The following is a 57671-nucleotide window of genomic DNA, read 5'->3' as shown; positions in this document are numbered from 1 at the left end:
CCGGCGAAGTCCGTGAAGTTGCCGTTGACCTTGATGTCCGGGTTCTTCTCCTCGAACAGGGCGATCGCCTTGCGGGTACGTTCCGCCCGGTCGTCGTTGCCCCACCAGGTGTAGTTGATGGTGACCGGGTTCTCCGCGGAACCCGTCTCTCCAGCGCTGGTGCTGGATCCCGTGCCGCACGCGGCCAAAGCTGCGGCAGATGCGGCGCCGACAGCCACGGTGGTGAGGAAATGCCTTCTGTTGATCATGGGAGCCTCCTTGCTCAATGTGTTGCCTGCTGGTCCGGACATTCCTCTGTGAGGTGACCTGGACTACACGCTGTGAAACGTATCAGTCGGCTGCGGAAAAATCCAGAAACATTTCCGTTGACAGGAAAATTGCAGCAACATAGGCTTGGTTCGCGATCACATCCCCCATGTCAGGAGAACCGTGAGCTTTCCTTCCCGCCGGGTCACCCTGGCCGACGTCGCCAATGCCTCTGGGGTGTCCATTGGGACGGTTTCCAAGGCGCTCAACAACCGGGGCCAGCTCCGGGAAGATACCCGGGACAGGGTCCTGGCTGCAGCACACAAGCTTGGCTTCGAAACCCTGCCTGCCGAAAGCAGCAGCGGCGGGGTGATCACCATAGGCCTGGTCACCTCGGACGACATCGGACGCTTCAGCATTCCGGTGATGTACGGCCTCGAGGATTCATTCGGCCCTGACCAGGCCTCGGTGCTCATCAGCAACTCACGGGGTGACCTGGTCCGCGAGCGCCACTGCGTTGAAACGCTCGCCTCGCGGAATGTGGACGGAATCGTCGTCATGACCAACCACACCGGCCCCCGCGCCCCGCTACCCAAGACATCAGTGCCGATCGTCTATGTCATGGGACAGTCTTCAGACCCCGAAGACATGTCAGTGGTGGTGGACCAGGTCCAGGGCATGCTCCTGGCTCTTGAACATGCAGCCAACCTGGGGCATCAGAACATCGCCTACGTGGCGGGCCCCCGCCAGGACTACTCTGCCCGGATCCGCGCCCAGGCCGTCCAGGAACACGCCCCGACCTTCGGGCTCACCCTCGTGGGCGACCGTGCACTGTACGGAAACTGGTCCGAGGCATGGGGCAGGCAGGCAGCCCAGATGCTCCGCCAGCGGGTGGAACCCGTGGACATGGTGCTCTGCGGAAGCGACGAAATCGCCCGCGGCGTAGCTGACGGCCTGCGCGAGGCAAACATCGTTGTGCCCCACGACGTCTCAATTATCGGCTTTGACAACTGGGCAGCAGCGGCCCTGAACAGCCGCCCCGCCCTGACCACCATCGACATGAACCTCGAAGAACTGGGCCGCGCGGCAGGAGCACGCGTCCTCGAAGCCATCACCGGAAATTCCAGGCCCGGCATAGACGCGCTGCCCTGCCAGCTCATCGTGCGCGATTCCACCTAGCCCCTTTCATTCACCCCCTACAGAACACGAGGGAACAATGATGTACCCACCACCCTCCCTTCAGCGCGCCCAAAAACGCCGCGCCGATGGCATCAGCGGCCCCAGCCGGCGTTCAGTCCTTACTTTGGGAGCCGCAGCCGCGGCCCTTGGCCTGACGGGATGTTCGGCTGTGCTGCCGGAAGCGAACGTCACCGCCGCCGGCTTCGGGAAGAACCCTTCCGGCACCATCCGGTTCTGGTGCCGAAGCACGGCGTTCAAACCGGCGCAGCTCATCGTGGACAAATACCATCAGGCCCAGCAGGCAGTGCGGATCCAGCTCACGGTGCTGCCGGAGGGGCAGATGACAACAAAGCTCGCCACCTCCATCCGGAGCGGCGCCGTTCCAGACGTTGTGGCCCCCGATTCCGTCACCAGTCCGGTTTTCACCACCCGGGAAGCCTTCACGGACCTCACCTCCCTGGTGACGGAACTCCCCTACGCCGCCCACCTCAACAAGCCGCTCCTGGACGTGGCCTCCTACGAGGGAAAGATCTACGGGCTGCCGGCACTTTCCAACGTCTCGCAGCTGTTCTGGAACAAAGAGCTCTACGCCAAAGCCGGCTTGGACCCTGAGCAAGGGCCCGTTAACTTCGCGGAGTACCTGGAGCATGCCGCGGCCCTGCACGGGATCGACGGCGTCTCCGGAGTCACCTTCACCGGCAACTCCGCGGGCATCCTGGGCTACGTCATCCAGCCGCACTTCTGGGCAGACCAGAGCCCTTTCTACGACGGGCCATTGGGCCGGCAACAAGCTGCGGTGCTGGGCAATGATCCGCTCCGCCGGACGCTGGAACTTTACCGGGAGCTCCACAGGAAGGGCCTCTCGCAACCAGGGGCAGCAGCAGATTCCGGAGCGGCCTGGGGCCAGGACTTCCTGGCCGGAACCGTGGGACTGTTTCCCGGGTCCTACGACCTGGTGGTGGGCAGCGCCAAGCCGGAGTTCCTGGACAAGCTCGGCGTCAGTGCGTTTCCCGGGCCGGCCGGAAACTTTTCCCAGTTTTCCGGCGGCGCGGTGCTGTCCATCCCCCGAGGTGCCCCAAACCCTGAGGCGGCGTGGGACTTCATCCGCTTCGTGGGCGAACTTGAACAGCAGTCGGAACTGGCGGCGCTGGGCTGGTACCCGGTCCGCAGTGACATCCTGGAGACCGATTTCAGCGAGAAGTTCCCGCTCATGGTCCCGGGCATGGAACGGATGAACGACGGGTTCGCCGCTCCCACAACGCTCTATACACAGCTCACCAACACCGTACGGTCACCGTGGCTTGCGATGTTCCGCGAAGCAGTTTTCGGCCAGGAGGCGATGGAGGACATCCTCTACCGCGGGCATCAGGAAACCGCCCGAGTTTTGAAGGTGAACCAGGCATGACCACCGCAACCCCCTCCCTTAGCCGCGACAAGCGCACGCGCGCCCCAAAACCCGCCTCGCGCCGCGATTCCTATACCGGGATGCTTATGCTCGCGCCGGCCATGCTCCTCGTCGCCGCCTTTGTCATCTTTCCGCTGCTGTTCGCAGTAGTCATCTCACTGACCAACTGGCCGCTCGTTGGCGATGTGGAGTTCACCGGCGTCGAAAACTACCTCACTGCCTTCACTGACACCACCTTCTGGGGATCCATCCTCTACACGCTCCTTTTTGCGGTGGTCTCCACCGTGCTGGGGGTGGTGGTCGGCTACCTGCTCGCCGTGCTGGTCCGTTCCAACCGCAGGGGTGCCGGGCTCATCCGCACCGCCGTTTTCCTTCCGTACGTCATCGGCATCACGTCATTCAGCTTCGTTGCCCTGCTGGAGTTCCGGCCGGACAGCGGCGTGCTGGACCAGATCCTGCTGGGGCTCGGCATCACCTCTGCGCCTACTCCTTGGCTTCTGGACGCAACCAGCGCCACGGTCCTCATAGTCCTGCTGGGCGCCTACGTGGGGTCCGGGTTCGCCATGATCATCCTCATGTCCGGCATGCAGGGCATCCCGGACGAACTGTACGAATCAGCACAGATCGACGGCGCGGGACGGTGGCAGCAGGAATTCCTGGTGACGGTCCCGCTGGTCAAGCGCTACCTGGGGCTCCTGACGGTCATGGGATTCATCGGGGCCGTCCTGGCTTTCACCCAGTTCTTCATCATCACCGGCGGCGGCCCCGGAACCGGCACCCTGACCGTGATGCTCTACGTCTACAACAAAGCCTTCGGCGACCTGCAGGTGGGCTACGCAACCGCCCTGTCCTTCGTGGTGGTCATCATCGCGGCGATCCTCACGCTCATCCAGTTCCGCGTCATGCGCGAGGACTGACCCACCCACTTCTTTGGCCCGGCCCCGAACAGGAGATGCCATGACAACGTCCGTCGAAGCGCCGCCGCAGGTGACGCACCACAAGCCCCGCCCCACCACACCCCCCGCTGCCTCCCGGGCACGGACAGCTGCCCGGTTGAGGACCGCCATCTATGCGGTCATCGGCACCGCAGTGTCCATCGCCTTTGTCATCCCCGTGGCGTGGTCCTTCCTCCGGTCCCTGCAGCCAGGATCCCAGATCGCGGCCCCGTCATCGGAGCAGTCATTCGAAAACCTGACCTTTGAAAACTACACGGGGCTCATTGCCAACATCGGGGCAGGGTCCTACATCTGGAACAGCCTGGCCATTGCCCTGGGCGCCGCCGTGTTCAGCGTCATCATCACCGCCCTGGCCGCCTACGCCCTGGTGAACTTCCCGTTCAAGGGGTCCAACATCGCATTCGCACTCATCCTGCTGACCATGATGGTCCCGTTCCAGGCCATCCTGACGCCGCTCTTCCTGGAGATGAACGCGCTCGGCCTCACGGACTCACTGGCCGGCATCATCGTCTTCCACATCACCTTCAACCTGCCCTTCGGCGTCTTCCTGATGCGGAACTCCTTCGCCCAGATCCCCAGGGAAGTTGTTGAGGCGGCACGGATCGACGGTGCCGGTCCACTCAGGATCCTGCTTTCGGTGCTGCGGCCCATGATTGTCCCCGGCGCCGTCACGGTGTTCCTTTTCGCCTTCCTCGGCGGATGGGGGGATTTCCTGGGGGCGCTGACGTTCCTCACCAAACAGGAACTGTTCACCCTGCCCGTCGCCGTCCAGAACCTCGCCTCCGGCGCGTTCGGCGTGGTGAACCACGGCTACGTCATCGCAGGGGCCGTCCTGCTCATGCTCCCCTGCATCATCCTGTACGCGGCGGTCCAGCGCTACTACGTGCGCGGCCTCGTAGCCGGCGCCGTCAAAGGCTGAGCGCAGATATCCTCCTGCGCCGCCGAAGCAACCCAAGAAAGCAACCATGCACCTCACCAGTCCCCCGGCAATCACGCAACTGCCGCCGTCGTCCTTTCCCCTGGACCGGATCCGGCTGCTGCCCGGCCAATTCAAGACCGCGCAGGACGTGGACGTCCGGTATGTCCTCGAACTCGACGCCGACCGTCTCTGCGCGCCATACCTGAAAGAAGCGGGACTTGGCACGGCGGCGGAACCCTACGGCGGCTGGGAATCCGACGGGATGGGAGGGCACATCGGCGGGCACTACCTGACGGCCTGCGCCCGGCTCTTCGCCGCCACCGGCGACGTCCGGCTGCTGGAACGGGTGCAGTACGTTGTGGAGGTCCTGGAACAATGCCAGGCTGCAGCCGGAAACGGCTACCTCGGGGGCGTTCCCGGCGGACGCCGGCTCGGCGAAGAGCTGGCGGCCGGGAACATCGACGCTGATCTCTTTACGCTCAACGGCCGATGGGTCCCGCTCTACAACCTGCACAAGACCTTTGCCGGCCTCCTGGACGCCTACACCTATGCCCGTTCCGAAAAAGCCCTGACCGTACTCACCCGGCTGGCGGACTGGTGGCTCACGGTCTCGCGCCACCTGGACGACGACTCCTTCGAGGAGGTACTCAGCACGGAGTTCGGCGGCATGAACGACACCTGGACGTCCCTTGCCCGGCTGACCGGCCGGGAAGACTACCTGAGCGAGGCCCGCCGGTTCTCGCACCGGGCACTCCTCGACCCGCTGGCTGCGGGTGACGACCGGCTGGATGGACTTCACGCCAACACGCAGATTCCCAAAGTTGTGGGTTACGAACGGTTTGCCCAGGCTACCGGGGACGCGCGCTGCTTCGGGGCATCCGACTTCTTCTGGGACGTCGTCACCCAGGAACGGACCGTGTCGATCGGCGGCAACAGCGTCCGGGAGCATTTTCATCCGTCGCGTGACTTCACTCCCATGGTCCTGGACGTCCAGGGCCCGGAAACCTGCAACACGTACAACATGCTGAAGCTCGCCAAGCTTCGCTTCGAACGCACGGGTGATCCGGCAGCGGCGGAGTTCTACGAGCGCGCCACCTTCAATCACATCCTTTCCTCCCAGCACCCCGAGCGGGGAGGTTTTGTGTACTTCACGCCGATGCGGCCGTCGCACTACCGCGTGTACTCCAAAGTCCACGAATCAATGTGGTGCTGCGTGGGCTCCGGAATGGAGAACCACGCCAGCTACGGGGAGCTCATCTACAGCCACAGCGGCGACACTTTGGCGGTCAACCTCTACATTCCATCCACGCTGGACTGGACCGAGCGCGGGATACACGTTCAACTGGAGACGGATTTCCCGTACTCGGACGTCGCCACACTGACCGTCACCGCGGACGCACCCGCAGAGTTCACCCTGCGGCTTCGACGCCCCGCGTGGGCAACCGATATGGAAGTCCGCCTGCCGCAGAGCGACGCGGGCGTCTCCCCACAGGCTGGAACTGCCGACGACGGCCACCCCGTGCTCATCCACCGCGTCTGGGAGGGCACCACCACGGTTTCCATCCGGCTCCGCGCTGAAGTCCGGGCCGAATCGCTTCCGGATGGTTCGCCCTGGGTGTCATTTCTCTACGGACCCGTGGTCCTCGCCGCCAGGGAAGGGAACGCAGGCATAGAAAGCTTCGAAGCACCTGACGAACGCATGGGCCATGTTGCCGGCGGCCACCAGCTGGCGCTGGCACACACCCCGGTGGTCTCCGCGCAAGAGCCGGCAGACGCCGTCGTCCTGGTCAACCGCGAAGTGCTTTCCGCGGAACTCGCCGCCACCCAGGATGGTGCTCCCATCCGGATCCGGCTTGAACCGTTCGCAGGGATCCACGACGAGCGCTACACGGTCTACTGGCCAACCGGCACCGCCGGCGCGCGAACTGCCGAACTCGCCGCGATGGACGCAGACGCAGCGGAACTGGACGCCGTCGTCGACGCCGTCAGGGCAGGCGAGCAGCAACCAGAAGCTGACCACTTCTTCGCCGGCGAGGGCACCCGCGCCGGAGGGCAGGACGGGCTGCATTGGCGAACCGCAACAGGCTGGTTCTCCTATACCCTCAAGGATCCCAACTCTGAAGCAGCCTTCCTCAGGGTCAGGGTCCGGCAAAACCCGGGACGCCGCCAGCGGCTCACCCTCAACGGCTCACCGCTGACCAAGATACTGCGCTCCGGAACAGACCATGACTGCGAAGTAACCGACTACGCCATCCCCGCGGAAGCACGGCTCAAGGACCCGCATACCCTCGTGTTCGCGGTGCACGCAGAGCCCGGCTCCACCACCGAGGACTTGTTGTCCGTGGAACTGCGAAAAGGACCCTAGCGCCACTCGGGAAAAGTTCATTCATAGCGGGGCGCGATTTTCCGCTACGGGCTTGGCACCTGCGCGCCGGCGCGGACAGCTTCCCTGTAGGCGTCGATTTTCCGTTCCAGCGCACTGAGGTGCAGGTGCACGTCGGCTAGACGTTCAAGAACGGCGGCATGGTGCTGCTCAAGCAGTGCCAGCCGGTCTTCGGTGGGTGCCCCAGCCTGGTATGCGGCGGCATACTCCCGCATCTGTTGGATATTCATGCCGGTGCCGCGAAGCATGAGCACGCCCGCGAGCCAGCCCATGGTGGAAGGATCGTACCGGCGCCATCCGCTCAAACCTCTCTCCGGCGCGGGGGCGATCCCTTCCTTCTCGTAATAGCGGATGGTGTCAACGGTGATGCCGAGGGCCTCAGCAGCCTCACTAATTGTGAGGCCGCCATCGGGTCCGGCCGGTGTCAGGGAAGGCATGCTCCCCAGTCTCCCATTTGACATGGTGTGCACACCAGCATCGACGCTGGAGGCATCCGGATGTTCCGGAGCTTGTGTTTGGAGGACAGGATATGAAACAGGTTGCACTGGGCTCACAGGGCCTCACCAGTTCCGTCATGGGACTCGGCTGCATGGGCATGAGCGCCTTCTACGGCGGCGCCACGGAGAACGAATCGATCAGGACCATCCGCCGTGCACTGGACCTCGGGGTGACTATGTTCGACACCGCTGAGGCCTACGGGCCCTTCACCAATGAGCAATTGCTGGGGAAGGCGCTTGGCGGAGACCGCGATCGCGTGGGCGTTGCCACGAAGTTCGCCATAGAGTTCGACGACGACGGCACACCACATGGGCCGAACGGTTCCCCTGAGTACGCACGCAGGGCACTCGACCGGTCCCTTCGCCATTTGGGAACCGACCATATTGATCTCTGGTACCTGCACCGCGTCGACCCGGCTACACCGATCGAGGAAACGATCGGAGCGATGGGGCAGGCGGTAGAGTCCGGAAAGGTCCGTTACATCGGCGTATCTGAAACTTCCGCCGAAACCCTGAAAAAGGCCCATGCGACGTTCCCGATTACTGCGATCCAGTCGGAATACAGCCTGTTTGAGCGCGACGCCGAGCACAACGGCGTCCTGGACACTGCCCGGGAACTGGGCATCGGGTTTGTGCCGTTCTCACCTTTGGGCCGGGGCTTCCTCGGCGGAACAATCACCAGGAAGGATGACCTGCCGGAAGGCGATGCCCGCAGGAACTTGCCCCGATTCTCGGACTCAGCAATCGAGGCCAACCTCCGGATCGTCGACGTGCTGCGGACGCTCGCCGAGCGCAAGGGCATCACACCGGCGCAGCTCGCCCTTGCCTGGGTGATCCACAATGGCACCACCCCCATTCCAGGGACCACCAAGACCCATCGCGTGGAGGAGAACGCGGCCGCGGCCGACGTGGAGCTCACGCGGGAGGACCTCGCCGAGATCGACGAAGCGTCACCCCACGGAGCGGCAACCGGCACTCGGAACACGGAAGCGGCCATGGCCCGGGACCGCGGCTGAACGCCGTGTGAAAAGCGAGGTGCTAGCCAGCCCGCGTATCAAACCGCCGCCGGTACTCCGTGGGCGTTGTCGAAAAGACGGCGGCGAAGTTCTGCCGGAGGGTGACGGCGTTGCCGAAACCGCAGTCGGTAGCCACCTGTTCGATGGACAGGTCCGTGGTTTCGAGCAGCCGCCGGGCTGCGTCAAGGCGGCGGGCACGGATCCAGGCGGCCGGCGTCGTTCCTGTTGCGGCCCGGAAGGCGCGGACAAAGGTGCGGCGGCTCAGGTGCGCCTGCGCCGCCAGCAGGTCGACGGTGAGGGGTTCACCCAGCCGACTTAGGGCCCATTCCAGCAGGCGCGAGATCGGGTCATCCGTGGCGCGTTTTGGAACAGGACGCTCGATGTACTGTGCCTGCCCGCCCTCGCGGTGCGGTGCAATGACCAGGCTGCGTGCCACCTGGTTCGCCGCCTCGGCGCCGAGCCGTGCGCGCACCAGGTGCAGGCAAGCGTCCAGCGCGGAGGCGGTACCGGCAGAGGTGAGCACGTCGCCGTGGTCGATATAGAGCACGGACTGGTCCAGCGGAACATCCGGATGCCGCGCAGCAAGCGAATCGAACGCCTGCCAGTGCGTCACGGCCCTCCGTCCCGCAAGCAAGCCGGCGTCGGCGACGGGAATCGCGCCAAGGCACAACCCCAAAACAGGTGCGCCACGCCCGTGCGCGTCCTGGAGCACCTGCCGCAGCGAATCACTGGGGACGCGCCCGTCGTCGAACCATGAAGGCACCACCACCACGTCCGCCGCCTCCGCGGCCTCCGGCCCTTCCACCTCGCCCAGCCGGTAGCCCTCAGCGGTGGTGACCTCGCCTGCCTGGTCAGAGAACAGGACCGTCTTCCAGCCGGCAAGGCCCTGGCGGGCAACCTCGTCAAAGACGATCTGCGGAACGGCGAGGTGGAACATCGTTGCCCCATCGAATGCATAGACCGCAATCTTCATCCGGCCCCCTTCCCAACAGCTTGGCCTGAATCCATCGTATATCTGCCTTCGTGCCACTGTTGGCCTGCACCCGGGACGGGAAGACTGGAAAAGTTGCCAGCAGGCAGCCGAGAGAAACACCAGGGAGAACAAATATGAGCACCCCCCGCCGCGCCCTCATCCTCATTGATGTGCAGCAGCAGTACTTCAGCGGACCCCTCGAGATCCAGTACCCGCCGCACCAGGAGTCGCTGCCCACGATTGCCAGGGCAATTGACGCGGCCACTGCCGCAGGCATTCCGGTTGCCGTCATCCAGCACTCCGCGGGCGTTGGCGCACCAGTGTTTGCTCCGGGCACACCCGGGTTCGAGCTGCACCCCGAGATTGAAGGCCGCAAAACCGGTGAATGGAAGCAGCTGGTCAAGCAGTACGGCTCCGTCTACGCCGGTACGGACCTTGCACAATGGCTGCGGAAGCACGACGTCGACACGGTCACCTTGGTGGGCTACATGACCAACAACTGCGTGCTCGCCTCCGCCGTGGAGGCAGAGTTCCTGGGCTTCACTACGGAAGTCCTCTCAGACGCCACCGGCGCCATCAACCTCGCCAACCAAGCGGGTTCCGCCGATGCGAAGACCGTGCACACCACACTGCTCGCACTGCTGAACTCGAACTGGGCAGCCGTAGCCGATACTGACAGCTGGATTAGTGCCGTGGCTGCGCAGCAGGCCCTTGCAGGGAGCGACCTCGGCAGTTCTGCCGTCGCCGGTTTGGAGCTGGTCCCGCAGGCGTAACCGGCGGCCCGGGCTTCCCATTTGTCAGCACCGGCGGGAAGCCCGGGAACACCAGCAGCACTCACGCTGTTGCACCCACCGGGACCAAGCCCCCAACGAATATCAAGGACTGAATACATGAAGTGGTTTCTTCTCGCCGGCGCGATCCTGAGCGAGGTGACAGCCTCCCTGTCCCTGAAAGCGGCCCTTGATAATCCTGCCTTCTTCATTGTGGTGGTCCTCGGCTATTCCGCGTCCTTCGCGTTCCTCGCCGGAGTCCTCCGGAAAGGCCTTGGCCTCGGCGTCGCCTACGGCATCTGGGCTGCGCTGGGAGTAACCCTCACCGTGCTGCTGGCCGCCGTCCTTTTCGGCGAAGCGCTGACGCCGGTAATGATGGTCGGCGTCGCCATGGTGATCGGCGGAGTCCTCTGCGTGGAACTCGGGTCGCATAAGGAGCGGGCAGAAGAACCCGCGGAAGAAATGGTCCTCTCGTGATGTGGCTGCTGCTGTCGGCAGCAATCCTCACCGAGGTGACCGCCACCCTGCTCCTGCGGGTCGCGTCCACCGGAAAGCGGCGCTGGTACGTTCCTGTCGCCGTCGGATACTTCCTTGCCTTCACCCTCCTCACGCTGACGCTGGAGCAGGGCATGAACCTCGGCGTTGCCTACGGCATCTGGGCCGCCGCCGGCGTCGCACTGACCGCCCTGGCCAGCCGCGTCTTCTTCAAGGAGACCATCACTCCCGTCATGATGCTGGGGCTCGGCCTCATCATCGGCGGTGTCCTGCTGATCGAACTGGGCGCGGCGCACTAGGCAGGACCGGCCCCTTCGAGGCTGGGACGGCCGGATGCCGTGGCAATCGGGCCTGTTCTCTCATCGCGGACGGCCCCTCCCCCATGCGCTCCGTCCATGTTCAAATGGGAAGGTTGAACCGGCCGCCCGAGTCCGCTCCACGGCCTCGGCCCGATGGAAGGAAGCACATGACCGATCGCCCGGAACACCCTCCAATCCCCACGCCCGGAAGCGCCCAAGGCCTGGACAGCAAGGTCGAGGGCGGATGCCCGGTGGACCACGGCAGCGTGACCTCGCACGGCAGCGAGAGCGAAAACCCGGCCATCGATTCGCCCCAGCCCAAGGGGCACCGGCCGCGGACCGTCGCGGACTGGTGGCCCAACCAGCTGGAACTCTCCGTGCTCCACGCCAACCACCCCAAAGGCAACCCGCTCGGCCCGGACTTCAGCTACCGGGAAGAGTTTCAGAAGCTCGACGTCGAGGCACTGAAGCAGGACATCACCGAGGTCCTCACCACTTCCCAGGACTGGTGGCCGGCGGACTTCGGCCATTATGGCGGCCTGATGATCCGCTTGAGCTGGCACGCCGCCGGCACCTACCGCGTCCACGACGGGCGCGGCGGCGCCGGCGACGGCAGCCAGCGGTTCGCGCCGCTCAACAGCTGGCCGGACAACGCCAACCTGGACAAGGCCCGGCGCCTGCTGTGGCCTGTCAAGCAGAAGTACGGCCAGAAGCTTTCCTGGGCCGACCTGCTGGTCCTCGCCGGCAACGTCGCCCTCGAATCCATGGGCTTCAAAACCTTTGGTTTCGCTTTTGGCCGTGAGGACGTGTGGGAGCCTGAAGAGATCTTCTGGGGCCCTGAGGACACCTGGCTGGGCGACGAACGCTACATCGGCGAAGGCCAGATGTCGGAGGAAGTCGGTTCAACGGAAATGGGGCTGATCTACGTCAACCCCGAGGGACCCATGGGCAACCCGGATCCCAAGCTCGCAGCAGCGTTCATCCGCGAGACGTTCAAGCGGATGGCCATGAACGATGAAGAGACGTTTGCGCTGATCGCTGGCGGACACACCTTCGGCAAGACCCACGGCGCAGGCGACGCCGATGCGCACGTCGGCCCAGAGCCGGAAGGCGCCGACCTTGAAGCCCAGGGCCTCGGCTGGCTGAGCACCTACGGCAGCGGCAAGGGCGGGGACACGATCACCTCCGGCCTCGAGGTCACCTGGACGGACAAGCCCACCCAGTGGAGCAACCGCTTCCTGGAGATCCTGTTCGAGTACGAGTGGGAGCTGGTCAAGAGCCCCGCCGGCGCCCATCAGTGGGTGGCCAAGGACGCTCCGGAGATCATCCCGGACGCGCACGACCCCAACAAAAAGCACCGGCCCACCATGCTGACCACCGACCTGTCACTGCGCTTCGACCCTGTCTATGAGGAAATCGGGCAGCGCTTCCTGAAGAACCCGGACGAGTTCCAGCTCGCCTTCGCCAAGGCCTGGTACAAACTACTGCACCGCGACATGGGACCTGTTGGCCCGCACATGCTCGGGCCGTGGGTCCCGGAAGCCCAGCTATGGCAGGACCCCGTTCCCGCCGTCGACCACGAACTGATCGGCGAGCAGGACATCGCGTCCCTGAAGGCCCGACTCCTGGACTCGGGGCTGTCCGTCTCGCAGCTTGCCGGCACGGCGTGGGCCGCTGCCTCCACCTTCCGCAAGACCGACCGGCGCGGCGGCGCCAACGGCGCGCGGATCAGGCTGGAGCCCCAGCGCGGCTGGGAGGTCAACGAGCCTGAGCAGCTTTCGACGGCGTTGCAGGCCATCGAGCGCGTGCAGCAGGAGTTCAACTCCACCCAGGCCGGGGGCAAGAAGGTCTCGCTGGCGGACCTGATCGTCCTCGGCGGCTGCGCCGCGGTGGAGAAGGCGGCGGGCGACGCCGGCTTCCCCGTCACCGTGCCGTTCCGTCCGGGACGCACCGATGCCGCGCAGGAACAGACCGACGTCGAGCAGTTCCAGTACCTGAAGCCGCGGGCGGACGGGTTCCGCAACTACGTGCGCCCCGGCGAGAAGCTCCAGCCGGAGACCCTCCTGCTGGACAAGGCTTACCTGCTGGACCTGTCCGCGCCCGAGATGACGGCGCTGGTGGGTGGCATGCGCGCCCTTGGCACCAATGTGGGCGGCTCCAAACACGGCGTCCTCACCAACCAGCCGGGGGTCCTGACGAATGACTTCTTCGTCAACCTGCTCTCCCCCGGCACCAAGTGGAAGGCGTCCGAGAACGAGGAGAACGTCTACGAGATCACGGACGTCGCTACCGGCGAGCTGAAGTGGACCGCCACCCCGGTGGACTTGGTGTTCGGCTCCAACTCCCAGCTCCGGGCACTGTCCGAGGTCTACGCGAGCGGGGACGGCACGGAGAAGTTCGTCAACGACTTCGTGGCGGCCTGGGTGAAGGTCATGGAACTGGACCGCTTCGATTTGAAGTGATGCACGTGAACTGAACCCCTTTACTGATACAGGCGTCCGGGCCGGTTGCGTTTGCAGCCGGCCCGGACTGCTCTCATGCCGTGGCAAGTAGGGTGATTGCCCGGCATAAAGGGGGTTATTGCCCTGCACGAGGGGATACTGCCCGTTGAAGAGGGGTGGTTTCCCGCATTATTGGGGGGTTGGTGCCCGTAGAGGACACGGAGTTCCCTATGCCAGAATGGGCGTGGTTTCGCTTGTCCGCGATGATTCGTAGAAGGGCAAGTCGTGTCCGGCTGCGTGACTCAACTCTTACGCGGCCGCTTCCGTCCCCGCCGATGCCGGGGGCGTGCCGGATTGAGGGTGGCAACTCGGCGTTCTCCTACATCCGTGGCACCCCGTGAGCCTGAAGAAGGCGTCTCAGTAGTCGGAACTGGCGGTGGAGCCGTTCCGATCAATGATGGGCACGGAGATCATGACCGGGTTCCACCGCCTAAACCCTGACATCGGTTCGACGACGAACTGCACTGGAATAGCCGGGGTGATCCTGCACCCAGGATGCGAGCGCGATGTCTACTGATCCGCCTGTCCCCCTAAACGGGGCCACGGACGGGGTCCTCCGCAAGGTGGAACCGCCGGAGGTCGCTCTCACTGCCCCGGCCCCTCCGCTGCGGCGGGTGCTGTTCGCCAGCGCCGAGGCCTACCCGTTCATGAAGGTGGGCGGACTGGCTGATGTCAGCAGTGCCCTGCCGAAACGACTATCCGAGCTGGGCTTTGACGTCCGTCTGGTGATCCCGGCCTACAGGGGCCTCGCAGGCAGCCCGGTGCTGACGATCGATGTGCCGCTCGGTCCGATCGCCGAGCAGATCACTGTTCGCCGTCTCCCGTCCTTGGGCGCCGTGAAGGTCCTCGCGCTTGACGCTCCGGGGTGGTTCGACCGGAAGTTGCCGTACAGCTACCAGGACGGCGATGTCATGCCGTTTGTGCTGTTCTCCAAGGCAGTTACCGCATTGGCCGCCCAGGAGGAGTGGCGTCCGGACATCATTCACTGCAACGACTGGCATTGCGGGCTCGTGGCGCAGGAAGCCCGGCAGGGACCGCACAGCCAGGCATTAGCGAGAACCGGGATCGTCTTCACCATCCACAACATCACCTATCAGGGGCCGGTGGGCGCGGCAACCGACCAGCTGATAGGACTGCCGCCGCGCGGAAGCATGCTCGAACGAGGCATCACTTTTGCAGACCGGATAAACACCGTCAGTCCCCGCTACATGGAGGAGATCCTGACCCCAGCCCAGGGAGCGGGCATGGACGGGCTGCTGCGTGCCCGCAGGGAAGACGCCCGCGGCATCCTTAATGGCGTCGACTACGACGAGTTCAGCCCCGGGCGGGACACGTGGATCGACACCCGCTACAACGGCGACTTCATCGCAGGCAAGGGCGCGAACAAGAAGGTCTTGCAGAACCTGAGCAACCTGGAGCCCGCCCCAGTCCGGCCGGTCTTCGGCATGGTCGCCCGGCTGGTGTCCCAGAAGGGGGTTGGCCTGCTGACGTCCGCTTTGGAGCAGTTCGTCAGCCGGGGAACCCAGGTGGTGGTGCTGGGTGAGGGGGCAGCCCGGTACCGGCGCCAGCTGCAGTCGGCCACGCGGCGTTACCCCGGAAGCGTGAGCTACCATCCCACGTCGAGTGAGTCACTGGCACGGCAGGTCTATGCCGGCAGTGACTTCTTCCTTGCGCCGTCCGTTTTCGAGCCGTGTGGGCTGACGCCGCTGATCGCCATGAGATACGGGACCATCCCCATCGTGCGCCACACCGGCGGCCTCGCCGACACCGTGACGGATTACGCCGAGGATCCGGCAGAAGGCCTGGGGTTCGTCTTCGTGCAACGCCGGGTCGCGTCCATGCTGTCGGCGGTGGACAACGCACTGGCAGTCTTCTCGCGGGCGCCTGAATGGAACCGCCTGCGGAGCCGGGCAATGACGGCAGACTTCTCCTGGGGGGAGCCTGCACGTGAATATGTGGTTTTGTACCAGGAGGCTCTGCACTCACGCAGCACCGTGGAGGTCAGCCGGAGAACCGAACAGACCAGCCAGCCGGGACACCGGTCGAGGCCGGGCCCGGCTCCGCTTCCCTTGGCGCTCGTCCATCATGCCAATCAGTTCCTGATCACAGACGGCTACCAGGACCGGGAGGGCCTGACCTCACTCATCGGGGGGTACAGTGCGCTGCTGGGGCTGCACGAGAAGTACCGCGTCCCGCTCAACCTCCACTTGTCCGGGACGCTGATCGAGGCCGCAGCCTGGCAGCACCCCTGGTTCCTTGCGGAAGTCCGCCGGCTCCGCGACGTCGGCCTGGTCTCACTCACGGGCGGGACGTACTCCGAAAACATCCTCACCGCCTTCGACAGGGAATTCAACCGGCGGCAACTGCAGGAGTTGTTTTGGCTCTACCGGCGCCATCTCGGGTGCGCCCCGACCGATCTGGAGATCTGCTGGGTCCCTGAACGCGTATGGGACACGGAGCGCCTTGCCAAGGTCCTGACCGACCCGCGGCTGCCAAATGGCGGATATCGTTACGTCCTGCTCGATGACCGGCTGTTGTATCCCTCCGATGGTGGAGCCGGAGTCAGCGACAGGCTTGAATTTGACGGGGCTGACCCGGCCAGCCCTCCTCCTTCGGATGCCCTCCGCCCCTACCGCATCAAGGGCGGCAAGGGCCTGCAGGTTGTGCCGATGTCCACCCGACTGCGCTACTGGATCCCTCCGGAAAACAGGAGCCACTGGCGTAGCCTGTCCCGGGCGGCCGAGCTTCCAACGGCTCCCGGTGACGACAGCATCCTGGTCTACGCGGACGACATGGAAAAGAGCGCGGGAGTGGGGCCCTGGCACCCCAGTGCCCTCGGCCGGTATGAGGAGTTCCTGCGCTGGCTGGCCACCCAGCCCAAGCTTTTACCTGTGGACCTCTTATCGTGGCTTCACCAGCGCCGCAGGAACCCCGGTGTCCGGGTTGTGGAACGCGGAACCTTCGTGGAACTGGCCAAGGACTGGCACGCGGGAGAAGACTACAGCGGCTGGGGCAACGACGAAGCGTGGGCCCCTTACCAGGAGCACCTCGCCCGCGCCCGCCGTGTTGTGGCAGACGCCGAGCGGGCGGACGCAGAACCGCGGCTGACGGCGCTCGCCTGGAAGCATGTGCTTGCTTCCGGGTATGAGACGGCATGGCACGACACTGACCAGCCCGACCGGCGGCCGGCCGCCTGGGCCAAGGCTGTGGCGAGCCACGGGCGAGCCGCCTTCGTGCTGGCCGCAGCCGCCGTCTGGTTCGGCCGGCAGGCCCGCCCGCTGGAGGCCGAAATGGTTGACATTGACGACGACGGCATCGACGAGCTGGTGATGCGAAGCGAGCACCTGTTCGCGGTGCTCGCTCCGGATCACGGCGGCCGGCTGGTCTACCTGGCGTACCGGGGAGCACATGGAGGCGTTTTGGTAATCGGCAACCCTACCGACGACTGGAACCGCCAGGAGGGGCTGAACGGCTATATGGACGTCCCGGCTAACCACCCCGGTGCCCTTGCCGATGGCGGAGGCCTGCACGACCGATATGAAGCCAGCATCCACTGGTTGGACGGAGTAATCGTTTCGGAGCTGAGGAACGTGCAGGAGGACAGCCCTCTCTTCGGGTTGTGCAAAAGGGTGGTCCTTGATGACACTGCCGCCGCCTTGCTGGTGGCCTACGACCTGCCCCCGGGCGCGGACGGGGTCACCGTTCATACGTGCCTGTCGCCGGACTACTACCGTTTGCTCCGCCACGGCATGGCAGACCTGCACCGCATGGGAGGGGCCAGTTGGCAGGGTGCCTCCAGCCGGGCAACACAAGTATGGATAGCACTGGCCGACGACGAAGACAGCGCCTGGTGCGGCCCGGAGGCACAGGTACAGGGGCACGGCGTCCTCATCAGCCTGCGTGCGCACGCAAGGTCCTTCCACCTGCTCATCGGCCTCGGCGAGGTCGATGGGGAGCTCGCCCAAAGGACAGTAAAGTCGGCCCGGGAACGGCTCGTCACCCTGGCTGCACGCGAGCTGACAGGAGACGGGGCGTGAGTGCACCAAACCCTGACCCTGATGCACGGGCGCAGAGGCACGCGATTGCCGAGGCGCTGCTCGCTTCGCCGCCACCACTTGATGCCCTGCCTCCGGCACGGGTGCAGGTGCTCACACGCTCGGTTGTGCACGCTTCCCGCAGCCGGCCCGTTGTCCGGTGGACCGTGGCCCTTGACTCCGGGTCCGGCACCACCACCCTGCTGGCAGTGATCGGCAAGGGCTACCGCGCCGGCGGCGGCGAGCAGGCATGGCGGCTGCTCAGGAGCCTGCGCCTGGCTGGCTTCGATGACCCAGAGCTGAGCGTCCCTGCACCATACGGGTATGACCCGTCCCGCCAGCTTCTCGCGCAGGAGGAGGCGCCGGGAACCACGCTGCATTCGCTCCTGGACGGCGAGCCAGGAGCCGCGGCACCCGAAGCCGGCCGGGCAGGGCGCTGGCTGGCCCGCCTGCACCATGCCAGGGGCGTTCAGGCGCCCGATCTGGCGGCAGACTTTGAGCAGCTCAAACTGGCCCAGTATGCCGAGGCGCTGGCCGGGGTCCTGCCCCAGGCCGCTGCCAGGATTGCCGAGCTCACCGCGGCCACCATCGGGGAGCTGGCCAGGACCGACGGGGCCCGCGTGCTCACGCACGGCGACTTCCAACCCAAGAACATCCACTTGGACCGGTCCCGTCTTGTGGTTATTGACTTCGACCGGGCCGCATGGGCCCCTGCCGGGCGGGACCTCGGCCATTTCATCGGCCAGACCCTGACCATGGGCGCCTCCCGGCACGGAAACCTGACAGCCGCCGTGCCATGGGTGGACAGGTTCCTGGAAGAATACTCGGCTGCCGGCGGCGATGAAGGCGGAGTCCGATCCGTCCCGGCCTATGTTGCCCGCACCTTCGCCGAGGTCCTTTTCTACCGCCTCGTGGTCCGCCCGGTCCCGGACTCCTCGTTCGTCCCTGACTGGCTGGACGCCTGGGAACGGGCCGTCAGCTCCGCCGCGGGAGGGAGGTACCGGTGAGGCGGACCGGCAGGCGCCAGGCTCCCGCCGCTGCCGCGGCGGCGCACCCGCCCGGCTCTTCCATTCCGGTCATGCAGGCCCGCATGATCCTGCGCATCTTCGGACCGTTCCTGCGCCCGCAATGGCCAGGCTGCCTGCTGGCCGCGCTGCTCGCCGTCGCCGGGACCGGCATCGCGCTGCTCAAGCCGTGGCCGCTGAAGTATCTCTTCGACGAAGTGCTGCTGCCCAGCGGAAACCCCACCAGCCAGGACATCCAGTACATCCTGGTCCTGGTCGTCGTGGCACTGGCCGCCATCACCGTCCTGGACTCCCTGGTCGGCGCAGCCCGGAGCTACATCCTGACCGTGGTGGGCGAACGCGTCGCGGCATCAATCCGCACCAGGCTCTATGACCACCTGCAGCGGCTGCCGCTTGCTTACCACGAAGGCACACCCACAGGTGAACTGACCACCCGCCTGACAGGGGACGTCGACAAGGTGCGGGCGCTGCTTACCGTGACATTCGTTGACGCCTCAACGCACGTGCTCACACTGGCCGGCATGGCAGGGGTGATGCTGATCCTGGACTGGCAACTCAGCCTGGCACTGCTGCTGGTGCTGCCACTGTTGCTGCTCACGGTGTCCGGCTTTCGGGCCCGCATCCGCACAGTGGAGCAAAGCGCGCGCGACAGCGAGGGCGACCTGGCGGCGGTTGCCCAGGAGTCACTGGTGGCGATCAAGCTGGTCAAGGCCACAGGACGGGAAGAGGACGAGTCCAAGCGCTTCCGCCGCCACTCCGACGCCTCAGTCGCTGCCGTGCTGCGCTCGGCGCGCACCAGCGCCGCGTTTGGCGCCGCCGTCGACGCTGTTGTGGCCGTTGCCACCACAGGCCTGATCTGGCTTGGAGCCCAGCGTGTGCTGCAAGGGGCGCTTACACCGGGGGACCTGATCATCTTCACCTCGTACCTGCGTGATTTCTTCGGCCCAACACGGGCGTTGTCCAAACTGCCCGCCCAGCTGACTCGCGCCGGGGTGCGCGCGGCGCGCATCGCGGACACCCTCCGGCGCAGCCCTGACATCCAGGACAAGCCCGGTGCCCGTCCCGCCGGCCCACCCCGGAAGCAGTTGAGCCTGGACGGGGTTGGATTTGCCTACACCCAGGACCGCCCTGTCCTGCGGGACGTGGACCTCACCGTCCCTGTGGGCAGCACCCTGGCAGTCGTCGGACCCACCGGGGCCGGGAAGTCCACAATCGCGGCCCTTATGTGCCGGCTGCAGGACCCCACCAGCGGCCGGGTCCTTCTGGACGGCACGGACCTGCGCGACCTGACTGGCGCGAGCCTGCACGCCCAGGTGGGGCTGGTTACCCAGGACGCCGTACTGTTCCGGGCATCCGTACGGGAGAACATTGCGTACGGCCGGCCGGATGCCTCGCTGGAAGAGGTCCAGGACGCAGCCCGCGCGGCACAGGCCCACGCCTTCGTGCAGGCGCTGCCCCGCGGTTACGACACCGTGCTGGCTGAGCGCGGGGCAACGCTGTCCGGGGGCCAGAAACAACGGTTGGCGCTGGCGCGCGGTTTGCTGCAGGGCTGCCCGGTCCTGGTGCTCGACGAACCGACCACGGGCCTGGACGCCCAGTCCGAGCACGCGCTGCTGGAGGCCCTCCGGCAGGTGGCGTCCGGGCGGACCACAGTGATAATCACCCATCGCATGGCGGCGGCCATGGCAGCGGACCAGATCGTTGTCCTTGATGCGGGCCGGGTAGTGGAACGCGGCACACACCACCGGCTCATCGCCGGCGGGGGCCTCTACGCCGAGATGTGCCGTTTGCAGGGCATCACCGGCTTGCCTCCCACGTGGAACGGCACCACCCACGGCAATGGGCACCATCCCTCACGGCAGTCCAAACTCGACGCTGACCAGTCCGCCACCCACCCGAGAGGAAGCCGACAATGACTGAGTCCAGTTTCCAGCCGGACCCCACCGCCCTGACGGTTGGCGTCGCCGACGGCGGGGTCCTTTCGGGTGTCACGGATCCCTCAACCGACCCGGCAGAGCACGTGCTGCTGCAGAGTTCCGTGGCCCGCCGGGGCGGCCGGCTGCCGGCCACCACGGTCGATGAGGCCGTGCTGTTCCCACTGCTGCAGGACGCCTACAGCTTCGGCCGCTGGCACTCCTGGCGCCGGACCGACAAGGGCTCATCGAACATCAGCTGGTTTGTCCAAACCGATGCCGGCGAGATGGTACTGCGCCGCTCACACAACCTGAAGACCGTGGCAGGGGCCCGGTTCGAGTTCGCCCTCATTGAGCACCTGCGCGGGCACGGTTATCCTGCCCCGCCCATCCAGCGGACGCAGGACGGCGCCATTTATGCCGAGGTCCAAGGCGTCCTGCACATGGTGATGGGCCTGCTTCCCGGATGCGCCTATGATCCCGGCGACCCGTCCCAGCTGGAGTTGGCCGCCAGGGGACTGGGCCGCTACCACTCCATTGTCTCGGAGCTGACGCCGGCCGAAGAGCCGAATCGGTCATCAGGCCTGGCAGCGCTGGGACAGCTCGGGCAGGAAAACCTCTACGCCGCAGTCAACGTCGTCATGCCGCTGCTGTCCCCGCATGCGGCAGCGCAACTGACCGAAGACGCCCGGTATCTGGGCGAACGGATGGAGCAATTGAATGTCGGGCTCGGCCAGCGGCAGAAGGAACTGCGCCAGCTGGTGATTCATGGCTCCTACGGCCAGTCGGCTGTGCTGGTGGACGGGCACCAGCTGACCGGGGTGCTGGACTTCGACCGAGCGGCCCACGATCTTCTGGCCCTGGACCTGGCCTATGCGTTGAGGTCTTTCTGCCGGGAAGTCCCGATCCGCCCCAGCGGCCCCTCCGTCAACGCCGTGCTTGGCCGGGCTTTTCTCCGCCACTACCGCAGCCAGGCCCCCTTGGCGGACGCGGACCTGGCGGCCCTGCCGGAGGCCTTCCAGGCCCAGCGGCTGATTGTGGTCGCCAAAAAATGCCAGAACCTGCTGACCAAGCAAGCGATAACACCCCGGCAGTCCAAGGACGCCCTCGGTTTTTCGCTGCTGCTGAACCGCGAGTGCGCGCGAGTGCGCTGGATTACCCATAACCCCTTCCCAGCAACGGAGGACGCATGAACCGCACCCAAATCCGGTCCCAGCACCGTCATGTCAAGGAACAGCAGGTCACTCGTGTCGAACGGGTCTGTGCACCGGAATTCCTCAACCGTTACGTCCGCCCACACGTGAGTCCTGCGGGTGCAAGGGCCTCGGACGGAGGCACGTGGACAACACACGTGATTCAGCTGGACGGATCGGGGGCCGCCACCGTGAAGATCAACCTCGACGGCGGTCCCCCTGTTTTCGCCAAGCTGTTCCCCTTCGAGGATGGCCCTGCCGTGCACGCCAAATTGCAGGCCCTGCGCAATGCTGGGCTGGGGGCAGGCTCCCCGTTTCAGGCTGTTGAGCCGCTGGCGTGGTACGGGGACGAAAAAGTCCTGCTGTGCCGGGAAGCCCCGGGCCACGCACTGTCGGAAGTGTTCGACGACGGCACTGAACTTAGCGAGGGCTGCGTGCGGGCCGGATCATGGCTGGCCCGCCTGCATAAGGTGGATCTCCGAATCGGGGCCCCGCACTCCCTTCTGGTGACAGGGGAACTGACCAGCCTGGCAAAACGCCTTGTTAAAGCGGTGGCTGACCAGCCTGGCTACGCCGAGGTGGCGTTGGGCATGCTCGAACGGTTGGACGAACTCACCCATGACACCGTGGACGGCGTTGTTGCCCAGAGCCACGGGCAGTACCGGCCAATCCACGTCTTCCTTGCCGGGGAAACCGTTACGGTGATCGACCTCGACCGCAGTGCCCCCGCGGACCCCGCCCGGGATGTGGCCGAGTTCCTCCACCGGTTGCGCCAAGGCGTTTACTCAGCCACTGGCGACATTTCCCGGGCCGACCAGCCGTGCAACGCTTTCCTCGGTGCGTACCGGGAGGCAGCCGGCGCCGAGCGCCTGCGGAACCTGCGGTTTCACTGGGCACGGTATGCATTCCACAGCCTCAACCGCGAGGTGAAAGGCGGGGACGCCGACTGGCGGGACGGCGGAAACGATGTATTCCGGCACTACCGGGAAGAGTTCTACAGGGTGGCAGAGGGACGGGCAGGCGCATGACGTCAACCATGGGCGTCCTGCTGGACCGTGCGGGGGTGGAGCTCCCGCTGTCCGAACTGGCAAATCTGTGGCCGTTGGGCGGCTGGAACTCAGTTGCCCCCGTGCCAGGCGGCAAAAATGAGCACCTGCGCGTTGCTGCCGGTGAAGGCGTCCACTACCTGCGCCGCTCGTACCGGTCCAAACCGCAGGCGGAACTCACCAGCCAGCTCCGCCTGATGCGGCTGCTGCGCGACCGGGGGTTCCCCGCACCGGAGGTGGTCTCCGCCAGCTCCGGCAGCAACCACGCCGAGCTGGACGGCCGGCTGTGGATCGCCACGCGGGGAGTTGAAGGGACACCGTTTAACGATGCATCGACGGCGCACGTCCGGGCCATGGGACGGACACTCGCAAGGTACCACCAGACAGTGGCCGACCTTCCGGCGGCAGTGACCGAACCCGCCGTCCTGGTTGAGTTGCGCACCCGGGCAAAGGACCACGGGGTGGATCCTGCCCTGAGAAACCGGACCGCGCACCTGGTGGCGCAATTATCCGAAGTCCTGCCGCACCTGCCCCGGGTGGTGGTCCACGGCGGGGCCCGGCGCGGCAGCCTGGTATTCAACGGCAGCGAGGTGGCGGGCGTCCTGGACTTCGACAGTGCGCACGCGGACGTGCGCGTCCTGGACCTTGCCGTCGCCGTCCACGACGTCGGCAAGGTCTACACCGGTCCAGGCGAAGCCGACAACAAGGTCGCCCTCGACCTGAGCCGGGTCGCTGAACTGCTGGCCGCCTACAACCGGGACTTGCAGCCGACGGAGGCGGAGATCGAGGCCCTGCCGCTGCTGCTGGAGGCCAAACGGTTGAAGCGCGGCCTGGGGCGGCTCAGCCGGTCACGGCACGGCGAAAGCCTCTCCGACAATGACTACATGAAGATCCGGCTGGAAGACCAGCGGATCGCTTGGCTGGACGAACACCGCACCGCGTTGGCAGCCATTGTCCGGAAGGCCCTGGCCGGATAAGGGCCGGCCGGGCACGGAGCACAGGCAAAACTGATCAGGGAATCAGGTTCTCAGCCTTATAACGGTCGAAGAGCGCAATGAAGGCGTCGAGTGTCCGCCGGTACCCGGTGAACCCCGCGTCCCGGCTCTTGCCCATGTCCGTCACCACTTCAATGCCGCGCCCCAGGTCGCCGTCCGTGTGCCACCAGGACGCCAGGCGGTTCAGATCCGGTTCGCTGAGGTTATGGCGAGCGGCGATGTCCCGCCACTGGCCCTCCCGGCCCGCCATCGACTGCTCGAGGGGGCGGGGCGCTCCCTCGTACCCCTCCCACTCCACACCGAAGTAGGCCGCGAGCTTCGGCCACATCCACCGCCAGCGGAACACATCGCCGTTGACGATGTTGAAGGCCTCGTTCGCGGCGGCGGGTGTGGTGGAGGCCCACAGCATGTGCTCGGCGAGCAGGCCCGCGTCCGTCATGTCTGTCAGTCCGTTCCACTGCGTTTCGGAGCCCGGGAAGACGAACGGCTCCCCGCTCTCGCGGCAAAGGGTGGCCTGGGCGGCGAGCGTGAGGCCCATGTTCATGGCGTTTCCGACGGCGTGCCCGATCACCGTGTGCGCGCGGTGCACGGACCAGGTGAACCCCTGCCCGGCCGCGGCGTCCCAGAGCTCGTCCTCCTGGGCGTAGTAGAAGTTCCGCACGGGCAGGCGCGGTTCCTCCTCGTGGAAGGGCGTGTCCGGCATTTCCCCGGCGGCGTACGCCTCGAAGGGCCCGAGGTAGTGCTTGAGGCCGGTCATCAGTGCAACGTGGGCCACGTCCTTCCCGCGAAGCGCAGCCAAGAGGTCCCGCATCATGCCGGCATTGACCGCAATATTTTCCTCCTCCGTGTCCCGCCGCGACCACGCCGTGAAGAAGACATGCGAGGGGTTCTCCGGACCGAGCACGGCGGCCAGCGATGCAGCCGAGGTCAGGTCTGCTGAAAGCCACCGGACCCCGGGCCGCTCTGCCCCGGGCTTCCGGGAGAGGGCGAGCACTGTCCACCCCTGGCCTGCCAGGGTGTCGACGAGGGCGGACCCAGCGATGCCGGTCGCCCCCACTACAAGAGCTGTCTTCCCGGTCCCTGCGGTTGTTCCTGCGCCAATAGTCATGGAGCTCCTCCTGGTTGTACTGAATTACGCCCTGGCGTCGGCAGGGCGTTAAAGCTCTGGGGCGCGCGCACCCTGTGCGCGGCGGCGGTATGAAGCCTGCATTGGCCCAATAGCGACAAGACCGCCCCTCAGCCAGATATTCCCCCGCCGTCGTCGAACGGTTCTATGGCCCGTCTGGAGGAGCGTAAATCTCCGCGGGAAGCTCCACCAGCATCGCCAACAGGGCAATCGGAATGAGTGCCAGCCCGGCAATGTGCTGAAGGAGGCCGTCCGGCAGTTGTACCGCCAGTCCGCCGACGACGACGGCAGGAAGCGCTGTGGAGACGATGACGCGCAAGGACCGGCGTTCCATGGCCGCCCACACTGACGCCGCCCCAAACGCCAGGGCTCCGAGCAAAACCATTCGGTGCCCTTCAAAGTAGGTGGGCGAACGGCCAATGAAACTGAAACTGTCAGCAAGACCGCATGCCATGAGGGCCGCCGCCAGCAGGACCAGCAGGGCCCACAACCCGACCTTCCAGCGGATGAAGCTCTTCATGGAATGAGCTAACCACACGGTTCACGGGTTGGATCGGCCTTTGGCTGTCGGAATAGGCCCGATAACCTGCTGGAATGGTCCCGGACGAGCAGGAACTTACAGGCGGCAACGCGTCCGGCAGGGTTGTGCGCATCGGCAACACCGTACGGAAACCCTGGCTGGAGAAATCCGCCGCTGTGCAGGACTATCTCAGCGCCCTCCGCTCGTCCGGCGTCGACGTTCCCCGGCCCTTGGGAAGGGACGACGGCGGCCGGAATGTCTTCGAGTACGTGGACGGGGTCCTGGCACTGGAGGAGTTGCCTCTCGGCCACGAGGATTTACTGCGGGTCGGGCGGATGATCCGCGAGATCCATGACGCCAGCGAAGCTTTTGTGATCCCTGATCCAGTCGGCTGGAACCTGCTCCTGCCTGCTGAAGCTCCAGACCTGATGTGCCATAACGACCTCGCGCCATGTAACCTTGTCAGGGGCGATAGGTGGGTCTTTATCGACTGGGACGGTGCCGGTCCCAGCACACGGCTGTGGGACCTTGCGTATGCAGCGCAGTCTTTTGCCATGCTGTTCGACGGACAGCCGGTGGAGGAAGCGGCCGCAAGACTGCGTGCCGTTGTTGACGGTTACCAGGCCGATGACACTCTCCGCGCGGAGTTGCCTGCCGCCATGGCCCGGCGGACGAAAGCTATGCTCGACCTCCTGGAGTCCGCCCACGGAACCGGATTCCAGCCTTGGGCCGACATGTACATCAACGGCCACGGCGAGCACTGGCGTGGCGCTGCCCAGTATGTCCGGCAGCATCAGTCGGCGTGGGAGCAGGCCCTCCACCGGTAACCGGCGAGGTTTTGGTGCCAGCCTTGGAGTAAGCCGCCGGTAGCCTTGGGGAGTGGATATTCGAGCTGTCCTCTTCGACCTGGACAACACCCTGTTCGACCATGCAGCGTCAGCCCGGGCAGGCCTCGATGCTTTCCTTCAACATCTCGAAACGCCACAGGACGATGAACTGGCCCTCGTGTGGTTCCAGCTTGAGCAAGCCAGCTACGCCCGATTCCTGGCCAAAGAACTGTCATTCCAGGAACAGCGACGCGAACGGCTCCGCCAGTTCCTTCCGCTGGCTGGGCTTGAGGTTCCCACAACGGACAGAATGTTGGACGAACTCTTCGACGTCTACCTTCAAACCTACGAGGCAGGCTGGGCAGCATTTCCGGACACGGTTCCCGCCCTTCAAAGTCTTCGCGACGGCGGCCTTACAGTAGGCGTCATCACTAACGGGAACCACCGCCAGCAAACACTGAAAATCAGCAAGATTGGCCTCGCCCCGCTGATAGACCGTATCTTCAGCTCGGAATCGACGGGCCACCCGAAGCCCCTTCCGGAAGCATTCCTCCAACCCTGCAGAAGCCTCGGAATCTCTCCGGCCAATGCCCTCTACGTCGGGGACAACTTCCGCGTTGACGTTGAAGGCGCCAGGAACGCGGGGCTGCCGGCGATTCACCTCAAACGGGACGGTGGCGGACCAGCGGGCACGATCCAAAGCCTCGCAGATCTGGTTCCGCTTCTTGGCGCAGGAACCGGTGCCGCGAATGATTCGATTACGCTCGTGTGATGGCCCGACTCATCGCTCCGGACGTCAGTTACCACTCCTCCTGGCTGGAAGGAGCAGCGGAATTCGACGGCGCCCGGCAGGACGGCGCGGGCACAGAGGGATGGCCGCTGGAAGAGCTCGAGGATCCGCAGCGGTTCAGCCGCTTTGTCGACTTGCTCGTCAAAGATGCCCTCCCGGAGAGCCCGCGGAATCCGGCGCATGTGCCCTGCACCTACCTGTGGATCGTGGAGGGTGGCACATTCCTTGGGTCCCTGGCCATCAGGCACGAACTGACGGACTTCCTCCTCAACGAGGGCGGCCACATCGGCTACAGCGTCAGGCCCTCAGCCCGGCGCCGCGGCCATGCCGCAAAAGCACTGTCCGACGCCCTGCCCATTGCCAGGGAACTGGGAATCTCCAGGGTCCTCCTCACCTGCGATGAGGACAATTTCGCCTCCCGGGGCACCATTGAAAAGAACGGTGGCGCCTACGAAGACAGCCGCAACGGCAAGCGCCGCTACTGGATCGCCAACGCCTAGCCGAAACATGTATTTGGTACCTCGATGAGTTGCGGCTTCAGGCGAATTGTCGCCACCCGCCACGGGACTGGACATCCTCCCGCGCTGCTTCCACGAAGTCTTCAACCTCGGCCCGACAACGTTCGCCCTGCTCGTTCAAGTCCCTGCGGCTGTCGAGCTTTTTCAGAGCCGTGATATTCAGCAGGCATGCGTATGCCAGGTCGCCAATGTGCTTTTTGCTGGAAAGAAGGCGTACGCCATAGTAGGCGGACCAAGCCGCACCACGGGCTCGGTGAACGTCGTCGTCCTCGGTTTTTAGGTCCATACCATGGCCCTCGAACCATTCATCCATCACAGTCCGCCGGTACTCCATCGCCGCTTGCGCGAAGGTCTTGTAGGCATCAATTCGGGCCTCATGGAGCCGCATTTCGGCGGCGTTCTTCCGGTTGAAGGCGTAGGTCAGAACGGCCCCGAGCAGAGCACCGAGAAGGCCGATAATCGCAACGTCCATGGTCCTTCCCCTACCCCGCCGGCCGCAGCGACGTGATCATCCGCTTGATGTCCGCATACTCCGGCGTCGCCGCGTACAGCTTGGCCTTCTCCAGGTAGGGCAACGAGGGGTCGCCCGGTGTCAGGTTCAGCTCGGGGTTGTAGAACGCGCCGAATGTGGCGGCGTTGGGCGGCCAGTTGAAGAAGTGGAACATGTAGCAGGCCGAGTCACCTTCCGGGAGCGGCGCGGTGGTGATGCCGTAGGCCGCTGCGGGGGTTTCCGGCGGGCCGGGCGAAGTGGAGTTGCCGCGGGTTTCGAACGTGTACCGCGGCACCGTGCCGTACTGCGCCAGTTGCGGCAGGTCCTGCGACTCCAACACTGAGTAGGGGTACTTTTCCATGCAGGTGGAACCCGTCGCCATGTTGGTGCGCAGCGTCGCCAGCAGCCGCCCGTCCTCGCTGGTCACTTCGGCAAACGCTCCGCCGCCCTCCGCCAGTTCCCCAGCCGGGTCACTGATGCTCCAGGTGGACGGAAGGTCGAAGGCAAGGTCCCCCGCCGCCGTCGTGTACGTGGTCCAGGAGGCCGACGCCGGGGCGCTGGTTGTCGCAACCGGCGTCGCTGGGACAGAGGCTGTTTCTGTAGTCGTTGGCGTTGCCGTCGCTGAGGCGGAAGCGCCCGACGGCGTCTCTTGCGGTTGGGCGGCCGGCCCGCCGCACGCGGTGAGCAGCGAAAGTGAAAGAAGTAGTGCCGCGCCGGGCCACGTTGACCGCCGCATGTCCGCCTCCTCGGAAGCCGTTGTGATCCCTCAATTGTGGCGCCTCGGCGCCTGCCGGGATCCATTAGTCAACCGATTGGAGCCAAACCGTTGCAGCCCATAACGAAAGCCATCTCAAGACCCCGGCCGCCCGCCGTCGCATCGTCTACGTCCCCCTCAACGCACTTTGCGGTGCGGGCTGCTTGGGCGAGCGGATGGCAACCAGCGTGAACACGAAGGCGACCGTGGCCGTAACCACCAGCAGCATCAGGCCGATGAAGTAGCTGTTGTCCTCGGCGTTGTACGTGGCCCCCATGACCAGCGGGGGGAAGTAGCCGCCCATCCCACCGGCCGCGCTGACGATCCCGCTGATGCTGCCCACCTTGCCCGGCGGCGCCAGCCTTCCCACCCAGGCGAATACGCCGCCGGTACCCAGGCCCAGCGCGGCAGCCATCGCCACGAAGGTGAGGCCGGCCGGGATCTCGCCGTCGGGCCGGAGGTTCACAATGAACGCCAGCACCGCGATGCCCGCCAGGGACGACAGAACCACCGGCTTGGACCCGATCCGGTCCGCCAGCACTCCCCCGACAGGCCGGAACAGCACCGCCGCCAGGGCAAACCCGGCCGTGCGGGTGCCGGCGGCGGTGGGATCAAACTGGTAGATGTCCCGGAGGTACGTGGGCAGGTAGGTGGCAAAGGAGACGAACCCGCCGAAGACAATCGCGTAGAGGAAGCACAGCTTCCAGGTGACGGCGAGCCCGGCCGCGTCCTTGAGCTTGGGGATAACCGGCGCGGTGTTCCGGTGCCAGTCCGGCGGCTCCTTCAGGTTGAACCAGATCACGGCCCCCATCACTACCAGCAGCCCGGCAATCAGCAGGTGCGTGGGCAGGTATCCGATCCAGGTCACCAGGCGCGGGGTGAGGAAGGCCGCCAGGGCGGTCCCGCCCATCCCGGCGCCAAACACGCCGGTGGCAAAGCCGCGCCGCGACGGCTCGTACCAGGCAGACACAAAGGGAATTCCGACGGCGAACACGGTGCCTGCAATGCCCAGCAAGAGGCCCGCGCCCAGCACCACCGCGTAGGAACCCAGGCTGCCGCCGAGCGCCACCAGCAGGACCGGAGGAACGCTGCCCAGCAGGACAAACGTGAACATCACCCGCCCGCCAAACCGGTCCGTCATGGCGCCCACCACGATCCGTCCCAGCGATCCCACGAAGATCGGCATGGCCACCAGGACGGCGGTGGCGGTGGAGTCCAGCCCCATCTCCTGCGTATAGCGGGCGCCGAGGGGCGCCACGATGTTCCACGCCCAGAAAGCCATCACCGACGCGCTGGTGGCCAGCGCCAGGTTCATGCCCTTGCCGGGATGGGAGGTTTCGGTGGGCGGTACGGGATTGGCGGGGCGTGCGGCTTCAGTCATGGTGTGCTCCCCTCAGCGGTTCCGGGTGTCCCGGTCCTCGGTCCCCACAGCCGACCAGCCGCGTTTGCCGGCGGGGGCATTGGGGTTGTGAACGGTACTGGCGCCGGACCTGCTCCCGGCCCTGCCCCCGGGCCGTGCGCCTCCGGGCCGTGCACCCGCGCGCCCTCCTGCCCTGCCGCCGTCGCGGTCCCGCGAGCGGTACACGATGTACGGGCGGAACAGGTAGTGGAAGGGTGCGGTGAAAGCGTGGACCAGCCGGGTGAAAGGCCAGATGATGAACAACGCCATCCCCACCAGCGTGTGCAGGTGGAAGGAGAACGGCGCCGCAGCCATGGCGGCAATGTCCGGCTGGAAGATGAACAGGGACCGGAACCACGGCGCCACGGTTTCGCGGTAGTTGTGCCCGTGCTCGCCCTCGAAGACGCTGGCCAGGGTGGTCCACAAACCGAACACGATGGCCGCAGTGAGGACCACATACATAGCTTTGTCGTTCTTGGTGGTGGCCATGAACACTGGGCCCGTGGTGCGCCGCCGGTAAATCAGCAGGATGATCCCGCCCAGTGTCCCGATGCCCGCGATCCCGCCCACGAACAGGGCGTTGAAGTGGTAGAAGTCCTGGCTCATCCCCACCGCCTCGGTCCAGGACTTCGGAATGACCAGCCCGAAGAAATGCCCCGCAACCACGGCGAGCAGCCCGAAGTGGAACAGCGGCGAGGCGATCCGCAGCAGCCTGGACTCATACAGCTGGCTGGACCTGGTGGTCCAGCCGAACTGGTCGTACTTGTACCGCCAGACCAGCCCGCCCACCAGGACCACCACCATGACGTAGGGCAGCACGCCCCACAGCACAATGTCCAGGGCGGAAAGTTCGACGGCGGCGCCGGGGTCTGTTTCTAAGGGCAGCGTTTCAAGGGGCACCATGGTCAGGCCCCCTTCACGGGCAGCAGGCGCGGATCGTACGGGTCAAGGCCAACCGCTTCCGTGGGTGGCCCGTAGCCTGCCATCCGCATCACAGCCTGTTCATCCGCCGGCGATTTCCCGGGGAGCGTGGCGCAGATGGCTTCCAGGATCCTGGCGTGCGGCAGCTTGTCCCCGAGCAGCCCGAACTTCAGCATCTCCAGGCTGGGGCGGTACCTGATCAGCAGCTCCCGCCCTGCGGCGAAATCGACCAGGGCCGTGTACTCGAGCACCATGGGCAGGTAGTCCGGCAGTTCCCCCTGGGTGTCCACCAGGACGTCGCTTTGCCGGTAGGCCTTCTTGAAGCTGCCCAGCACTTCGCCGCGGCGCCGGGTGTCCCCGTCCGTCCAGTAGCTCAAGTGCAGGGCGTGGCGCCGGCTGAGATCAAACTCCCGCACGTAATGCGCCTGGGCCTCCATCAGCGGCGTGGCCTCGAGCGCGTCCAGCACCTCCTGGAAGCTTTCGACGGCGCCCGGAAACTCCGCGAGCGCGGCGCGCATCAGCGGCACCTTGCCGAGGAGGTCCTGGTCCGGGTAGGACAGGCACCACGCACCGGCCATGTACAGCACCTGGTCCCGGCGGCTCACGGCTGGTCCTCCGCCGCGGCCAGGGTCCCCGGCTCGGGCCCCTTGTCCGGGAAGAGCCCCGGCGGAGCCCCGCGTCCGTCCCAGTTCAACAGGTTCACCCGGCCCTTCAGGCTCGTCCCCGCCGATACCTCGTCGCTGGTCTGCCGGTCCCGCAGGGCGTTGAACGTGTCCACGGCAACCGGCACCGGCCTTCCGCTCGCCTCACCAAAGGGCGAGGAATCCTGCATGCCAGGGCCGCCGTCGAAATCCAGCGAACAGCCCATCTCCTCCAGGTCATGCGCCTGCTCCACGTGCGCCTTGGGGATGACGTACCGCTCGTCATACTTGGCAATGGCCATCAGCCGGTACATCTCGTACATGGTCTGGCCGTCCATGCCCACGGCCTCGGCGATGGACTCGTCCGGATCGTTGCCCAGGCTGATGCCGCGCATGAAGGACCGCATGGCTGCCAGCTTCTTCAGCACCGCGGTGACCCGGTCCGCGTCCCCGGCCGTGAACAGCTCCGCAAGGTACTCCACCGGGATGCGCAGCGCATCAATGGCGCCGAACAGGTTGCCGTGGTCCTCGCCGTCGTGCCCCTGGTCCCGCAGCAGGTCCACCACCGGGGAGAGCGGCGGCACGTACCAGACCATCGGCATGGTGCGGTATTCGGGGTGCAGCGGCAGCGCCACCTTGTAAATCTTCGCGAGGGCGTACACCGGCGAGCGCCGGGCGGCATCGATCCAGTCACCGGGGATGTCCTGCGCCCTGGCTTCGGCCTGGACGGCGGGATCGTTCGGGTCCAGCAGCACGTCCATCTGGGCGTCGTAGAGATCTTTGGGATCGGTGACGGACGCAGCCGCGGTGACCGCGTCGGCGTCGTACAAGAACAGCCCCAGGTACCGCAGCCGGCCCACGCAGGTCTCCGAGCACACCGTGGGAATCCCCACCTCCACCCGCGGGTAGCAGAAGGTGCACTTCTCGGCCTTGCCGGTCTTGTGGTTGAAGTAGATCTTCTTGTACGGGCAGCCTGTGACGCACTGCCGCCAGCCGCGGCACTTGTCCTGGTCCACCAGGACGATCCCGTCCTCCACCCGCTTGTAGATGGCGCCGGACGGGCAGGAGGCCATGCAGGACGGGTTCAGGCAGTGCTCGCAGATCCGCGGCAGGTAGAACATGAACGTCTGCTCGTAGGCGAACTTGATCTTGTCCTCGGACTCCCGCCGGACCTTCTCCACCAGCGGGTCCAGGTGGCCGCTTTCGGCGGACCCGCCCAGGTTGTCGTCCCAGTTGGCGGACCAGGTGACCTTGGTGTCCTCGCCGGTGATCAGGGATTTGGGCCGGGCCACCGGGAAGTCGTCGCCCAGGGGCGCGTCCACCAGGGTCTTGTAGTCGTAGGTCCAGGGCTCGTAGTAGTCCTTGAGCTCCGGCTGGACCGGGCTGGCGAACAGCCCGAACATCTTCTTCACCCGCCCGCCGGCCTTCAGCACCAGCTTTCCCCGCTTGTTCAGGCTCCAGCCGCCGCGCCACTTGTCCTGGTCCTCGTAGCGGCGCGGATACCCCTGCCCGGGGCGCGTTTCCACGTTGTTGAACCAGACGTACTCGGTGCCCGCCCGGTTGGTCCACGCCTGCTTGCAGGTGACCGAACACGTGTGGCAGCCGATGCACTTGTCCAGGTTCATCACCATGCCCATCTGAGCCATGACTCGCATCAGTACTGCACCTCCTGTGAGCGGCGGCGGACCGTGGCCACCATGTCGCGCTGGTTTCCGGTGGGGCCGAGGTAGTTGAACGCGTACGCCAGCTGGGCGTAGCCGCCGATCAGGTGCGAGGGTTTCACCAGCAGCCTGGTCACCGAGTTGTGGATGCCGCCGCGCCGTCCGGTGGCCTCCGACTTGGGGACGTCGATGGTGCGTTCCTGCGCGTGGTGGACGTACACCACGCCGGCGGGCATCCGGTGGCTGACGATGGCCCGGGCCACCAGGACGCCGTTGATGTTCAGGCACTCCACCCAGTCGTTGTCCCTGACCTGGATGGAGTCGGCGTCCGCGGGGCTCATCCAGACCGTCGGCCCGCCGCGGGAGAGGGAAAGCATCAGCAGGTTGTCCTGGTATTCGGAGTGGATGGACCACTTGGAGTGCGGTGTCAGGTACCGGACCACCACCTCCAGCTGCCCGTTCCGGCCGAGTTTGGGTTCGCCGAACAGCCGGTGCATGTCCAGCGGCGGCCGGTAGATGGGCAGTGCCTCGCCGATGTCCGTGATCCAGTCGTGGTCCAGGAAGAAGTGCATGCGCCCGGTGAGGGTGTGGAAGGGCTTGAGCCGCTCGATGTTGATGGTGAACGGGGCGTAGCGGCGGCCGCCCGTTTCCGAGCCGGACCATTCCGGCGAGGTGATCACCGGGACCGGAGCCGCCTGGGTCTGTTTGAAGGTGATGAACTTTTCCTCGGACCCCTCGGAAAGGTCTGCCAGCTTTTTACCCGTGCGGATCTCCAGGTCCTTGAAGCCCTGCACGGACAGCACGCCGTTGGTGGTGCCGGAGAACGCCAGGATGGCCTCCGCCATTTTCGCGTCCGTGTCCATGGCCGGGCGGCCGTCCGCGGCGCCGCCGAGCATCACGCCGTTCGAGTGGCTGAGCCGCTTCAGCGGCTCCTCCAGTTTGTAGGTGATGTTCTTGACGGTGAAGCCCAGCCTGTCCGCAAGGGGTCCGACGGCGGCGAGCTTGTCCGGGATGGTTGTGTAGTCCCGCTCCACCACGGAGAAAACGGGCATGTTTTGCCCCGGAACGGCAGGGATGTCCGGCTCCCGCCAGTCGCGGACGATTCCACCGGGCTGGGCGAGCTGGCCCGGGGTATCGTGCTGCAGCGGCACGCTGACCAGGTCGCGGCGGACTCCCAGGTGGGTCTTGGCCAGCCTGGAGAACTCCCGGGCCAGCAGGTGGAAGGTGTCAAAGTCCGTCTTGGTTTCCCACGGCGGGTCGATGGCCGGAGTGAACGCGTGGACGAACGGGTGCATGTCCGTGGAGGAGAGATCGTGTTTCTCGTACCAGGTGGCGGCGGGGAACACGACGTCGGACAGCAGCGTGGTGGAGGTCATCCGGAAGTCGGCGGAGACCAGGAGGTCCAGCTTCCCTTCCGGCGCCTTCTCGTGCCACTTCACGGAGGTGGGCTTGAGCCCTTCGGCATCCTTGCCCAGGACGTTGTTGTGGGTGCCCAGCAGGTTCCGCAGGAAGTACTCATTGCCTTTCGCGGAGGAACCGAACAGGTTGGAGCGCCACAGCACCAGGGTGCGCGGCCAGTTCTCCGGGGCGTCCACGTCCTCGATGGCCGGGTTCAGGGTGCGGTTCTTGAGCGCATCCGCGATGTAGCTGGGAGTGTCCTTGGCTGTTCCGGCGGCGACGGCGGCCTCCGCCTCATCTGCCAGGTCCAGGGGGTTGCGGTCGAACTGCGGGTAGAACGGCATCCACCCGAGCCGGGCGGACTGGGCGATGGCGTCCGCGGTGTGCAGGCCGTCCAGGGCTCCGGTGGACAGCGGGGACTTCAGCGCATCGGCGGAGTAGCCGTCCTGGCGCCACTGGTCCGTGTGCATGTACCAGTACCCGGTGCCGATCATGGTGCGCGGCGGCCGGGACCAATCCAGGGCGTTGGCCAGCGACACCCACCCGGTGATGGGGCGCGTCTTCTCCTGTCCCACGTAATGGGCCCAGCCGCCGCCGTTCCGGCCCATGCAGCCGGTCAGCATCACCAGCGCCAGGATGGCCCGGTAGGTGGTGTCGCCGTGGAACCACTGGCAGATTCCGGCGCCCATGATGATCATGGACCGGCCCTTGGACTGCTCGGCATTGCGGGCAAACTCGCGGGCCACACGAATGCAGGCCTGGGCGGGAACGGACGTGATCTCCTCCTGCCACGCCGGCGTGTAGGGGGTGGTGGCGTCGTCGTACCCCGCTGCCCAGTCCCCCGGCAGCCCTTCGCGGCCCACACCGTATTGGGCCAGCATGAGGTCGAACACCGTGGTGACCAGCTGGCCCTCCACTTCCATCACGGGCACCCCGCGCCGGAGCACGCTGCCGGTGCCGTCCGCCTGCTCGAAGCACGGGAGCAGGATCTCGGCACTCTCACCCGAGACCTCCCGCAGGGACAGCGCCGGTTCAATCCCCTCCAGGTCAAGGTTCCACTTGCCCTCGCCGCTGCCGGAGTAGCGGAAGCCCATGGACCCGTTCGGGACGGCGGGACGGCCCGCTTTTTTGTCGAACAGGACGGTGCGGAAGGCAGCGTCCTCAGCCCCGGACTCCGCCGGGATGTCACGGGCGGTGAGGAATTTCGACGGCGTGAGGGCGCCGTCGTCGCGCTTCTCCAGCCTGACCAGGAACGGCAGGTCCGTGTACTGCTTCACGTAGTCAGTGAAGAAGGGGACCTGCCGGTCCACGAAGAATTCCTTGAGCATCACGTGGCCCATGGCCATGGCCAGCCCGGCATCGGTGCCGGCCTGGGCGGGGAGCCACTCGTCCGCGAACTTGGTGTTGTCCGCATAGTCCGGGCTGACGGTGACCACCTTGGTGCCGCGGTACCGCACCTCGGCCATCCAGTGCGCGTCCGGGGTGCGGGTGACCGGGACGTTGGAGCCCCACATCATGAGGTAGCGCGCGTCCCACCAGTCGCCGGATTCGGGCACATCCGTCTGGTCTCCGAAGACCTGCGGGCTGGCGACGGGGAGGTCCGCGTACCAGTCGTAGAAGGAGGTCATCACGCCGCCGATGAGCTGGATGAAGCGGGTTCCTACAGCGTGCGAGACCATGGACATCGCCGGAATGGGCGAGAAGCCTGCACAGCGGTCCGGGCCGTAGGTCTTGATGGTGTTCACGTGCGCGGCGGCCGCGATCTCGATGGCCTCCTGCCAGGAGACGCGCACCAGTCCGCCCTTGCCGCGTGCCTGCTGGTAGCGGCGCCGCTTGTCCGGGTCCGCGGCAATCTCGGCGAAGGCGAGGACCGGATCGCCCAGCCGGGCTTTCGCCTCACGGTACATCTCCACCAGGACGCCGCGGGCGTAGGGGAAGCGGACCCGCGTGGGCGAGTAGGTGTACCAGGAAAAGGCCGCCCCGCGCGGGCAGCCCCGTGGTTCGTATTCAGGACTGTCCGGCCCCACCGAGGGATAGTCGGTCTGCTGCGACTCCCAGGTGATGATGCCGTCCTTGACGTACACCTTCCAGGAGCAGGAGCCGGTGCAGTTCACGCCGTGGGTGGAGCGGACCACCTTGTCGTGGCTCCACCGGTCGCGGTAGAAGATGTCCCCCTTGCGGCCGCCTTCCCGAAAGACCGCCCTGCCGTCGTCGGTCTGGTCCCACTTCGTGAAGAACCTGCCCACCTTCAGCATTGCATCCGATGCTGCTCCGTCTACCCCCGGGACAAAACGCTCCTCTGCCATGGTGCCACGGTAGGCACGGCCTTTCCGGACCAGTAGGGTCTTTCGACTCGTTGCACTTTGGGAGGGGCGGGACTAGGTTTCGGGGCTGCCGTAGGCTGAAATTGCAGGCGACGGACACGAGACAGACGGTGGCCGGGACGAAGGCGACGGGAACAACAGTGGCGGGAGCGGCAGTGACCAGTACGGATGTGGCGGGGCTGATGGCCGAGCTGGCTGCGCTCGAGGACCCGCGGGCACGCGAGGTGAACGAGCGGCACGGGGACGACCACGGCGTGAACCTCGGCAAGCTGCGTGCCATCGCCAAGCGGCTGAAGACCCAGCAGGACCTTGCCCGGGAGCTCTGGGCTACCGGCGACACCGCGGCCAGGCTGCTGGCGCTCCTGGTCTGCCGGCCCAAGGCGTTCGGTCGGGACGATCTGGATGCGATGCTGCGGGAGTCGCGGGCGCCCAAGGTGCAGGACTGGCTGGTGAACTACGTGGTGAAGAAGGGCCCGCACGCCGACGAGCTGCGGGTAGCCTGGCTGTCCGATCCTGATCCGGTGGTGGCCAGTGCCGGCTGGGCCCTGACCAGCGAACGCGTGGCGAAATCCCCCGAAGGCCTGGACCTCCCGGGACTGCTGGATGTCATCGAGGCAGAGATGAAGGACGCTCCGGACCGGCTGCAGTGGGCCATGAACACCTGCCTTGCCCACATTGGCATTGAACATGCCGCGTACCGGGCGCGGGCGCTGGAGATCGGCGAGCGGCTGCAGGTGCTCAAGGACTATCCCACGCCCCCGGGCTGCACGTCGCCGTTCGCCCCCGCGTGGATCAACGAGATGGTCCGCAGGCAGGACAGCACGTAGGAACGGCGAAGCCCCCGCGCGAGTCTGGCTCCAGCGCGGGGGCTCCTTGGTGCTTCCGTGTTGGGGAATAACGTGGAAACAGATAGCAACTTACCCGCTGGTAACAGGCCCGAAAGTCCATTTCGCAGGGTTGCCGCAAATCTTGATTAAACATTGAGCCGTGCTTCCGCACGCAGTGCCCCCGCCGAAGGACGGCGGGGGCACTGCTGCGTGTGGATGCTCCAACCGTCCTAGCCGATGAGGAGCGTGATGAGCCGGATGGATGAGGCCACGATGGCGATCAGGCCGATGGCGCCGAACAGGTTGTGCCACCAGCGGTTGCGGAGCTCCCCCATCAGCGATGACCTGTTGGCCATAACGAGGATCAGCACGCCGAGCAGCGGGGCTATGAGCACGGTGAGGGACTGGGCGATGACAATCAGTCCCACCGGGGAGGACTGGAACGAGAGGGTGATGATCAGCCCGAAGGCGAGGATCATGCCCGTGACGATGCGTGCTGCCGGAGATCCGGCGTGGGTGCCGCGGCCCATGGCATCGGAGAGCATGGTGCCTCCCGCCGTGGCGTTGGCGATCATGGAGGAAAAGGCGGCACCGGAGAGGCCCAGGGCAAACAGCATGGAGCCGACGGGACCGGCCAGGGGTGCGAAGACGGAGGCCAGGGCGTTGATGGTTCCGGCCTCGGCGCCGGTCTTGCCCAGCACGGACGCGGCCACCAGGATGACCAGCGTTGTCATGATGCCGGGGGCGACGATTCCGGGGATGGTGTCAGCGAGGGTGATGTCGCGGTAGTCGGCGCGGGTGCGGCGGTGTTCCTTGATGCCGTACGAGGTGTAGAACGCAGCGTTGATCGAGAAGTTGGTGCCCACCAGGGCCACGATGAGGATCTCGCTTCCGGGCGGAAGCGACGGGACCATGCCTTCCATGGACCGGTACCAGTCAGGCTGGGCCACCACGGTGCTGGCGATGAAGGCGATCCCCATGAGGACAACAATGACCAGCAGGGCCTTCTCCACCAGGCCATAGACATTGCGGAAAGCCAGGACCAATCCGACGGCGGCCGTGCAGACCACCGTCCAGACCACCGGGGATCCGCCGAACACCAGGGACAGTCCGAGTCCGGAACCAACAGCGTTGCCCACCGAGAACATCAGCGTGATGCCGAAGACGCCGAAGCCTGCGAGGATGCCCACCGGCTTGCCGAGGTGTTCCTTGATGGAGGTGATCAGGGACGTCGGTGTGACGATTCCGAGCCGGACGCTCATGTCCGTGAAGAAGATCATCAGGATGGTGGAGACCGCGATGACCCAGACCAGGCTGTAGTCGAAACGGCTGCCCGCCTGGACGGCGGTGGTGAGGTTGCCGGGGCCGAACTGCCAGGCGCCCACCACGAAGGCCGGGCCCATCAGGGCCAGGTAGCCGAGGAAGGTACGGCGCTGTCCCGTTCCGGCGGGCGCGGGGTTTACGTGCGGGGCGGCCATCTGCTGCTCCATCTGTCCGGGATGGATGATGGTCCTATTCTGCTCGCGCATCTGCGAGTCCTCCTTCTACAGCTGCAATGCTGTGGGTCGTCGTTGACCGGGTGGAGAGTAAAAGCGGGGACCGGGTGGCGGGCTGTGGGCCCGCCACCCCGTAGGGATCCGGAAGAAGGATCAGACAGTGGCCGTGACGCTGCCGAGGTTTGCGGACTTCAGGGCCAGGGCGATTTCTGCGCCGGCGCCCTCAGCGAGGGGAAGCAGCGGAGGCCGGACCGTGGCGTGCTCCAGGATGCCGCGGGCAACGAGGCCTTCCTTGAGCGCCACCGTGCCTTCCATGTGCGAGCCCCGGTGGTACACGTTCTTGGTGACGGGCAGCAGGCGGTCGTGGATGGCGCGGGCTGCGGGGTAGTCCTTGGCCTTGCCGGCTGCGATCAGTTCCACCAGCGGCTCGGGTGCCAGTCCGCCGTAGCCCACCAGGGCGCCGTCGACGTCGAACATGGTGTGCAGCAGGTACTCGTCGTGGCAGGTGAGGATTTGCAGGTCCGGGTAGGTTGCCCGGAGCACGGGGATTTCGGTGTCCCAGCGCTTCATGTTGCGGACGCCGTTCTTGGTGGCGAACACGCCTTCCTGGCCGGCGATCTCCAGCTGGGTTTCAAGGTCGTAGGTGGCCTTGGTGGCGTCCGGGTACTGGAAGAGGATCAGCGGCAGGCCGGAGGTCTCGTAGATTTCCTTGTACCGGGTCTGGGGTGCGCCCTTCTGGTACCCAAAGCGCAGCCAGCCGTGCGAGGGGTAGACGAGTCCGGCGGAAGCGCCGGCCTCCACGGCCCGCTTGGCCTCAAGGGCTGCGACGGTGTTTCCTTCGCCGGTGATGCCGGCGATGATCGGGATTTCGCCGTTTACGGCGTTCTTGAATTCGCGGATCACCAGGGCCTGCTCGTCCTGGGTGAGGAAGGTGCCTTCACCCGCGTGGCCGAGGACCACCAGGCCCTTGACGCCTTCAACGCTTGCCAGCCAGCCTCCCAGCCGGTGGATGGCGTCGACGTCGACGCTGCCGTCGCGGTTGAACGGGGTGACGGGGGCGGGGACCAGCCCGCGGAGATCGATGGTCATTTCACTACCTCTGTCTTCTTTGATGGTCGGCAGTCCCGCTATTTGAAGTTAGATGAGAACGTTTGCGGGAACGTTTTCATTGTGACGCGTGTCGCAGACCGCTGTCAAGAGAACGTTTGCAGAAAGTGGGAATAGAGTGTCTTTACACGCTTGCTGCAGGAGAGGAGAACCGTCATGGAACCCGTGGCATCCGGCTCGATCGTCACCCTTAGGGATGTTGCTGCAGCCAGCGGCGTCAGCATTTCCACGGCCAGCCGGGCGCTGGACGAACGGACAGCGTCCCGGTCAGCCGCGGCGGCGCACGTCAGGAAAGTGGCCGAGGAGCTTGGCTACCGCCGGAACTCCTTTGCCTCCGGCCTCCGCCGGGGTGAGACCAGGACCCTCGGCGTCCTTGTCCCCCGCTTGAGCGACACCGTCATGGCACTCATGTTTGAAGAACTCGAGCGTGCGGCCTCCTCCCGCGGATATTTCGCGATGGTGGCCACCAGCGGTGACGACCCCAACGACGAACGACGCGCGGCAGAGACCCTGCTCGACCGGAACGTGGACGGCCTGATCCTGGCAACAGCACGGCTCGACGACGAACTTCCCCGCCGGCTGCGGGAGCGGAAGGTTGCACACGCCCTTGTGCTCCGCACCGACGGCGTCAGCCCCTCAGCCCTGGGGGACGACGAGGTGGGGGGCTACCTCGCAGTCCGTCACCTCATAGACCTTGGACACAGCGACATCGCAGTGGTCACCGGGCCCACATTCACGTCAACAGGAATCGCCCGCATGGCCGGCGCACGCCGGGCCCTGGCCGAAGCACACCTCGACGCCCGCGAGGAGTGGATCATTACCGGGGGCTACGGCATCGAAAACGGGTTCAGTGCCGGCGAGGAGCTCCTGGGGCGGGAGAGCCGCCCCACGGCAATCTTCGCGGCGAACGACAACATTGCCATGGGAATCATGGCAGCGGCCCACCGGCACGAGCTCAAGATCGGGGCGGATCTGGCACTGGTGGGCTATAACGACACGCCCCTGGCCGCCAGGCTTCCCACTCCCCTGACATCCGTCCACGTGCCTTTGGACCAGATCGCAAGGACGGCGATTGACCTCATTGTTGAGCCCGGGGCGGAGCCACAGGTACGGATGTCGATGCCCTCGCTCATCCCCCGGGAATCAAGCGGTGCACCGCTCGTCCACGGCGGCGGGAAATGAGCGGTCCGGGCGCCGGGGCCTAGTCTGTCTCCGGCGCGTCCGTGGCGGCCGGATCCTCCTCGGGTTCAAAGGTGTTGGGTTCCGCGTCCGTACCGATCCCGACGCCATCCTCCTGGCCGGGAACACCGCCGTCGCTCTTTCCCTGGGCACTGGCTGCACCCTCCTGCGGATCGTCTTCAGGCAGTGAATCTGGTGAGTTGACAGTCATCGCTCCTCCTTCATTGGCCGGTCCTTCACGCTAACAGCCCCCGGCAGGAAAGGCGCGGATACAGCCAAAGAATTTACGGCCGACGGCGGACGGGCGCCGCCGCGCGGAGGATGATTTCCAGCCCGGCCGGGGTGCCCGGCCAGTGCCGCCCAAGCGCCCCGGGACCCGCCCGCTTGAGGACAGAGCGCAGTACCAACGCCACGATGACGGCGTCATCCGCGTAGCCGATCACCGGAATGAAATCCGGCACCAGGTCGATGGGCAGGAGCAGGTAACCGAGCAGCAGGACCAGCCGCACCCGCACACCGGCGGGGAGCGTCCGGTCCGCGGCAAGCCTCCGGACCAGCCGGAGCAGGTCCGGGAGCAGGCGCAGCGCGTCCTTCATGGTGACGGTTTCGGGGTGGCGCCGGGCGTAGATCCACAGCAGCACGAGGAGCACGGCGTACGCCAGCAGCAGGCCGGCCACAATTCCGGCGACGGTTTCCCAGGCCATTCTCCGCCTCCTCAGCAGGGCCGGTGGTGGATGCCGGCTACTGACTGAGGGTACGCCAAGGGGCGGTGTTGCTGCGGTTACGGCGTCATCCGGTAGCCCACGCCGCGGACGGTCTCCACCCAGCGTGGATTCTGCGAGCTGTCACCCAGGCGCTTGCGCAGGTTGCCCACGTGGACCTCGACGGCGCGTTCTTCGCCCGCGGTGACAAAGGATCCTGTGTTGTACGGCTCGTTGCGGAGCCGCCGCACCAGGTCCGCCTTGGTCTGGACGGTCCGCCCGTTCTCCATGAGCACCAGGAGGATGTCGAACTGGGTGCGGGTCAGGTCCACGGGCTCGCCGTTGATGGATGCCTGGCGGGACGCCTCGTGGAGGGACAGGCCCCTGTGGGCGAAATCGCAGCAGCCCGGGGCTGCAGGTGAACCCGCCTCGCCGTCCGGACTTCCGTGCGGCTGCTGCCCCGCAAGAGCATCCTGCCGGGTTTGCCTTGGCGGTTGCCGTTCGCCTCTTCGTGGCGGAAGTGCCCGTTCTGCCGGAGCTTCCCGCAGTGTCCGCGGCCGCCGGAGCATGGCGGCAATCCGCGCCCGCAGCTCGCGGGGGCGGAAAGGCTTGGTGAGGTAGTCATCCGCGCCGGCCTCAAACCCCATCAGGGTGTCGGCTTCGTCCACCCTTCCGCTGACGATGATGAGGTAGGCGTCGCTGAAGGTCCGGATACGCCGGGACGCCTCGATGCCATCAAAGTCCGGAAGCCCAACGTCCATGGTGACGATGTCCGGGTCATGCTCGCGGACGGCATCCACGCCCGCAACGCCTGAGGCTGTTGAATGGACGGCGAACCCCGACTGCTGCAGCACTTCCGTCAGGGTTGTCCTGATGTCGTCGTCGTCCTCCACCACCACGGCAACACCGCGCTCCACCATTCACTCCCCCAAGCTCTCTTCATTTTTGCGCCCAGGTTTTCCTCAAGCACATTCAAGGAATATTCGGAGAAACGGGCAATATGGATTGCTTTCGTTATTCCGCACCGTGGGACGGGTAAAAGCCTAACCCAATGGATTGAAAGGTTACTTATCTCCTTCGTCTAAATTGAGCATTTCTTGAGCTTTGGCAAATATTGCGTATTTCCTGAGATATGCCTCACGCAAAATTAAGTTCGTTGAGCTATTGCCTTCGCCCGAGTTCCTGGCTGAAGATCAAGCTGTGCGCTCCACAGGGGCGCAATTGCTCGCTGGGAGCAACCGAAAAGGGGCGTTTCATGGCTGATTTTCGCTTTTTTGTCTCACATCCCAAGCGCCGGACGAAACCGCTGGCAATGCTGGCAGCGGCCGCCGTCGCCATGCTTGCCTGCGTGCCGTCCGCCCAGGCAGCGGACACCACGCCGCTGGACCCCAACCCGGGGCCCGCAGGAAACTTCGCCTGGAAGGGATTCAACTGGGAGAAGCGCTTCTGGGGCGGTGCACCGCAGTACAACAAGGCCTTCGCGGCCGCGAACGTCAGCAATCCGGATGCCAACGGCCACATCACCATGAACCTGACCAACCCCACCGGCGAAGCCCCCGTGGGAGCGGAGTTCCAGTCCACGCGGAAAGGGTTCGGTTACGGGACCTACACCACCACCGTGGAAAAGAACCTGGAAACGCTGCAGAAAGAAGTGGTGTGGGGCTGCCTGTTCACATACGACCCCCTGGCCGAACCTGGCTACAACGAAATCGATCTCTGCGAGGCCTCCGCGTGGGGCGGCGGCGCCGCATACGGGGAGTCCTGGCCGGTGACCCAAGGCCACGGCTATTGGTTTGATGCCACCAAGCCTCCCGGTGAAGGAAACAACACCACCGTCTTCGACGTCACGCCGGACCCGGTCACCACCCACCGGATGGTGTGGGAGCCGGGGAAGATAACCTTCGAAACCTTCGCCGGCGAAGGGTTTGCGGGCAGCCTCCTGAAGCGCACGGTCCTGGAAGGGGCCACCGTCCCGGTGCCGGCCCAGGAACAGATCCACTTCAACCTGTGGGTAACCGGGGGCGGCGGCGGGGATCCTGCCCATGTGCAACCGGAAAGCGTGGTGATCAGGGATTTTTCCTTTACCGCAGCTTCCGGCCCAGTGCAGGCGCAACCCGTCTCCGCCATCAAGCTGGCTGCCGCCACCACCAAGGCGAAGTCCGTCAGCACCACCACCCTGACATGGACAGGGGCCACGGGCGCCAACGTGACCCTGTGGATCAACGGGGCACAGAAGTCCGTGGCCAATACAGGCTCCTACGTCAACAAAATCAAGGGTGGAAAAACCACTTCCTATAAAGTCTGCGATGCCGCCGGGTGTTCGAACGTGGTCAGCGTGGTGACCTGACCCGCCGTCGTAATAGCCACAAGCAGAACGCAGGGCACCATCAACGATGCCCTGCGTTCCTGCTAACCGCGCAGTTGTGGTCCGGGGACTACTTGGCCCGGAACTACTTGGTGCCGCGGACGGGGATGATCCTCTTGATGGCGAGGCCCAGTGCCAGGAGCGCAAAGGCTGCGAGGGCGAACCAGAACACGTCCCCCGCGCCGGTCATGGCGAGGGTTCCGGAACCGGCTCCGGCTGCTGCGGGAACTGCGGGATTGTTATACATGGTTCTTACCAGGCTTTCTTTCTATTAAAGGCTGCGTCTGTGTACGCCTTCGCGTGAACCAGCTGCAGGAAAAGGTCGATCACCAGCTCGTACATGGTGGCGGCCGCGAGCATGTATCTCCATCCCCGGAGCCGCACCGTCACCACTCGTTCGATCACGAAGACACCGGTCACGGCAAGCCAGAACGGCTGGATGTGCAGCCCCGCCCCCGTGCCCAGTGCAACCGCCACCGTGCTGAGGTAGCCAAGCGTCACCAGGACGCCCGCCACCGAAAGAACCTGCCTCCCCCAATACGGCCTGGTGACCCGCGTCCAGCCGTACTGGACACAGTTCTCCACCGCGCCGCGCTTCCACCGCAGGCGCTGCGCCCAGAGTTCCCGCCAGGTGGGCATGACCTCGGTGACCAGGGTGCAATCGGCGGGGGATTTGATCCGGTACTTCAGCGTCAGCAGGGCAAAGGACAGCTCGTTATCTTCCGTCAGGACCGAGGTATCGTAGACGCCGCCCCTGCCATTTCCGGGAGGCAGCGTGCCATCCAGCCTGGCCGCGGATACGTCGCGGAGCGTCCGGACCCGGAACAGCGCGGCGGTGCCGGTGACCACCAGGCACTTACCGTGCAGCCGCCGCACGTCCCTGGCGTACCGGGCGTATTCATTCCTTTGCAGGTGGCCGACGAATCCGCCGCCCTCGCCGCCCCGGAACACTCCACCCACGGCACCAAGCCGCGAATCAGCCTGAAGGTGCCCCACCGAGCGTTCAATGAAATCCCGTGAGAGCTGCGAATCGGCATCCTGCACCAGGACCATGTCCTCAGGCTCAGCCTCCGGCAGCAGGCCAGCGAGCACGAAGTTGAGGGCGCCTGCCTTCTTGCCGGTGTTGCCCACTGTTGGCACCACCTCGGCGCCCGCCGCCAGGGACATAGCTTCCGTTTTGTCCGTGCAATTATCTGCCACCACAATTATCCGATCAGGGATAATTGTCTGGTTTTGCAGAGACAAGAGTGTTTCACCGATTCCCGCGGCCTCGTTGTGGGCCGGGATGATGACCGTGATCACAGGGTTGCCCCTGCCATAAGCCCGGGCCTGAATATTGCCCATAATTGCGACGCCGCGCATATTTTTCCCCGCTGAAACCATTTGAAGTTCTATTGACTTTGAGTGTTTCAACGCGAACTCAAATCGTTTGCACAGAAGCGGCAAAGAAACTACAAGCTTCAATCAAGACGGCCGCACGTACCTCAAGCTCAGGAAGCAGCGGCGCTGAGCTCAAGGGCAGGCGCTGGCCCTCCCGATGCCAGCCCGCGCCCCGCCCATGGGTGAACAAGTAGAAGCAGAATCGCACGAAAGCGCACAAAATCTCTTGACTCGTTACAGCGAGCGCTGTTACACATGATGTAAAGCCTTTTCTGAAACGATACAAACTCTTGTCCTCATCAAAGGAGATGACTGTGCCTGCTGCTGCCCAACCCTCCAACCGCCCGGTTTCTTTATCCCGCTGCCGCGGACGGGCAAGGACATACCTGGCCGCCGGCCTCGCTGCGGCAGCCCTGCTGGCCGGGGCGGGCGTGGCCGTTACCGCACCGGCCGCCAATGCCGAGCCGAGCAACTACCGCTTCGACTTCGGCAACGGGCCCGTGGAGCACGGGTACACCGGCGTCAGCGCCACCGACGCCTACAGCCCCGAAACCCGCTACGGCTTCAACACCCCGGAGCATATGGCCAACGTTTCCGCCAAAGGCACCGGAGCCGGGAGCGATGCCGTTCGCTTCCTCCAGTTCGGGACCAAGAGCGCCAACACGTTCAACGTGGACCTGAAGGAAGGCCTTTACAAGGTCACAGTCACCCTTGGCGACACCTCCCGGGCGAGCATCGCGGCTGAAGGCGTGTTCCAGGAAATGAACCTGACCGGAAACGGCGCCACGGCCTCCTTTGAAATTCCCGTGACCGATGGCCAGCTGAACCTCCTGGTCACGGAGGGCAAAGTTGGCACGGCTTTCACACTAAGCTCGCTGGCCATCGACAAGGTCTCGCGCCATCCGGAGATGGACCCCACCATCTGGGTGGGCGGCGACTCCACAGTGGCCAGCTACTACCCCCTGGAGAACAGCGTCCAGGGCGGCTGGGGCCAGATGCTGCCGCAGTATGTCGACCCCGCGGCGTTCGATGTCCGGAACATGGCCACCGGCGGACAGATTGCCCGCGGCTTCCGCAATGACGGCCAGCTCGAAGCCATCCTCCAGTACATCAAGCCGGGCGACCTGTTCCTGCTGGAGATGGGCATAAACGACACTGCAGCCAAGAACGCCACCACCGAGGCAGAGTTCAAGGAGATCATGCGTGACATGGTCCGCCAGGTGGCAGCTACCGGCGCCACACCGGTGCTCGTCACCCCGCAGGGCCGCGCCACGGACTTCGTGGACGGCGTGCACACCTCGGTCAACCGCTGGTACCGCAACTCAACCGTTGCCCTTGCACAGGAGGAGGGCGTGCACCTGGTTGATTTGAACGTCCTGGCGTCCGCCTACTTCACGGAGATTGGCCCGGAAGCCACCCTGGCCCTGTTCATGACCGGCGACACGCTGCACCCCAACCGCGCCGGCGCCTCCGAACTGGCGCGCCTGGTGGCCGGGGACCTTGCCCGCCAGGGTCTCTAGGCAGGATCTCTGGACCAGGGTCTCTAGATCCAGTCAGCGGAGAAATCCTGCGGCGGCCACCACCGGGTGCGAGCCTGGACGTAGAACCTGCGGCCGGTAACCTCCGTGGGATTGATCCGGATCAGGTGCTCCTTGAGGCCGGACTCCCACGGTTCGCGGTCCGGGTCGGACAGTTCCAAGGGCACATTGCCGTCGGCCACGGGCTCGGGTATCCCCTTGACCACAACGCTCCACACTTCGGTGCTGTACGCGTTCAACCCGTCTGTCTCCAGGGCCACCAGGGTTCCGGCGAGCAGGGAGTACAGCTTGGTGCCGGGGGCAGTCCTGAAGTACAGGGCACCTTCCGCCGGCACGAAGTTCACGGGGAAGATTTCCGGTGTGGTTCCGTTGATGACTGCCAGCCTGCCGATATAGGAGGAGCGCAGGTACTTCCAGCACTCCTCTTCTGGAAGGACTTCAGTTTTGGGTCCCGACGGTGAGTTCTCCATGGCCCGAAGTCTAGGCCTCTGGCTGCCGGAGGGAGTAGGGCCTTCCTTCCCGTGAGCTAAATTCCGCTCAGCTCACTTGCCCGGGCGGACGGATGATCCGGCGCTGCGTTGCGGCGGCGATGGCTGCCGTCCTGTTGTCCACGCCGAGCTTGCCGTAGATGTGGACCAGGTGCGTCTTAACCGTTGCCTCCGAGATGAAGACCTGCTTGGCGATGGCGCGATTGGACAGCCCGGTGGCGAGCAGCTCCAGCAGTTGGACCTCCCGCGGGGTGAGCGAGGTGCCAGGGTTGGAGATGCGGTTCATGAGCAGGGCGGCGGCCTTGGGTGCCAGGACCGTCTCCCCGGCTGCTGCGGCGAAAACGGCCTGGCGGATCTGTTCCGGAGGCGCGTCCTTGAGCATGTAGCCGCTGGCGCCTGCCTCTACGGCGGCGAGGATATCGGCGTCGGTGTCGTAGGTGGTCAGGATCAGGACGGGCGGCGGCGCAGCCAGCTTCCTGATCGCGGCCGTGGCCGCCACCCCGTCCATGCCCGCGCCCATTTGCAGGTCCATCAGCACCACGTCCACCGCGTCACCCAGGACCGCCAGGCGCGAGAGTTCCTTCAGGGCGGCTTTCCCGTCCGCAGCTTCAGCGGTGATGGAAATGCCCTTGAACTCGGTGAGCATGGCCCTCAGGCCGGCGCGGACCACCGGATGGTCGTCCACCAGCAGGACGCGCACGTCAGCCACGCGTGCCTCCCCCGGAACCATCGAGCGGCAGCCGGATAGCCACCACCGTTCCTTCGCCCGCGGCGGTCTCCAACTCCAGGGAGCCGCTGAGGGCCCTTACCCTTTCCTCCAGCGAGCGGAGGCCGAATCCGCTGCCGTCCGCCCCGCCGTCGTGCCCGGTACCGGGGACGCGCATCCCGGAGACACCCGTCCTGGAGACGCGCGTCCCGGCGGCAGGCGGCGCGTCAAAGCCCACGCCGTCGTCGTAAATGTCCATGGTGACTTCCGTGCCCAGGAAGGTGAGCGTGACCACGGCGTTGCCGGCATGGGCGTGATCGCGGACGTTGGCAAGGCTCGCCTGGGCCGCGCGGAGCAGCGTCACCTGGTGCGGTTGAGGCAGCTCGGCAGGTTCGCCGTCCACCTCCAGCCGGCAGCGGAGCTCAGCTCCCGCCGCCGCGGCGCCCGATTCGGTCTCTGCGCAGAGCCGGCGGAGGGCCTCCACCAGCGTGGTGTCGTGCAGCTGCGGAGATGACAGGCCGCGGACAAAGCTCCGCGCCTCGGCCAGGTTGTCCGCCGCAGTCTGCTGCATCAGCGCCACCCGCGATGCTGCGGTGGCTGTATCCCCGTGGGCCAGCGACTGTTCCGCGGCCCGGGCCAGCAGCACGATGCTGGAAAGGCCCTGGGCAAGGGTGTCGTGGATTTCCCGGGCCAGCCGCTCCCGCTCGGCCAGCACCCCGGCCCCGTGCTGGGACGCCGCAAGTTCCTGGCGGGTGCGGCGCAATTCATCCGCGGCCCGCCGCTGGTTCTCCGCCTCCCGGTAGAGCGCAACATAGGCAAGGCCGGTGATGACGGCGAAGGCGGCGCCAAACAGCGGCCCGACGACGGCGGCCGCGTGCGGGACCGGGTCCCCGCTGGCAGACCATTGGGACGCGATGACCGCGGCCGTCATGAGTGCGATGGTCAGCAGCGCGGCACGCCTGGGCAGCAGGTGCAGGTGCAGGAAGAACAGGGGGAACGCCAGCCAGGCAAAGTCGGCACTGCCCACCAGCAGGAGAGCCCAGAGTGCCGTCACCGCCGCGAGCCAGTGGAGGCCGTAGCGGCGGGGGTTGAACCGGATCCGGCCCGCGGCATGGCGGTGTTCCAGGATTGTCCCGGTGAGGTACACCGCGGCCAGGACAAGGGCCAGGCCCGCCCAGAGGAACGGGAAGGTGCCCCGGGAGCCCGGCGCCAGCAGCCGGACCAGGCCCACCACCAGCAGGGCGGCGAACCCGGTGTGCAGCGTCACCCTCAGCACCCGCAGGATCGCTTCCGAGGACGCCGTCTCCACAGCGCTCAGGGGGTCCTTCGGGGCATGGGTGCCGGGTCCGCCGGAAGGGTGCAGGGCAGGGGTGGCGGACATGCCACCAGCTTATGCGCGCCCGCCCGGCGGCGGGTCAATCAAAAGGTTGACTCCGGGTTCCACCTTTCATCCCGGGCGTATCAACTCCCTGCCCGATGGACCGGGGAGGGGCGGGCGGGACAGTGGATGGAGACCTTATCCAGTGGGACCAACCGAGAGAAGAACAACGTGTTTCTGGCAATCCGCGACATCCGTTTCGCCAAGGGCCGGTTCGCCATGATGGGCGGCGTGGTGGCCCTGATTACCCTGCTCCTGGTCATGCTGTCCGGCCTCACCGCCGGGCTGGCTGAACAGTCAACCTCCGCGATCGGCAAGCTGGGGGCTGGCGCCGCTGCGCCGGTGGACACCGTGGTGTTCGGCGCCCCCGGCTCCGGCACGCCCAAGGCCTCCTATACGGAAAGTTCCGTGACGGCGGCCCAGGCGGAGAGCTGGCGGAGCCGGCCGGGCGTCCGCGCTGCCGAGCCGGTGGGGATCACCCAGAGCCGTGCCCAGGGTGCGGCGGCGGGCTCGGGCACCACCAATGTGGCCGTGTTCGGGGTGGCTCCCGGCAGCGGGCTGGCGCCTGTGGACGTTTCTGCCGGCACCGCGGTGGTGGGCGCCTCCGTGGCCGAGGCCCTGTCCCTGCAACAGGGGGACGCACTGGCCATCGGCGGGGTGGAACTCACCGTGGCCGCGGTTGTTGAGGACCAGTGGTACGCCCACACCAGCGTTGTGTGGACGGCGCTTCCGGCCTGGTCCAGGCTGGCCCACGTGTCCGACGGCGGCCAACTGGCTACCGTCATTGCCGTCACCTACCAGGACGGCGCGGCAGTTGATGAGGCCGCCGCGGACGCCGCGGCGAATACGGTGAGCGCCTCACGGACAGATTCCTTCCAGGCACTGGGCTCGTTCAAGAGCGAGAACGGCTCGCTGACGCTGATGCAGGCTTTCCTCTACGGCATCTCGTCCCTGGTGATTGTGGCATTCCTGACTGTGTGGACCATCCAGCGGACCCGCGACATCGCCGTCCTGAAGGCCATGGGGGCGCCGGCGTCCTACATCCTGCGGGATGCCATCACGCAGGCAGCAATTGTCCTGCTAGCCGGGGCCGGCTTGGGCGGGTTTGCCGGTGTCCTGGCGGGGCGGGTGGCCGCCCAGGCAGCCCCCTTCCTCCTCAGCCCTGCCACCACGCTGCTTCCCGTCGTCGGGATTGTAGCCCTGGGGCTGGCCGGAGCTGCGCTGGCCGTCCGCCGCGTCACCAAAGTAGATGCCCTGCTGGCCCTCGGCGGGTACTGACACCCCTCCCCCCGTCTGAGTTTTGGTCCAGATATGCAGGCCTAGCGTGCCCCGATCCCTGCATATCTGGACAAAAACTCCAATCCTGTGAAAGGAACACAATGTCTGCCTACTCCTCCCCGGCTCCGTTGGAACTGCTCAATGTCACCCTTGAATACCCCGATGGAGGCGGCACCACCACCGCCCTGGACCGCGTCAGCCTGGCAGTCCCCGCCGGGCACGTGGTGTCGCTCGTCGGACCGTCCGGCTCGGGAAAGTCGAGCCTCCTTGCCGCCGCTGCCACCCTGGTCCGCCCCACCAGCGGGCGGGTCATCATCGACGGCACCGACACAACCAGCCTTCCGGGCAAGGCGCTCACGGCACTGCGCCGCAGCAAGGTGGGCATCATCTTCCAGCAGCCCAACCTGCTCCCCTCACTCACGGCCGCCGAACAGCTCATCATTGGCGACCACCTCCGCGGCAAACCCATGAAGGCCGCCCGGAAGAAGGCCGCCGGGCTCCTTGACGTCGTCGGCCTGTCCGCGAGCGCCGGGAAGCTCCCCCACCAGCTCTCCGGCGGCCAGCGCCAGCGTGTCAACATCGCCAGGGCCCTGATGGGAAACCCGAAAGTCCTGCTGGTGGATGAGCCGACGGCCGCCCTTGACCACGAGCGCAGCGCCTCGGTCATCCGGCTGCTGTGCCAGGTGACCTCCGAGTTCAACGTGGGCACGGTGCTGGTCACGCATGACACGGAGTTTGTTCCGTTCACCGATGCGGTGGCCACCATGCGCGACGGGGCCCTCGCCGCCCCGGTGCTGACCGGCGCCTGAAAGCACGGTTGGCAGGGGGTTTTGCGCGCACCAATTACAGGGCAACCCCCGCCACGGAGAATTGACCGGATCTTGCGGCAAACCTTGCCGTGCCCTGAAGTTGCGGGGCCACGCTGGAGTCATGGACCAACCAGCTTGTGGGGAGCAGGAAACAATGGGAAATCGAACAGCTTTAGACGGGGAAGTCACCGCCGTGGACGGCGTGCTCACGGATCAGCATCCGCTCGACTTCTACGCGCTGGGCCTGGCCGGCTGCATCGACCGGCTCACGGCGCCCCTCCGCCACCGGGGAACCGCCGTCCGTTGGGACACCCCGCACTGGGGCATCGAGATCCCGAAGGACTGCGCGTCCCTCCTCTATCAGTCGGCACGCGAGGCGCTTAGTAACGTCTACAAACATTCCGGGGCGTCGCACCTGGCCGTCCAGCTCGCCGCCGTGGACCACGGCATTCGCCTGGTAGTGGCCGACGACGGCACGGGCTTTGACAGTGAAGCCGCCACCTGCGGGCGCCACCACGGCTACGGCCTCCGGCTCATGTCAGTGGCCGTCCATGAGGCCGGCGGCACCGTGGACATCCGCTCCGCCCCCGGGCAAGGCACCAGCGTCACGGTTACCCTGCCGCTGGATTAAAGCTCGGATGCCCGCCGTTGCTGGGACGGCGGGCATCCGGAAAACCCTAACGGGTCAGTTTGGCCGAATCGGGCTCAAGGTCGCCGATGTGGCCGGGTGCGTTGGCCGCCAGGACCCGCTGGACGAAGGCGCAGTACTCCTCCATGTAGTGGCGCAGGAACTTGGCAGTGCCCTCATTCTTGACCTCGCCGTCGTCGCCAAACACGGCGGCGTCGAAGTGGATGTAGGCCTCGGGTGCGTTGAGCTGCGGCGCGTCCAGGAAGCTCAGGACGCTGCGCATGGACGACTGCATCACCGCGGTACCGATGCTTCCCACGGAAGCTCCGATAATTCCGGTGGGCTTGCGGGCAAAGGAGTTGCTTCCCCAGGGCCGGGAGCCCCAGTCGATGGCATTCTTGAGCGCCCCGGGGATGGAGCGGTTGTATTCCGGGGACACGAACAGGAGCCCGTCTGCCGCCTCGATGGCTTCCTTGAGGGCGCGGCCTTCCGGCGGGAAGTCAGCGTCGTAGTCGTAACTGTAGAGGGGGAGGTCCTTGATGGGGATCTCCGTGAACTCGAGGTCCTCGGGAGCGAGTTTGATCAACGCCTTGGCCAGGACCCTGTTGATGGAGCCGGTTGCCAGGCTCCCCACGAAGTAGCCGATTTTGTACGGTGCCATGAGTGTTCCTTCCAATAGCCGGTCCGCGCCGGCAGGCCATATTTCCGGAATGAGTGCCGCCCCAGGGGGAGCCGCATGTGGTGCCCATTGCACCCATCAGTCCAGCACAGAAGCCGGGGCACGGCCAGAGGTTGCGGCGTGTTGGAGAGCTGCCGGAGTCCTTCCGAATCCCGGCCTCCCCTTGCGGTCCTGCCTTGGCTCGCCTATTTTGAAACGAATCAGAAACCGCTTTCCGCCGGTGTTTCACCTGCTGACGAGAGCTGGCCATTTCCGCGGACGCGAAACAACAGAATTGGATCACATGACGGACAGCACCCTCATCAGGTGGATCGACGGCCAGGCACCTTCGGAATCCAGCGGCGGGACCACCTGGGGCATGCCCTTCGCCCGCGGCTCGGTGCCCTCAGCGGACGCCCTCTCCGTCACGGATGCCGGCGGCAGGGCCGTCGCCGCCCAGGCCTGGCCCCTGGCCACCTGGCCGGACGGCTCCCTCAAATGGGCAGGCATCGCACTCCCCGCCACCAGCTCACCGTCGGACTTCTACCATGTGGCGTCCGACGGCGGCGCGTCACCCCGGGAAGCCAGCCAGCCGCCGTCGGGCGCTGCCGGCGTCACTGCCATCGAAACCGGTGATGCCCTCACGGTGGACACCGGAACGCTCCGGATGGTGATCAAACGCGCGGGCTCCACGCTCTTCAGCAGCCTCACCCGCGGCGGCGTCGAGGTGGCGCGGGACGCCCGCCTGGTCAGCCTCCTGCAGGACGGCCTTGCGGACGACCAGGGAGGCGACGGCGTCGGCACCTTCAGCCGGGAAGCCTTCACCGGCGTGGTCACCGCCGCAGTGCTTGAACAGAGCGGACCCGTGCGCGCCGTGGTGCGGCTGGAAGGCCAGCACCGGCCGGACGCGCGGGCCAGTGGCATTGGCAGCGACAGCGGCCGGGAAAGCTGGCTGCCCTTCGTGGTCAGGTTCTACTTCCACGCCAACGCCCGCAGCGTCCGCATGGTGCACTCCTTCATCTGGGACGGGGACGCGGACCGCGACTTCCTCGCAGGGCTCGGCGTGCGGTTCACTATTCCCCTGCAGGCAGAGCTGCACAACAGGCACATCCGGATAGCAGGGGCCGACGGCGGCTTCCTCACCGAAGCGGTCCGCGGCCTGACCGGCCTGCGCCGGGACCCCGGCAAGGACGTCCGCCGCGCCCAGGTGGAAGGCCGCGCCACCCCGCCCGCGGCAGGCTGGAACCCGGAGGTGTCCGAACGGCTGCGCCTGATTCCGGCCTGGAACGACTACACGCTCAGCCAGCTCAGCGCCGACGGCTTCGAGCTGCGAAAGCGGACTGCGCCCGGCCACGCCTGGGTGGGGATTTCCGGCGGCACCAGGTCGGCCGGCTTCTGCTCGCTGACTGACACCCGTTGCGGGTTTGGCGTGGGCGTCAAGGACTTCTGGCAGTCCCACCCCGGCCAGCTGGACATCCGCAACGCCGCGACGGACCAGGCCTCCCTGACCGCTTGGCTGTACTCCCCCGAAGCCCAGCCCATGGACCTGCGTTTCTACCATGACGGCCTGGGCCAAGACACATTCAAGGAACAGCTTGAGGGCCTCGAAATCACCTACGAGGACTACGAGCCGGGCTTCGGAAACGCACGCGGCATTGCCCGCACACATGAGTTAACTCTGTTCGCCTACGACGGCACGCCGGCAACCGAAAGCCTGGCGGCCGACGCCGCTGCCGCCTCAACCCCGGCCCTGCTGCAGGCCACCCCGGAGTACATGCACTCCGTGGGCGTCTTCGGTGATTGGGACCCGGTGGACCGCAGCACCTCCGCCCGCGCCGAGCTGGAGGACCACCTGGACTTTCTCTTCGACTTCTATGCCGGCCAGGTGGAGCAGCGGCGCTGGTACGGGTTCTGGAACTACGGCGACGTGATGCACACCTACGACCACGACCGGCACGTGTGGCGGTACGACGTAGGCGGTTATGCGTGGGACAACTCCGAGCTCTCCCCCGACCTCTGGCTCTGGTACTCCTACCTGCGCTCCGGCCGTGCGGACATCTTCCGGTTCGCGGAGGCCATGACGCGGCACACCGGCGAGGTGGACGTCTACCACCTGGGACCGTGGCGCGGCCTCGGCTCGCGGCACAACGTCCAGCACTGGGGCTGCAGCGCCAAGCAGCTCCGCATCAGCACGCCCGCCTACCGCCGCTTCTACTACTACCTGACGGCGGATGAACGGACCGGTGACCTGCTGGCCGAGCTGGTGGACAGCGACCAGAACTTCCTGGGGCTGGACCCCGTGCGCAAGGTCCGCCCCGACGCCGACACCTACCGGCCCAACCGGGGCGCCCTGGGCGTTGGCCTCGGAACGGACTGGGGCTCGCTCGCCGCCACCTGGCTCACCGACTGGGAACGTACGGGCAACCCCCGCTCGCGCGACCGGCTCCTGGGCACCATGGCGGACATCGGCGCCCTCAAGTACGGCTTCCTTACCGGCGAGGCGCTCTACGACCTGGACAAGGGACGCTTCGACACCGCCAGGGAGCTGATCCAGGTGTCCCACCTGAGCGCCGTGTTCGGCCTGGTGGAGATCTGCAGCGAACTGGTGGACCTTGTTCCGGATCCGGGGTTCGAGCGTGCCTGGCTGCAGTACTGCCGGCTCTTCCTGGGCACGAAGGAGGAACAGGTGGAGGCGGTAGGACAGCCGCTGGAGGGCATCTACCTCACCCAGGCGCACAGCCGGCTCACCGCCTACGCGGCTGCCCGGCTGAACGATCCGGACCTGGCCGCCCGCGCCTGGACGAGCTTCGCCGAAGGAGGCGAACACCTCAACCACAGCTCGGCCTTCACGCTGCGGAAGATCGAGCCGCCGCACGTGCTGCTGCCGGTGGATGAGGCACCCACCGTGTCCACCAACGACGCCTCCCAGTTCGGGCTCGCCGTCATCCAGAACCTGGCGATGATCGGCAACCACCTGCGGTAGCTCTGCGCGCTCGTGACGGCGGCACCCGGCCTTGATTCCCCGAGCCAGGTGCCGCCGTCGCCCGTTAACCATTCCCCTCCCAACTAATACGAAAGTAGGGTGGGTCAGGCCGCTGTGACCGGGGTGATGGTGACGTCGTATCCGAGGCTATTGAGTTGTTTGATGGCGTTGTTCTTCGCCCGGGATGGGTTGGTCCGGGTGTAGTAGTCGGCTCCTGGTTCTAAGTAGCATTCGCCGTTGGCGAGCATGTGCCAGGCCGCGGTCAGGATGGAATGCTCGACGGCGACGAGGGCTTTGTTGCGGCCGCTGCGGGCTGTGAGGCGGTGGTATTTGGCGGCGAGGTAGGTGTTCTTGGATTGGGCCGCTGACATGGCCGCGATCCCAAGTGCACCTTTGAGGTATTTGTTTCCGGGCATGATGTGTGCTGATTTGATCCGGCCGGCGGATTCGTTGGCGCCGGGACACACTCCGGTCCACGATGCGAGCCGGCCGGGGGTTTCAAAGACGGCCATGTCCGCACCGGTTTCGGCGATGATCACTTCGGCGACTCGTTGGGAGACTCCTGGGATGGTGGCCAGGGCATCCCTGGCGTCACGAAAGGGTTCCATCGCCTCCTCGATCCGTGCGGTGAGTGCCTGAATGGTCCGGGTGTGGGCGTCGATCTGGTTCAGGTGCAGCTTTGCCATGAACGCGTGGTGGGGTTTGAACCTGCCGGTGAGCGCGTCGACGAGGGCGGGGATTTTTGAGCGCATCGTTCCGCGGGCCATGCAGGCCAGGACGTTCGGGTTCCGTTCACCATTGATGAGGGCTTCGAGCATGTCCCGGGAGGAGACCCCTGTCAGGTCAGAGACCACCGAGGAGAGTTTGATCCCGGAGCTCTCCAGGAACTTCTCGAGCCGCTGGATCTCACGGGCCCGGTCGCGGGTGGCTATGGCG

Annotated in this window: 51 protein-coding genes (2 of these 51 cut by a window edge); 27 read left to right on the top strand and 24 right to left on the bottom strand. The window is 65.9% G+C overall.

Going from position 1 to position 57671, the window contains the following annotated elements:
- Positions 1-248, bottom strand: partial view of an ABC transporter substrate-binding protein gene (locus tag WHH00_RS01545; RefSeq protein WP_406635923.1) — the beginning only. The gene continues 1045 nt to the left of window position 1, outside the view; the window shows 248 of its 1293 coding nt (coding positions 1-248); its start codon is at positions 246-248; the stop codon falls past the left edge of the window.
- Between the two features lie 181 nt (positions 249-429).
- Here WHH00_RS01545 and WHH00_RS01540 point away from each other — a divergent pair, with 181 nt between their 5' ends.
- From WHH00_RS01540 to WHH00_RS01520, 5 genes are read left to right on the top strand one after another with little or no spacing between them, the layout of a single operon-like run.
- Positions 430-1425: a LacI family DNA-binding transcriptional regulator gene (locus WHH00_RS01540; RefSeq protein ID WP_406635921.1), complete on the top strand. Its 996-nt coding sequence runs from the start codon at positions 430-432 to the stop codon at positions 1423-1425.
- 37 nt (positions 1426-1462) lie between these two features.
- Positions 1463-2830 (top strand): ABC transporter substrate-binding protein, encoded by a 1368-nt coding sequence (locus tag WHH00_RS01535; RefSeq protein ID WP_406635919.1) that lies wholly within the window; start codon positions 1463-1465, stop codon positions 2828-2830.
- Positions 2827-3747: a carbohydrate ABC transporter permease gene (locus tag WHH00_RS01530; protein ID WP_406635917.1), complete on the top strand. Its 921-nt coding sequence runs from the start codon at positions 2827-2829 to the stop codon at positions 3745-3747. Before WHH00_RS01535 ends, WHH00_RS01530 begins: the two co-directional genes overlap by 4 nt.
- Before the next feature lie 40 nt (positions 3748-3787).
- Positions 3788-4705: a carbohydrate ABC transporter permease gene (locus WHH00_RS01525; protein WP_406635915.1), complete on the top strand. Its 918-nt coding sequence runs from the start codon at positions 3788-3790 to the stop codon at positions 4703-4705.
- A 46-nt stretch (positions 4706-4751) separates the two neighbouring features.
- On the top strand, positions 4752-7070 hold the full coding sequence (locus WHH00_RS01520; protein ID WP_406635913.1) for a beta-L-arabinofuranosidase domain-containing protein: 2319 nt from the start codon (positions 4752-4754) through the stop codon (positions 7068-7070).
- A 44-nt stretch (positions 7071-7114) separates the two neighbouring features.
- On the opposite strand, the gene WHH00_RS01515 is transcribed toward WHH00_RS01520, so the two are convergent.
- Complete coding sequence (locus WHH00_RS01515) at positions 7115-7525, bottom strand: MerR family transcriptional regulator (RefSeq protein ID WP_406635911.1); 411 nt, start codon at positions 7523-7525, stop codon at positions 7115-7117.
- A 92-nt stretch (positions 7526-7617) separates the two neighbouring features.
- Here WHH00_RS01515 and WHH00_RS01510 point away from each other — a divergent pair, with 92 nt between their 5' ends.
- Positions 7618-8601 carry an aldo/keto reductase gene (locus tag WHH00_RS01510; protein WP_406635909.1) on the top strand — a complete coding sequence of 328 codons (984 nt, stop codon included), beginning with the start codon at positions 7618-7620 and terminating at the stop codon, positions 8599-8601.
- A gap of 22 nt (positions 8602-8623) precedes the next feature.
- Here the strand turns inward: WHH00_RS01510 and WHH00_RS01505 are convergent, their stop codons facing one another.
- The gene (locus WHH00_RS01505; protein ID WP_406635907.1) at positions 8624-9574 is read right to left on the bottom strand and encodes a GlxA family transcriptional regulator; all 951 of its coding nucleotides are present in this window, start codon (positions 9572-9574) and stop codon (positions 8624-8626) included.
- A 134-nt stretch (positions 9575-9708) separates the two neighbouring features.
- Between WHH00_RS01505 and WHH00_RS01500 the strand changes: the two genes are divergently transcribed.
- The 10 genes from WHH00_RS01500 (at position 9709) to WHH00_RS01455 (ending at position 23827) form a co-directional block, all read left to right on the top strand.
- Positions 9709-10347, top strand: a complete 639-nt coding sequence (locus tag WHH00_RS01500) for an isochorismatase family protein (RefSeq protein ID WP_406635905.1) — start codon at positions 9709-9711, stop codon at positions 10345-10347.
- 117 nt (positions 10348-10464) lie between these two features.
- A complete protein-coding gene (locus WHH00_RS01495; protein ID WP_406635903.1) occupies positions 10465-10821 on the top strand; it encodes a DMT family transporter in 357 nt (118 codons plus the stop codon).
- On the top strand, positions 10818-11138 hold the full coding sequence (locus WHH00_RS01490) for an SMR family transporter (protein WP_350005706.1): 321 nt from the start codon (positions 10818-10820) through the stop codon (positions 11136-11138). The genes WHH00_RS01495 and WHH00_RS01490 overlap by 4 nt, the downstream gene beginning before the upstream one ends.
- A gap of 167 nt (positions 11139-11305) precedes the next feature.
- Positions 11306-13600, top strand: coding sequence for a catalase/peroxidase HPI (gene katG / locus WHH00_RS01485; RefSeq protein WP_406635901.1), 2295 nt, complete (start codon positions 11306-11308; stop codon positions 13598-13600).
- Between the two features lie 545 nt (positions 13601-14145).
- A complete protein-coding gene (locus tag WHH00_RS01480) occupies positions 14146-17676 on the top strand; it encodes a glycogen/starch synthase (protein WP_406635899.1) in 3531 nt (1176 codons plus the stop codon).
- Entirely contained in the window at positions 17673-18680 is a 1008-nt protein-coding gene (locus WHH00_RS01475; RefSeq protein ID WP_406635897.1) for a phosphotransferase, read from the top strand. The genes WHH00_RS01480 and WHH00_RS01475 overlap by 4 nt, the downstream gene beginning before the upstream one ends.
- Positions 18677-20614, top strand: coding sequence for an ABC transporter ATP-binding protein (locus tag WHH00_RS01470; RefSeq protein WP_406635895.1), 1938 nt, complete (start codon positions 18677-18679; stop codon positions 20612-20614). Before WHH00_RS01475 ends, WHH00_RS01470 begins: the two co-directional genes overlap by 4 nt.
- Positions 20611-21804: a phosphotransferase gene (locus WHH00_RS01465; RefSeq protein ID WP_406635893.1), complete on the top strand. Its 1194-nt coding sequence runs from the start codon at positions 20611-20613 to the stop codon at positions 21802-21804. The genes WHH00_RS01470 and WHH00_RS01465 overlap by 4 nt, the downstream gene beginning before the upstream one ends.
- A 158-nt stretch (positions 21805-21962) precedes the next feature.
- Positions 21963-22832 (top strand): phosphotransferase family protein, encoded by an 870-nt coding sequence (locus WHH00_RS01460; RefSeq protein ID WP_406635891.1) that lies wholly within the window; start codon positions 21963-21965, stop codon positions 22830-22832.
- Positions 22829-23827: a phosphotransferase enzyme family protein gene (locus WHH00_RS01455; RefSeq protein WP_406635889.1), complete on the top strand. Its 999-nt coding sequence runs from the start codon at positions 22829-22831 to the stop codon at positions 23825-23827. Before WHH00_RS01460 ends, WHH00_RS01455 begins: the two co-directional genes overlap by 4 nt.
- A 34-nt stretch (positions 23828-23861) precedes the next feature.
- Here the strand turns inward: WHH00_RS01455 and WHH00_RS01450 are convergent, their stop codons facing one another.
- Together WHH00_RS01450 and WHH00_RS01445 are read right to left on the bottom strand one after the other, a co-directional pair.
- The gene (locus WHH00_RS01450; RefSeq protein WP_406635887.1) at positions 23862-24953 is read right to left on the bottom strand and encodes an SDR family oxidoreductase; all 1092 of its coding nucleotides are present in this window, start codon (positions 24951-24953) and stop codon (positions 23862-23864) included.
- A gap of 163 nt (positions 24954-25116) precedes the next feature.
- The gene (locus WHH00_RS01445; protein WP_406635885.1) at positions 25117-25491 is read right to left on the bottom strand and encodes a hypothetical protein; all 375 of its coding nucleotides are present in this window, start codon (positions 25489-25491) and stop codon (positions 25117-25119) included.
- Between the two features lie 74 nt (positions 25492-25565).
- On the opposite strand from WHH00_RS01445, the gene WHH00_RS01440 reads away from it, so the two are divergent.
- From WHH00_RS01440 to WHH00_RS01430, 3 genes are read left to right on the top strand one after another with little or no spacing between them, the layout of a single operon-like run.
- Entirely contained in the window at positions 25566-26318 is a 753-nt protein-coding gene (locus tag WHH00_RS01440; RefSeq protein ID WP_406635883.1) for a phosphotransferase, read from the top strand.
- Between the two features lie 52 nt (positions 26319-26370).
- Entirely contained in the window at positions 26371-27090 is a 720-nt protein-coding gene (locus WHH00_RS01435; RefSeq protein ID WP_406635881.1) for an HAD family hydrolase, read from the top strand.
- Positions 27090-27608, top strand: coding sequence for a GNAT family N-acetyltransferase (locus WHH00_RS01430; RefSeq protein WP_406635879.1), 519 nt, complete (start codon positions 27090-27092; stop codon positions 27606-27608). Before WHH00_RS01435 ends, WHH00_RS01430 begins: the two co-directional genes overlap by 1 nt.
- Before the next feature lie 37 nt (positions 27609-27645).
- Here the strand turns inward: WHH00_RS01430 and WHH00_RS01425 are convergent, their stop codons facing one another.
- From WHH00_RS01425 to WHH00_RS01395, 7 genes are all read right to left on the bottom strand, one after another.
- Complete coding sequence (locus WHH00_RS01425) at positions 27646-28098, bottom strand: hypothetical protein (RefSeq protein WP_406635877.1); 453 nt, start codon at positions 28096-28098, stop codon at positions 27646-27648.
- A gap of 10 nt (positions 28099-28108) precedes the next feature.
- The gene (locus WHH00_RS01420) at positions 28109-28852 is read right to left on the bottom strand and encodes a hypothetical protein (protein ID WP_406635875.1); all 744 of its coding nucleotides are present in this window, start codon (positions 28850-28852) and stop codon (positions 28109-28111) included.
- Between the two features lie 145 nt (positions 28853-28997).
- Positions 28998-30251, bottom strand: a complete 1254-nt coding sequence (locus WHH00_RS01415) for a nitrate/nitrite transporter (RefSeq protein WP_406635873.1) — start codon at positions 30249-30251, stop codon at positions 28998-29000.
- A 12-nt stretch (positions 30252-30263) separates the two neighbouring features.
- Complete coding sequence (gene narI, locus WHH00_RS01410; RefSeq protein WP_406635871.1) at positions 30264-31172, bottom strand: respiratory nitrate reductase subunit gamma; 909 nt, start codon at positions 31170-31172, stop codon at positions 30264-30266.
- A gap of 2 nt (positions 31173-31174) precedes the next feature.
- On the bottom strand, positions 31175-31795 hold the full coding sequence (narJ, locus tag WHH00_RS01405) for a nitrate reductase molybdenum cofactor assembly chaperone (protein ID WP_406635869.1): 621 nt from the start codon (positions 31793-31795) through the stop codon (positions 31175-31177).
- A complete protein-coding gene (narH, locus tag WHH00_RS01400; RefSeq protein WP_406635867.1) occupies positions 31792-33486 on the bottom strand; it encodes a nitrate reductase subunit beta in 1695 nt (564 codons plus the stop codon). Before narH ends, narJ begins: the two co-directional genes overlap by 4 nt.
- A complete protein-coding gene (locus WHH00_RS01395; RefSeq protein ID WP_406635865.1) occupies positions 33486-37196 on the bottom strand; it encodes a nitrate reductase subunit alpha in 3711 nt (1236 codons plus the stop codon). The genes narH and WHH00_RS01395 overlap by 1 nt, the downstream gene beginning before the upstream one ends.
- 200 nt (positions 37197-37396) lie before the next feature.
- On the opposite strand from WHH00_RS01395, the gene WHH00_RS01390 reads away from it, so the two are divergent.
- Positions 37397-38041 carry a DNA alkylation repair protein gene (locus WHH00_RS01390; protein WP_406638462.1) on the top strand — a complete coding sequence of 215 codons (645 nt, stop codon included), beginning with the start codon at positions 37397-37399 and terminating at the stop codon, positions 38039-38041.
- Positions 38042-38271: 230 nt separating this feature from the next.
- Here WHH00_RS01390 and WHH00_RS01385 read toward each other — a convergent pair whose 3' ends face one another.
- Both WHH00_RS01385 and WHH00_RS01380 read right to left on the bottom strand, forming a co-directional pair.
- On the bottom strand, positions 38272-39570 hold the full coding sequence (locus WHH00_RS01385) for an Nramp family divalent metal transporter (RefSeq protein ID WP_406635863.1): 1299 nt from the start codon (positions 39568-39570) through the stop codon (positions 38272-38274).
- A 120-nt stretch (positions 39571-39690) separates the two neighbouring features.
- Positions 39691-40626, bottom strand: coding sequence for a dihydrodipicolinate synthase family protein (locus tag WHH00_RS01380; protein ID WP_066279417.1), 936 nt, complete (start codon positions 40624-40626; stop codon positions 39691-39693).
- Between the two features lie 174 nt (positions 40627-40800).
- Here WHH00_RS01380 and WHH00_RS01375 point away from each other — a divergent pair, with 174 nt between their 5' ends.
- Entirely contained in the window at positions 40801-41826 is a 1026-nt protein-coding gene (locus tag WHH00_RS01375) for a LacI family DNA-binding transcriptional regulator (protein WP_406635861.1), read from the top strand.
- A gap of 19 nt (positions 41827-41845) precedes the next feature.
- Here the strand turns inward: WHH00_RS01375 and WHH00_RS01370 are convergent, their stop codons facing one another.
- The 3 genes from WHH00_RS01370 to WHH00_RS01360 all read right to left on the bottom strand — a co-directional run bounded on the left by WHH00_RS01370 (position 41846) and on the right by WHH00_RS01360 (position 43444).
- Complete coding sequence (locus WHH00_RS01370; RefSeq protein ID WP_406635859.1) at positions 41846-42034, bottom strand: hypothetical protein; 189 nt, start codon at positions 42032-42034, stop codon at positions 41846-41848.
- Between the two features lie 73 nt (positions 42035-42107).
- Positions 42108-42527 (bottom strand): YkvA family protein, encoded by a 420-nt coding sequence (locus tag WHH00_RS01365; RefSeq protein WP_406635857.1) that lies wholly within the window; start codon positions 42525-42527, stop codon positions 42108-42110.
- Positions 42528-42604: 77 nt separating this feature from the next.
- Positions 42605-43444 carry a response regulator transcription factor gene (locus WHH00_RS01360; protein WP_406635855.1) on the bottom strand — a complete coding sequence of 280 codons (840 nt, stop codon included), beginning with the start codon at positions 43442-43444 and terminating at the stop codon, positions 42605-42607.
- A gap of 335 nt (positions 43445-43779) precedes the next feature.
- Between WHH00_RS01360 and WHH00_RS01355 the strand changes: the two genes are divergently transcribed.
- On the top strand, positions 43780-44871 hold the full coding sequence (locus WHH00_RS01355) for a hypothetical protein (protein WP_406635853.1): 1092 nt from the start codon (positions 43780-43782) through the stop codon (positions 44869-44871).
- Between the two features lie 103 nt (positions 44872-44974).
- Here WHH00_RS01355 and WHH00_RS01350 read toward each other — a convergent pair whose 3' ends face one another.
- Positions 44975-45136, bottom strand: coding sequence for a hypothetical protein (locus WHH00_RS01350; RefSeq protein ID WP_231453749.1), 162 nt, complete (start codon positions 45134-45136; stop codon positions 44975-44977).
- A 5-nt stretch (positions 45137-45141) separates the two neighbouring features.
- Positions 45142-46233: a glycosyltransferase gene (locus tag WHH00_RS01345; protein ID WP_406635850.1), complete on the bottom strand. Its 1092-nt coding sequence runs from the start codon at positions 46231-46233 to the stop codon at positions 45142-45144.
- A 350-nt stretch (positions 46234-46583) separates the two neighbouring features.
- Here WHH00_RS01345 and WHH00_RS01340 point away from each other — a divergent pair, with 350 nt between their 5' ends.
- Complete coding sequence (locus WHH00_RS01340) at positions 46584-47789, top strand: rhamnogalacturonan acetylesterase (protein ID WP_406635848.1); 1206 nt, start codon at positions 46584-46586, stop codon at positions 47787-47789.
- 23 nt (positions 47790-47812) lie between these two features.
- Here the strand turns inward: WHH00_RS01340 and WHH00_RS01335 are convergent, their stop codons facing one another.
- The 3 genes from WHH00_RS01335 to WHH00_RS01325 form a co-directional block, all read right to left on the bottom strand.
- Positions 47813-48277 (bottom strand): pyridoxamine 5'-phosphate oxidase family protein, encoded by a 465-nt coding sequence (locus WHH00_RS01335; RefSeq protein ID WP_406635846.1) that lies wholly within the window; start codon positions 48275-48277, stop codon positions 47813-47815.
- A 67-nt stretch (positions 48278-48344) separates the two neighbouring features.
- Entirely contained in the window at positions 48345-49004 is a 660-nt protein-coding gene (locus WHH00_RS01330) for a response regulator (protein WP_406635844.1), read from the bottom strand.
- On the bottom strand, positions 48997-50382 hold the full coding sequence (locus tag WHH00_RS01325; protein ID WP_406635842.1) for a sensor histidine kinase: 1386 nt from the start codon (positions 50380-50382) through the stop codon (positions 48997-48999). Before WHH00_RS01325 ends, WHH00_RS01330 begins: the two co-directional genes overlap by 8 nt.
- Positions 50383-50550: 168 nt before the next feature.
- On the opposite strand from WHH00_RS01325, the gene WHH00_RS01320 reads away from it, so the two are divergent.
- The 3 genes from WHH00_RS01320 (at position 50551) to WHH00_RS01310 (ending at position 53097) form a co-directional block, all read left to right on the top strand.
- On the top strand, positions 50551-51657 hold the full coding sequence (locus WHH00_RS01320; protein ID WP_406635840.1) for an FtsX-like permease family protein: 1107 nt from the start codon (positions 50551-50553) through the stop codon (positions 51655-51657).
- Positions 51658-51758: 101 nt separating this feature from the next.
- On the top strand, positions 51759-52466 hold the full coding sequence (locus WHH00_RS01315; RefSeq protein ID WP_406635838.1) for an ABC transporter ATP-binding protein: 708 nt from the start codon (positions 51759-51761) through the stop codon (positions 52464-52466).
- Between the two features lie 154 nt (positions 52467-52620).
- Complete coding sequence (locus WHH00_RS01310) at positions 52621-53097, top strand: sensor histidine kinase (protein ID WP_406635836.1); 477 nt, start codon at positions 52621-52623, stop codon at positions 53095-53097.
- A gap of 46 nt (positions 53098-53143) precedes the next feature.
- Here WHH00_RS01310 and WHH00_RS01305 read toward each other — a convergent pair whose 3' ends face one another.
- Complete coding sequence (locus WHH00_RS01305) at positions 53144-53755, bottom strand: NADPH-dependent FMN reductase (RefSeq protein WP_350005394.1); 612 nt, start codon at positions 53753-53755, stop codon at positions 53144-53146.
- Positions 53756-54056: 301 nt separating this feature from the next.
- Between WHH00_RS01305 and WHH00_RS01300 the strand changes: the two genes are divergently transcribed.
- Positions 54057-56735 (top strand): Tat pathway signal sequence domain protein, encoded by a 2679-nt coding sequence (locus WHH00_RS01300; RefSeq protein ID WP_406635834.1) that lies wholly within the window; start codon positions 54057-54059, stop codon positions 56733-56735.
- Positions 56736-56839: 104 nt separating this feature from the next.
- Here WHH00_RS01300 and WHH00_RS01295 read toward each other — a convergent pair whose 3' ends face one another.
- On the bottom strand, positions 56840-57671 hold the 3' portion of the coding sequence (locus WHH00_RS01295) for an IS110 family transposase (RefSeq protein ID WP_406635832.1). Its footprint extends 407 nt past the window's final position; 832 of the gene's 1239 nt are visible here — the last part of the coding sequence; the start codon falls outside the window, past its right edge; the stop codon is at positions 56840-56842.

The organism is Pseudarthrobacter quantipunctorum, assembly GCF_045291495.1.
Classification (GTDB): Bacteria; Actinomycetota; Actinomycetes; order Actinomycetales; family Micrococcaceae; genus Arthrobacter; species Arthrobacter quantipunctorum.
Note: the sequence above shows the minus strand (reverse complement) of the source record. Positions and strands in the feature narration are given on the sequence as shown.

Coding starts and splice junctions, on each gene's coding strand:
- WHH00_RS01325 (WP_406635842.1), bottom strand. CDS start 50,382: ATGTCCGCCACCCCTGCCCTGCACCCTTCCGGCGGACCCGGCACCCAT.
- WHH00_RS01430 (WP_406635879.1), top strand. CDS start 27,090: ATGGCCCGACTCATCGCTCCGGACGTCAGTTACCACTCCTCCTGGCTG.
- WHH00_RS01390 (WP_406638462.1), top strand. CDS start 37,397: ATGGCCGAGCTGGCTGCGCTCGAGGACCCGCGGGCACGCGAGGTGAAC.
- WHH00_RS01525 (WP_406635915.1), top strand. CDS start 3,788: ATGACAACGTCCGTCGAAGCGCCGCCGCAGGTGACGCACCACAAGCCC.
- WHH00_RS01300 (WP_406635834.1), top strand. CDS start 54,057: ATGACGGACAGCACCCTCATCAGGTGGATCGACGGCCAGGCACCTTCG.
- WHH00_RS01515 (WP_406635911.1), bottom strand. CDS start 7,525: ATGCCTTCCCTGACACCGGCCGGACCCGATGGCGGCCTCACAATTAGT.
- WHH00_RS01510 (WP_406635909.1), top strand. CDS start 7,618: ATGAAACAGGTTGCACTGGGCTCACAGGGCCTCACCAGTTCCGTCATG.
- WHH00_RS01465 (WP_406635893.1), top strand. CDS start 20,611: ATGACTGAGTCCAGTTTCCAGCCGGACCCCACCGCCCTGACGGTTGGC.
- WHH00_RS01335 (WP_406635846.1), bottom strand. CDS start 48,277: ATGGAGAACTCACCGTCGGGACCCAAAACTGAAGTCCTTCCAGAAGAG.
- WHH00_RS01535 (WP_406635919.1), top strand. CDS start 1,463: ATGATGTACCCACCACCCTCCCTTCAGCGCGCCCAAAAACGCCGCGCC.
- WHH00_RS01360 (WP_406635855.1), bottom strand. CDS start 43,444: ATGGTGGAGCGCGGTGTTGCCGTGGTGGTGGAGGACGACGACGACATC.
- WHH00_RS01495 (WP_406635903.1), top strand. CDS start 10,465: ATGAAGTGGTTTCTTCTCGCCGGCGCGATCCTGAGCGAGGTGACAGCC.
- WHH00_RS01370 (WP_406635859.1), bottom strand. CDS start 42,034: ATGACTGTCAACTCACCAGATTCACTGCCTGAAGACGATCCGCAGGAG.
- WHH00_RS01395 (WP_406635865.1), bottom strand. CDS start 37,196: ATGGCAGAGGAGCGTTTTGTCCCGGGGGTAGACGGAGCAGCATCGGAT.
- WHH00_RS01530 (WP_406635917.1), top strand. CDS start 2,827: ATGACCACCGCAACCCCCTCCCTTAGCCGCGACAAGCGCACGCGCGCC.
- WHH00_RS01505 (WP_406635907.1), bottom strand. CDS start 9,574: ATGAAGATTGCGGTCTATGCATTCGATGGGGCAACGATGTTCCACCTC.
- WHH00_RS01355 (WP_406635853.1), top strand. CDS start 43,780: ATGGCTGATTTTCGCTTTTTTGTCTCACATCCCAAGCGCCGGACGAAA.
- WHH00_RS01455 (WP_406635889.1), top strand. CDS start 22,829: ATGACGTCAACCATGGGCGTCCTGCTGGACCGTGCGGGGGTGGAGCTC.
- WHH00_RS01310 (WP_406635836.1), top strand. CDS start 52,621: ATGGGAAATCGAACAGCTTTAGACGGGGAAGTCACCGCCGTGGACGGC.
- WHH00_RS01365 (WP_406635857.1), bottom strand. CDS start 42,527: ATGGCCTGGGAAACCGTCGCCGGAATTGTGGCCGGCCTGCTGCTGGCG.
- narH (WP_406635867.1), bottom strand. CDS start 33,486: ATGCGAGTCATGGCTCAGATGGGCATGGTGATGAACCTGGACAAGTGC.
- narI (WP_406635871.1), bottom strand. CDS start 31,172: ATGGTGCCCCTTGAAACGCTGCCCTTAGAAACAGACCCCGGCGCCGCC.
- WHH00_RS01315 (WP_406635838.1), top strand. CDS start 51,759: ATGTCTGCCTACTCCTCCCCGGCTCCGTTGGAACTGCTCAATGTCACC.
- WHH00_RS01380 (WP_066279417.1), bottom strand. CDS start 40,626: ATGACCATCGATCTCCGCGGGCTGGTCCCCGCCCCCGTCACCCCGTTC.
- WHH00_RS01425 (WP_406635877.1), bottom strand. CDS start 28,098: ATGGACGTTGCGATTATCGGCCTTCTCGGTGCTCTGCTCGGGGCCGTT.
- WHH00_RS01385 (WP_406635863.1), bottom strand. CDS start 39,570: ATGCGCGAGCAGAATAGGACCATCATCCATCCCGGACAGATGGAGCAG.
- WHH00_RS01375 (WP_406635861.1), top strand. CDS start 40,801: ATGGAACCCGTGGCATCCGGCTCGATCGTCACCCTTAGGGATGTTGCT.
- WHH00_RS01305 (WP_350005394.1), bottom strand. CDS start 53,755: ATGGCACCGTACAAAATCGGCTACTTCGTGGGGAGCCTGGCAACCGGC.
- WHH00_RS01440 (WP_406635883.1), top strand. CDS start 25,566: ATGGTCCCGGACGAGCAGGAACTTACAGGCGGCAACGCGTCCGGCAGG.
- WHH00_RS01350 (WP_231453749.1), bottom strand. CDS start 45,136: ATGTATAACAATCCCGCAGTTCCCGCAGCAGCCGGAGCCGGTTCCGGA.
- WHH00_RS01345 (WP_406635850.1), bottom strand. CDS start 46,233: ATGGGCAATATTCAGGCCCGGGCTTATGGCAGGGGCAACCCTGTGATC.
- WHH00_RS01415 (WP_406635873.1), bottom strand. CDS start 30,251: ATGACTGAAGCCGCACGCCCCGCCAATCCCGTACCGCCCACCGAAACC.
- katG (WP_406635901.1), top strand. CDS start 11,306: ATGACCGATCGCCCGGAACACCCTCCAATCCCCACGCCCGGAAGCGCC.
- WHH00_RS01480 (WP_406635899.1), top strand. CDS start 14,146: ATGTCTACTGATCCGCCTGTCCCCCTAAACGGGGCCACGGACGGGGTC.
- WHH00_RS01445 (WP_406635885.1), bottom strand. CDS start 25,491: ATGAAGAGCTTCATCCGCTGGAAGGTCGGGTTGTGGGCCCTGCTGGTC.
- WHH00_RS01520 (WP_406635913.1), top strand. CDS start 4,752: ATGCACCTCACCAGTCCCCCGGCAATCACGCAACTGCCGCCGTCGTCC.
- WHH00_RS01450 (WP_406635887.1), bottom strand. CDS start 24,953: ATGACTATTGGCGCAGGAACAACCGCAGGGACCGGGAAGACAGCTCTT.
- WHH00_RS01420 (WP_406635875.1), bottom strand. CDS start 28,852: ATGCGGCGGTCAACGTGGCCCGGCGCGGCACTACTTCTTTCACTTTCG.
- WHH00_RS01500 (WP_406635905.1), top strand. CDS start 9,709: ATGAGCACCCCCCGCCGCGCCCTCATCCTCATTGATGTGCAGCAGCAG.